Consider the following 53,737-nt stretch of genomic DNA (forward strand, 5'->3'; position numbering starts at 1 on the left):
CGCTCGTGGCATCGAGTCGGTCGTCAAGGACCTGCTCGCTCGTGGGGAGAAGATCTAATGGCTCGTCAGCAGGACGTCCGTCCCATCATCAAGCTCCGCTCGACGGCGGGCACCGGTTTCACGTACGTGACCAAGAAGAACCGTCGTAACAACCCCGACCGTCTCGTGCTGAAGAAGTACGACCCGGTGATTCGCAAGCACGTCGAATTCCGCGAGGAGCGCTAAAAATGGCCAAGAAGAGCATGATCGCCAAGAACAACCAGCGCGCCGAGATCGTGGCCCGCTACGCCGAGAAGCGTCTCGAGCTGAAGAAGGCCCTGATCGACCCGAACGGTTCCGACGAGAGCCGCGAGGCCGCCCGCCTCGGTCTGCAGAAGCTGCCGCGCAACGCGTCGCCGGTCCGCCTCCGCAACCGCGACTCGGTCGACGGCCGCCCCCGCGGTCACCTCAAGGCCTACGGCATCAGCCGCGTGCGTTTCCGCGACATGGCCCACCGTGGCGAGTTGCCGGGCATCACGAAGTCTTCCTGGTAGGTTTCAACCGGTTCCACAGGGCCCTCGGCTCTCTGGTCTCGACCGCACAGGCATGGTGAACGCCGTGTCTCGTCACACCGAATGAAGTCCGAGGAGGACATTTACATGGCTGACAAGTCACTGAACCGTACCGAGCTCGTCGCAGCTGTCGCATCCGAGTCCGGCCAGAGCCAGGCCGCCGTCAGCGGCGTCGTCGACGCGTTCTTCTCCGTCGTCTCGAAGTCGGTCGCCGACGGCACGAAGGTCACCATCCCCGGGTGGATCGCTTTCGAGAAGACGCACCGCGCCGCTCGTACCGGCCGCAACCCGCAGACGGGTGAGGCCCTCGAGATCGCCGCCAGCGACAGCGTCAAGGTCAGCGCCGGCAGCAAGCTCAAGGCTGCGGTCAAGTAGTCCTCGCTCTCACGAGCACCCGAGAAGGGGCGTGACGACCATCGGTCGTCACGCCCCTTCTCTCGTTCCCCCTCGTCTCGTCCCGGCCCGCCGACAGGTTCGGTCGTGCGTGCGCCGGTCGCCCGGGCGGATCACTCGACGTCGAGCGACGCCCCCCACCCGCACCCGTTCACCAGGCGATCCGACTTACCCTGGTAGACGATGCCCAGACTCGCCCGCACCACGGCGCCCGCACTGCTCGTGCTGGTGGCGTTCGCGTCCCTCCTCGCCGCTCTGAAGTTCGGCGGGGCGGCCGACGCGCCCCTCGTCGTCGACCCCGGCGAGGTCGTCCGCTACGGGCTGCCCATAGCCAAGATGCTGGGCAACGTCGGCGCGGCCCTCACCATCGGCACGCTCTTCCTGACCTGCTTCGCACTCACCCGACGCGAAGCGGAGTACGACCGCGCCATGGACGTCGCCGCCGCCGCGGCGGGGTTCTGGGCCGTCGCCTCGGCGATCACCACCTTCTTCACCTTCCTCAGCGTCGCCAACGTGCCGGTCACCTTCGACGACCAGTTCGGGCGGACGCTCGCGTTCTTCCTGACGAACACCGAGCTCGGCATCGCCTGGCTGATCACGACGCTGATCGCGGCGACCGTCACGGTGCTCTGCTTCATCGTCCGCAACATCTGGTTGATCGTCGCCGTCACGGTGCTCGCCGCCGGCGGGCTCATCCCCATCGCCGAGCAGGGCCACGCGGCCGGCACGAGTGGCCACGACGCCGCCGTCACCGACCTCGCCCTGCACCTGGTCGGGGCGTCGGTCTGGCTGGGCGGCCTGCTCGCCATCGTGCTGCTGCGCGGGCACCTCTCGAGCGGGCGGCTGGCGATCGTGCTCGCGCGCTACTCGAGCGTGGCGATCGTCTGCTTCGTGGTCGTCGCGGTGTCGGGCATCGGCAGCGCCGCCATCCGCATCGGCGACTGGTCGGCCCTGACGTCGGGCTACGGCGTGCTCGTGCTCGTCAAGACGTTCGCCCTCGTCGCGCTGGGGTTGTTCGGCGTCGTGCAACGGCGCTGGCTCGTCGGCCGCCTCACGACCCACCCCAAGGCGACGACGAAGGCCTTCTGGTGGTTCGTCACCGCCGAGCTCGCGTTCATGGGGCTCGCCTCCGGCGTCGCCGCCGCACTCGCCCGGACGGCCACCCCGGTCGAGCAGGTCGCCGCAGCCGACCTGGCCGACCCGACCCCCGCGGTCATCCTCACCGAAGAGGCGCTGCCACCCGAGTTGACGCCGCTGCGCTACCTCACCGAATGGAACGTCGACCTGCTCTGGGGGCTGCTCTGCGCCTTCGGCGTCTTCTTCTACCTGGCCGGCGTCGTCCGCCTGCACCGCCGCGGCGACCGCTGGCCGGTCGGCCGCACGGTGTCGTGGGTGGCGGGCCTGGTCGTGTTGTTCTACATCACGTGCGGTGCCCCGAACGTGTACGAGGAGTACCTCTTCAGCACGCACATGCTCGCGCACATGGCACTGGGCATGCTCGTGCCCGTGCTGCTCGTGCCGGGCGCGCCCGTGACGCTCGCGTTGCGCACCATCAAGAAGCGCAGCGACGGCACCCGCGGCGGCCGCGAGTGGATCATGATCCTGGTGCACTCCCGGTTCGCGACCTTCGTCAGCAACCCGATCATCTCGGCGGTGCTGTTCGCGGGCTCGCTGTGGGCGTTCTACTACACGCCGTTGTTCAGCTGGGCGACGACCACGCACATCGGCCACTACTGGATGATCGTGCACTTCCTGATCACCGGCTACCTCTTCGTGCAGTCGATGATCGGCATCGACCCCGTCAAGGGTCGACTGCCCTACCCCGCCCGACTCGTCGTGCTGCTCGGGACCATGGCGTTCCACGCGTTCTTCGGCCTGGGCATCATGAGTGCCACCGGGCTCTTCCTCGCCGACTGGTACGGCGCCATGGGGCGCACCTGGGGCCCGACGCCGATGCAGGACCAGTACGTCGCCGGCGGCATCGCCTGGAGCGTCGGCGAGATCCCCACGATCGTCATGGCCATCGCCGTCGCCATCATGTGGAGCCGCAGCGACGGCCGAGAAGCCGTCCGGAAGGACCGCCAGGCCGAGCGCGACGACGACGCCGAGCTCCGGGCGTACAACGAACAGCTCGAGGCGCTGTCCCACCAGCGCGAGCGCACCCGCTGACGCGGGCCGTGGGCCGTGGGCCGCGGGCCGCGGGCCGCGAAACAGCAACGCACCGTGTTTCGTGCAGGGAACGGCGACTAGACGGGGTGCGGTGCACGAAACGCGGTGCGCTGGTCGGGGTCGTAGGGCACGAGCCCCGAGGAGGCGCGGGTCGCGTCAGGCGAGCATCTCGCGCACCAGCGGGACGACCTTCGTGCCATACAGCTCGATGCTGCGCATCATGAGCTCGTGCGGCAGGCGGCCCATGCTGTACCGCATGTCGAAACGCGTCGCGCCGAGCAGGCGCATGTTCTGCGCGATCTTCGTGGCGACGGTCTCGGGCGAGCCCACGTAGAGCGCGCCGGTCGAGCTGGCGCTGGCCTCGTACTGCGCGCGGCTGTAGGGGGGCCAGCCGCGTTCGCGACCGAGCTGGTTCGTCTGCTCCTCTTGGTAGGGGAACAGCGCCTCCTTGGCTTCGGCGTCGGTCTCGGCCACGAAACCGGGCGAGTGCATCGCGATCGGCTGGGAGTCGTGGCCGAACTCGCCGAGGGCGCGTCGGTAGAGGTCGGCGTACGGCGCGAACTGCGCCGGCTGGCCTCCGATGATCGCGAGGAAGAGCGGGAAGCCGTAGTGCGCGGCCCGGATGACCGACTGCGGCGATCCGCCGACGCCGACCCAGGTGCGGATCGAGCCGCCTTCGGTCTTGGGGTAGACCTCTTGCGCGTCGAGGCCGGCGCGGACGGTGCCCGACCAGGTCGTCGGGCCCTCCTTCAGCAGCTCGGCGAAGAGTTGGATCTTCTCCTCGAAGAGCACCTCGTAGTCCTGCAGGTCGAGGCCGAAGAGCGGGAACGACTCGGTGAACGAGCCGCGGCCCAGGATGACCTCGGCACGGCCGTTCGAGATCGCGTCGACCGTGGCGAAGCGCTGGAACACGCGCACGGGGTCGTCCGAGCTGAGGACGGTGACGGCCGAGCCCAGGCGGATGGTCTTCGTGCGGGCGGCGATCGCGGCGAGCACGACCTCGGGGGCCGAGACGGCGAAGTCCTTGCGGTGGTGCTCGCCGACGCCGATGAAGTCGAGACCGACCTCGTCGGCCAGGACGGCCTGGTCGACCAGGTTGCGGATGGCCTGGGCGTGCGTGACGGGGCTGCCGTCGAGGCGGTCGGTGATGTCGCCGAAGGTGTCGAGGCCGAACTCGAGGGGGTGTGCCATGCGGGTGCTCTCCTGATTCATACGTTCGCATCATTCTAACCGATGGAGCGCGATCGCGGGAGGGGGCCCGGCGCACGTGGCCGTGGCCCACCCGGTGCGCGGGCGGCGGGTGCCCGGGCGCCGGGGTCAGAGGCGGTCGAGCGGGTTCGCGGCGATCCGGTCGCGCATGCCGCCCCGGATCGTGCGGGCGGCCTCGGAGCCGGGCTTCCGGTGCGCCTGCGTCGACATCAGCCCGCCGAACTCGGCACCGAACCCGTCGCGGGGCAGCCGCTCGACCAGGGCGGCGACCAGCTCGGCCGGCCAGTCCTCACCGCCCACCCCCGACACGTCGAGGCTCGTCGCCCGCTCGAGCAGGTGACCCTCGACGTCGAGGTCGGCCGAGACCGCGGGCCACATGTGCCGCACGATGACGTCCGCCAGCCGCTGGGCGCGTGCGGCCGACCAGCCCGCCCCCGCGGCGAACACCCGGGCGACCTCGCCCCCGGCTCGCTCGAACGGCTCGGTGTGGCTGTCGAACGGCGACGCCAGCCCGACGTCGTGCAGGGCCGCCGCGACGAACAGCAGCTCGTGGTCGAAGGCCAGCCCCTCGCGTCGCCCGAGGTCGACGGCGAGCACCGCCGAGCGACGACTGTGCGCGAGCAGGGCCACGCTCGACACGGCGGCGGCGGCCTCGAGGGCCCGGGCGGCGACGAGCGAAGGAGGTGCGAGCAGCTCGTCGAGGACGGCGGCGGTCGATCGCGGCTCGGGCGTCGGGCGGGGCTCGGGCGTCGGGCGGGGCTCGGTGGGCATGGCAGGAACACTACGGGTGGACAGGTCCTGCCACGAGTGGCAGTGTTGCCACCACTCGTCGACATCCCGCCACCCCGCCAGCCCGGTCAGGCCGCCCACCACACCGCCCGCCAGCCCGCCAGCCCGCCACGAAACAAACAGGCCGCCACCTTTTTGCGTGGCGGATTGTTTACTTCGTGGCGGAGTACTGGACATTCCCCGAGGAGCACCCATGCCGTTCCGCACCGTCGCCACGATCGTCGCCGACGGCGTCGCGCCGTTCGAGTTCGGCGTGCTCTGCGAGGTGTTCGGCCTCGACCGGACCGACGAGGGCGCGCCTCCTTTCGAGCACCGCATCGTGACCGAGCACCCGGGGCTCGTCCGCACGAACCAGGGCTTCTCGATCACGGTCGACCTCGACCTGGGCGCCGCGGCCGACGCCGACGTCGTCTGCGTGCCGGCCCTGTGGAACCGGCCCGACCAGGCCGAGCTCGTCTCCCCGGCGGTGCGCGAGCTGCTCGTCGCGGCCGAGGCCCGGGGGGCGTGGTTGCTCAGCGTCTGCAGCGGGGCGTTCGTACTGGCCGAGGCCGGGCTGCTCGACGGCCGCCGGGCGACGACGCACTGGCGGTACTCCGACGCCCTGCAGCGCGAGCACCCCGCGATCGAGGTCGACGCCGACGTGCTCTTCGTCGAGGACCGCCGGATCATCACGAGCGCGGGCACGGCCGCCGGCATCGACGCCTGCCTGCACCTCGTCCGCCGCGAGCACGGTGCCGCCGCCGCGAACGTGATCGCCCGCCGGATGGTCGTGCCGCCGCACCGCGACGGCGGTCAGAGCCAGTTCATCAAGACGCCCCTCCCGGTCGAGGTCGACGACTCGCTCGCGCCCCTGACCGACTGGATGCTCGGACACCTCCGCGACGACCTGAGCATCGAGGGGTTGGCCGCGAGGGCGCACATGTCGCCGCGCACCTTCGCCCGACGGTTCAAGGCCGAGCTGGGGGCGACGCCGGGGGCGTGGCTCACCCGCCAGCGCCTCCTGCGGTCGCAGGAGCTGCTCGAGGCGACGGGGCTCGGCATCGACGCGATCGCCGACGAGGTCGGCTTCGGTTCGGCAGCCGTCCTGCGACACCACTTCGCCCGCGTCCTCGGCACCACCCCGCGGGCCTACCGAGGGACCTTCGGCGGCGTGGACGACCTGCGCGACCTCGAACGGGCCGGGGCGGCCACCGCCTGAGCGGGACCGTCCTCGACGGGCCGACCCGCGCTCCCCGCGTCCGGTCGACCCCGGGTGGCTACCGGGCGGCCACGGGCGGGCCTAGTCGAACGTCAGCTCGTCGGACGTGCTGATGCGCATCAGGTACGTGACGGTGAACGGGACGTCCTCGTCGATCGTGTAGCGCTTCCCGTCGAAGAGCGACTGGGCGCCGACGACGAGGTGGGCGGTGCCGGCCACGCCGGGCACCTGCCACTGCCCCGACGGGCCGGGCACGATCGAGACGACGGGGTGGACGGGCACGGTCCACGTCGGGTCGTCGGTGACCCGGTCGTCGACCTGGCGGCCGAAGGGGCACCCGGCCGGCAGCAGCACCTGCTGCGGGACGCACTGCTCGTCGAGCTGCTGGTCGACCATGTCCTGCACGGCCTCGACGAACTCGTCCCGGGGCTGCACCTCGATCGACACCCCCGACGTCGCCCCCACGCTGAGCACGTCGGCCTCGACGGTCGGCGCCTCGAGGTAGCGCGACGCATGGTCGAGCTCGAACCGCGAGGGGGCGAGCACCGTGAACCGGGTCGCGACGTCGGGGGCGTCGGTCGTGACGTCGCGGCCGTCCACCGTGAAGCGGGAGTCGTGCTGGGGCGTCACGTCGAGCTGCGCGGTGGGTGCCTGCACGAAGCGCCAGGCGTGGAACAGCCCGAACCGGGTGCCGGCCCGCTGGACGACGAACTGTGACTGCGCGGGCGCCTCGGCCGTGGCCGACGTGCCCTGCATCGAGTACGAGAGCGTGATCGCGTGCGTGTCGTCGCCGAGGTCGACGTCGCCCACCTCGGTCACGTCGTCGACGCCGCCGAGCGAGGGCACCTCGAGCAGGGCGTCGGCCAGCTGGTCGGTCGGCGTGACGCCGGCGAGGGTCAACGCGCTCGACGTGTCGCCGCGGTCGACCGCCGCCACGTAGCCGCGGACGAAACCGGCGCCGCTGTAGACGGTGGCGTTCAGGGCCACGACGGTGACCCAGAAACCGATCAGCACGAAGAGCAGCGCCCCGCCCCAGATCGCGACGAAGGGCCAGCCGAGCGGTGGGCGCGTCTCCTCCCCCACAGACGACGACATGACGACAACAATAGGAGGCGCGGGTCACGAAGAACCGAGCGTCACGCCCGTCACGGGTAGATTGGTGGCCTCCCCCGCCCCCTCCCGAAAGGTGCTCGTCGTCGTGAGCGTGGCCCTCTCCGCCGAACAGCAGGCGCTGTACGACGCGATCGAGAACACCCGCGAGCACATCTTCGTCACGGGACGGGCCGGCACGGGCAAGTCGACCCTGCTGAACCACCTGTCGTGGAACACCTCGAAGCAGATCGTCATCTGCGCCCCCACGGGCGTCGCCGCCCTCAACGTCGGCGGCCAGACGATCCACTCGCTGTTCCGCCTCTCGGTGGGGCTCATCGCCGACCACGACATCGAGCAGAACGCCGAGCTGCGCAAGCTGCTGAACACCATCGACACCCTCGTCATCGACGAGGTCTCGATGGTCAACGCCGACCTGATGGACGCCATCGACCGCTCGCTGCGGCAGGCCCGGCAGCGCAAGCACGAGCCGTTCGGCGGCGTCCAGGTCGTGCTGTTCGGCGACCCGTACCAGCTGCCGCCGGTGCCGGGCGACGCCGAAGAGCGCGAGTACTTCCGCGACAACTACCGCTCGATGTGGTTCTTCGACGCCAAGGTCTGGGCCGAGGCGAGCCTGCGCATCTACGAGCTGGCCTTCATCCACCGCCAGACCGAGGGCGACTTCAAAGAGATGCTCAACGCCGTGCGGCACGGTCGGGTCACGGCCGAGATCGCCGGGGCCCTCAACGGCGCCGGGGCACGACCCGTGCCGACCGACGGCGGGGCCATCACCCTGGCCACGCGCAACGACACCGTCAACCGCATCAACAAGGTCGAGCTCGATCGCCTGTCGGGCAAGGTGATGACCGCCAAGGCCGAGGTCAGCGGCGAGTTCGGCGGCCGGGCCTACCCGGCCGACGAGGCCCTCGAGCTCAAGGTCGGGGCCCGGGTGATGTTCCTCCGCAACGATTCCGAGCAACGCTGGGTGAACGGCACGACGGGCGTCGTCACCCGGGTGCGCGACACGGTCTTCGTCGAGGTCGACGGCGAGGTCCACGAGGTGCAGCCCGTCGTGTGGGAGAAGCACAAGTACTCGTACTCGGCGACCACCAAGCAGCTCAAGAAAGACGTCGTGGCCGAGTTCACGCAGTTCCCGCTGCGTCTCGCCTGGGCCGTCACGATCCACAAGTCCCAGGGCAAGACCTACGACCGGGCCATCGTCGACCTCGGCTCACGGGTGTTCAGCGCGGGGCAGACCTACGTCGCCCTCAGCCGCATCACCTCGCTCGAGGGGCTTTACCTGTCGCGCCCGCTGCGACCGGCCGACATCATCGTCGACCTCGACGTGCGCCGCTTCATGAGCGAGGCGTCACGCGTGCCGGCCATCAGGGCCGCAGCCGACGCCGGCGTGGACGACGACGCGACGACAGCCGCCACGGGCTGACGACCCGGTCCGACCACGCGGTGGCCCGGGACCCACCCCGTCGGCGAACGGCTAGGCCGCGGCCTTCGCGGCGGCGAGGTCGGCAAACAGCTCGGTGCTGAAGCGGTACGCGGCGCACACCTCGTCGAGCACGTGCTCGCGCTCGTCGGCCGACCAGGCGACGGCGTCGAGCTGGCGGCGGTAGGTCGTCTTGAACGACTTCGGCTCGGCGATCTCGGCGAACAGGAAGAACCCGACGCCGTTCGTGTCGAATCCGAACCGACGCTGCAGGATGCTGCGGATCAGGTGCCCGCCCGACAGGTCACCGAGGCAGCGCGTGTAGTGGTGCGCGATGAAGCCGCCGGCCCAGGTCGACGCCTGCTCGATCCGATCGACGTACGCCTGCGTGGTCGGCAGCGGTGAGACCCGGGCCCGCCAGTCGGCACCGAGCAGGAACGCCAGGTCGGCCTCGATGGCCGGCAACCGGGTCAGCCCCGGGGCGAGGAACGGAGCCACCACCGGGTCGCCGGACCACCCCGCGGCGGCGTCCTCGAGGGCGGCGTAGACGAAGTAGTGCTGAGCGAGCAGCTGCACGTAGTCGTCCCGCGTGCCCCGGCCGATCAGCAGATCGGTCATGAACGAGCAGCCGACGTCGGCGGGGACCCGCTCGGCCGTACGCTCGCGCACCGCCTCGGAGAAGGGGATGACGACGGTCATGGTGCGCACCTCCTGGTCACCTGGGTTAGGTGACCCTAACCCTAGCCAGGGAGGCGCGGCGCCGGTAGCCCCCGGGGCCGATCCCGGCGGACGTGCAGCCGGATCGCAGCCCGTCGAGAGGTGCGGCGCCCTGCGGCAGGGGTCAGCGGCGGCGGCGCTCGGCCCCCATGGCGGTCGCGAGCAGCAGCAGGCCGCCGACGAGGTGCGTGACGTTGTCGCCGAGGTTGAAGGCCAGGAAGTTGACGTCGGTGCCCTCGAGGAAGAAGCCGGCGACGCCGAAGACCACGAAGATCAGGCCGATCCAGGTGTTGATGTACCGCGCGCTCGCTCGCGACGACGCGCCGGCGATGATCAGCGCGGCACCGGCCAGCACCCAGACGACGACCAGCGCAGGGTTGAGGTTCCAGACGAACCAGAGCGACGCGCCCTGCGTGGAGAAGAACGTGCCCATGTCCTCGACGAGGAACCCGATGGCGCCGAGCAGGAGGAACACCGTGCCGACGAACAGGCCGGCCCCGCGGTTGGGCGACTCGCGGATGGTCGGCTCGTAGGGGGCCGGGGTCGCGGTCGTCGTGGTGCCGTGGGTGCTGCTCATGGTGAAGATGCCTCTCGTCCGTGGGTCAGCGTCCAGTATGCCCGCCGTGCGACGCACCCGCCTCGGCGTCACACCCCCGGGCCGGCGTGACACCCCGGGAACGCGGGGTGTCGCGCCGGAACAGGGATGTCACGCGGCCCGCGCGGGGCGCGGGGGGCGCGCGGGGCGCGGGGCTGGCAAGATCGACGCCATGACCCCGACGCCCCTCCGCCTGGTCGTGGCGATCAACCCCGGCGCCTCCGCCGGCGGCCGGAAGCACCTCGCCGACGGGGTGCTCGCCGGGCTCCGCGGTGCCGGCCACACGGTCGTGCCGCTCACCGAGTCGAGCTACGACGACCTCGTGGCCGCCGCCCGTCGCGAGCTCGACCCCGACCACGGCGAGCGTCCCGACGCCCTGATCGTCGTCGGCGGCGACGGCATGGTGAACCTCGGGGCCAACCTCGTCGCGGGCACGGACGTGCCGCTGGGACTGGTGCCGACCGGCACCGGCAACGACACGGCCCGGGCGTTCGGGCTGCCCCACGACGACGCCGAGGCGGCCACGCGCCTCCTGGTCCGACTGCTCGAGGGCGAGCCGACCACGATCGACGCCGGACGCGTGCTGCAGGCCGACGGCCGGGCCACCTGGTTCGCCTGCATGGTCTCGGCCGGTTTCGACGCCGTCGTGAACGAGCGGGCCAACCGGCTGAGCTGGCCGAAGGGGCGCCGCCGCTACGACGTCGCGCTCGCCATCGAGCTGGTGCGCCTGCCGCGCATCTCGTACCGCCTCGAGCTCGACGGGGTCGCCTCGACGGTCGAGGGCACCCTGATCTCGGTCGGCAACGGCCAGTCGCTCGGCGGCGGCATGAAGGTCACGCCCGACGCCGTGCTCGACGACGGGTTGCTCGACGTGCTCGTGGTGGAGCGGCTGACGCGCTGGCAGTTCGTCCGGCTGTTCCCGAGCGTGTTCCGCGGCACCCACCTGAGCCACCCGAACGTGACCGTGCATCGCGTGCGTCGGGCCGTGATCGAGGCCGACGGGGTCGCCGCCTACGCGGACGGCGAGCGCGTCGGGCCGCTGCCCGTCACGGTCGAGGTCGTCCCGGGCGCCCTGCGCGTCTTCGCCGCACCCGGTCGCTGACCGCCGGCTCGAGCCGGGAGGCGCGCTCGGCGGCGAGGCGGCCGCACGCTCCGGGCACCCCCGACCTCAGCCGCGGTGCAGCGTCTCGCGGGGGTACTCGCCGAACCGCTGCTGGTACGCGGCCGAGAACCGGCCGAGGTGGGCGAAGGCCCAGTGTCGGGCGACGTCGGCGACGGTCGTGGCGTCCGGGGCGGCCGCCCGCAGCGCGTCGTGCACGCGCTCGAGGCGGATCTCGCGCAGGTAGGCCGTGGGCGTGGTGTCGAGGTGACGACTGAACGCCTGTTGCAGCCCGCGCGGGGTGAGCCCGGCCTCCCGGGCGATGTCCACGGCCGAGATCGGCAGGTGGGCGCTGGCGTGCATGTATTCGACGGCGAGGCGGAGGCTCGCGTTGCGCGGTGCCAGCAACGCCGCGGGCATCTGGCTCGAGGTGTGGGCGAAGGTGTCGAGCAGGGCCACCGCGGCCATCCGGGCCATCTCGGTGCGCATCAGGTCGCTGGGTTCGCCCGAGCCCAGGTAGGCGCGTCCGATCAGACGGACCGTGGCGTGCCAGGCCTGCATCGCGGCGGACGAGACGGGGGCGGCGTGGTCGAAGCGGAGCGTGCCGGGCATGACGCCGTGCTGCTCGGCCGCGACCTCGTCGACGACCGACTTGGAGAGGTGGAGCAGGCTCTGGTTGACGTCCTCGGTGGTGAACTCGAAGTCCCGCCCCTCGGGGAAGAGGATCGGTCGTCCGACGGCTCCGGCCACCTCGTCGCGACCGTTGTCGATCGTGGAACGCCCGTCGAGCAGCCAGTGGACGACGTGCTCGTCACCCGCGGCCGCCTGCCCGTCGACGCGACCCATGAACATCGTCGACCGCAGGGTCATCGCCCCGTCGCCGACGATGGTGTGGCGGAACGAGAAAGGGGCCTCGGTGGGAGCGACGCGGAAACCCCGGCCGTTGTACCCGGCCTGCAGGATGTCGACCGCCTCGTCGAGATCGCGCCCCCGCGCGTCGAAGCGCATCTTGTCGTCGCGGGCAGCCATCTCAGCGAATTGTTGCACGCACTCCAAACCCCGCACCAGTCGATCCCAGGGGGGTTGACAGTAGATCGGCGACGTGCCTGAGGGCCGGCTCGCAGCGGGCGGGCCTACGGTCGGACCCATGACGCTCGACGACATCACCCTGACCACGATCCGCGGCGAGTCCACCACGTTCGGCGCCTACGCCGACAAGGTCGTGATGGTCGTGAACGTGGCCTCCCGCTGTGGCCTCGCGCCACAGTACGAGAAGCTCGAGGCGCTGCAGAAGCAGTACGGCGAGCAGGGCTTCACGGTGCTGGGCTTCCCCAGCAACCAGTTCTTCCAGGAGCTCTCGAGCGGCGAGGCCATCGAGGAGTACTGCTCGGCGACCTGGGGCGTGACCTTCCCGATGATGGAGAAGGTCAAGGTGAACGGCCGGGGTGAGCACCCGCTCTACACCGAGCTGAAGAAGGCCACCGATGCCGACGGCAAGGCCGGCCGCGTCAAGTGGAACTTCGAGAAGTTCGTGATCACGCCCGGCGGCGCCGTGCACCGCTTCCGTCCCACGACCGAGCCCGACGCCCCCGAGGTCGTCGCGGTGATCGAGGAGGCGCTGGCCGGCTGAGCAGACCCGCTGCGGTCGCTCAGTGGCCGGCCGCGTACCGGGCCTGCACGGCCGAGGCGCTCTGGGCCGAGTTGTTGTAGATCGTCGTGCCGTCGACCGAGCCGACGAAGTAGCCGTTGGTCGGAGCCGACGGCAGCCCGCTGAGCGGGGCGTAGCCGACCCGCCAGTAACCGGTGGCCGTCTGCACGGTCTTGTTCGTGCTGTCGGTGACGACGGCGACGCCGTCGACGTAGACCACCGTGCTCGTGCCCGAGAGGGTGGCGACCACGTGGTGCCAGGCGCCGTCGTTGTACGAGGCGGGCGTCGTCGTCGCCTTGGTCGTGGTCGTGGTGGGGCGCACGCCGAGGACGATCTTGCCCGCCGTGGTCAGGTACAGCGCGCGGTCGGCGGTCGTGTTCGTGCCGGTCGGGGCCGTCGTGAACGCGGCCAGGGTGCCCCCGGCCGTGCTGGTCGTGCGGAACCAGGTCTCGATCGTGAAGGCGGCCTGGCCGGTGAGGTTGACCGCGGTCGTGACCTGACCCGTGCCGTCGAGCTGCAGGTAGGGGCTCTGGTTGGTGGCGCACGAGCCGGCGACGAACGTCGCCCCGCCGCTCAGGGTGCCCACTCGGGCGAACGAGCTGCCGTCGGTGGTGGTCGTGCCGGACGTCTCGTTGTACGGGAAACCGTACGAGGTCTGCGAGTTGTAGGTGTCCTGCAGGCAGTCGTAGTTCCCGGCACCGAAGCTCGAGGTCGGGTTGGCGGTCGGGGCGGCGAACGCGGCGTGCGCGCCACCGGAGACGACGAGGGTGAGTGCGAGACCGCCACCGATCGCTGCCAGGCCGATCGCGCCTCCTGCGGTCCTCAGGCGACGGAGGCGCCGCTCGCGACGACGCTGGACGCGGCGGCCGGCGGGGACGGTCACCCGAGGCGACGCGGAACGCTCGTCACGCAGCAGGTACCGGTCGTTGCGGCTGAGCAGGACGACGAGGATCAGCAGTCCGCCGGTGACCAGCAGGTGGCCGTACTGGTGGGCCGCGGCCCAGACGAAGGGCGTTCCGACGTACGGCACGCGCAGGAACCCGACGCCGATGACGGCGCTGCGCTCGATCGGCGTCGAGTCGACGCTCGGGTTGGCGTCGCCCTTGGTGACGATCTGCCCGGCCTGGCCGTTGTCGTGGTAGCGGTGCAGCCGCAGGTGCCCGGCCTGGTCGGGGTCGTCGAAGAGGAGGACCTGACCACGGTGCACGTCGGACGCCGCCACGGGCTTCGCGACGACGACGTCGCCGGGGTGGATGCGGGGCTCCATCGAGCCGGTCATCACGGTCGTGGGGCTCCAGCCGAGGGCGGCGGGGGCGGCCGCGTAGACCATCAGGCCGAGCAGCGAGTAGAGCACGACGCGGGACGCCGTGCCGAGGGCCAGGCGCGTCCAGTCGAGCCACGGACGAGAGGCACCCAGGGGCACGGTGATCGAGGCCGCGGCCGCGGTGGTGGGCCGCAGTTTCAGGTCGATCGTGCTCATGGGTGCCTCTGCTCGGGGGTGGTGCGGATGATGCGGTCTCGGGCCGCCTGGTGCGGTGGTGCGCGGTGCTGGTGCGGTGTCGCCGTGACGCGGGGGTCAGCCGCGGGACGGGCCTCAGCTGTTCTGAGCCTCCCAGGTGAGGCCGAGGCTCGCGGTGCCGCCCTGGGTCGTGTTGGGGGCGGTGTTCGAGACGGTGTAGGTCACCTGGTAGGTGCGGGTCTCGGACGCGGTGCCGGTGGGGGCCCAGGTGCCGACGCTGTTGGAGTAGTTGGTGTAGCTGGTGCCGAAGGCGGCCAGCGTGCCGCTGTAGAGGCTCGAGCCCGCCGAGAGCGGGGTGAAGCCGGTGCACGAGCCGAAGCCGCCGCCGGTGCCCTGCACGACGCTCAGCGTGATGTTCGACGCGAGGTTGTTGGTCGTGGCGGCGCCCGTCCCGTAGAGCTTGACGGCCGAGGCGAGCGAACCCGTGCTGGTGACGGCGATGCAGTTGCTGCCGGTCTGGCCGGGCTTGAGGTTCGTGGCGGTGAAGAGCGCGGTGTTGCTGTCGTCGTCGGTCAGGGCGACGGAGCCGGCGGTCCAGTTGCTGGTGGGGTTGACCGTGGTCGACGAGAAGGCCGAGTACGACGCCGTCGAGACGACGATGCCCGAGGCGACGAGGGCGGCGGGGATGGCGATCCAGGCGGCGATGCGGGCGATGCGGGGCGTGGGACGGGACATGGTGTGCTCCAGGGCGAGAGGGGGGAAGAGGGGATGTCGGGGGCCACCCCGGCGAGGTGATTCAGGGGCTTCGCCGGTGAGAAGCTCACCTCCCGAACCGTTCCGGTTTCGAGTGGTCGTTGTTCTCAAGTGGTACGACAATCAAATTACTCAGAGTCCGAGAGGCACGCAAGGCGAACCATGTCCCCAGTGGTGGGGGTGTCACGATCGTCGAGATTCTTGTTGACTGAGCCGGTGCCATGGACGGCACGCCCACACGCGTCACGGAGGACCCCCTTGCTCATCTCCCCACCCCGGGCCGACCCCGGCCTCACCCCCGGCCCCGGCCTCATCACCGGCCCCGGCCTCACGCCCGACCCCGGCCTCGCCCCCGGCGACCTCGGCCGCCTGCTCGACTCGTTCCGCCTGTTGATGCTGAACCACTCGCGGGTGCTCGACCACCAGGGCGACCTCTTCGGGCTGGGCGACACCGACATCCGGTTCCTCTTCTACGTATGGGCCACCGGCGACCTGGTCACCCCGAAGCGGGCGGCCGAGCACCTCGACCTCTCGTCGGGTGCGATGACCAACCTCGTCGACCGCCTCGTCGACGCCGGGCACCTCGACCGGCGCCGCAACCCGGACGACCGCCGCAGCGTCATCGTCAGCCGCACGCCGCGCGGCGTCGAGGTCACGACGGCCATCGCGAGCGCCTACGCCGCCGCCTTCGCCGAGGTCGTGCCGGCGTCGCGACACGGTGCCCTCGCCGACACGCTGCTCGACCTCGGCCGGGCGTTCGACCGCCACGGGGTCGGCACGCGCGACGCACCCCACGCCGCCGCCTGACCCGCCTGACCCGCCTCGGCTGCGGGCCGCGGGCCTAGGGGATGAGGCGGCGCAGGCGTGCGGCGTCGGCCAGGTCGACCCGGAAGCGGTCGAGCGTCGACAGCGTGTAGAGCCCGTCGATCTGCTGGTCGACCCAGAGCTGGTGGATGCGCTTGAGGTCGGCCTGACGGCTCTTCCAGCCGATGCCGTCGATCACGGCCATGACGGTCTGTCGGGGCAGCCGCACGTCGGCCATCTCCTCGATCTCGCGGACGGCGTCGGTCAGCTTCGAACCGGTCGAGTCGAACCCCTTCGCCGCGACCACGATGGCGGGCTCCTGCGCCGAGGGGATCACCAGGTCGCACGGCGCCGTGCGGTTCGCCCGGCCGGTGAACCGCGTCCGCGTGCCGCAGGCGAGTCCGAGGTCACGGGCGATGGCCTCGATCTCGTCCTCGAGCCGCCGACCCGACACCCCGGCGCGGATCGCCGACGCCCGGGTGCCGGCCCGGGCCGAGAGCAGGTCGCCGAAGTCGTACGTGCGGTGCCGCTGGGACGCGACGAGGCGGACGAGCTCGAACTCGTCGTCGAGGTGGGCGACCAGTTCGTCGGCCCGTCCGCGCGCGAGCGTCAGCCAGCTGGGGGTGTCGAAGGCGTGCCGCAGCGAGTTGCGCAGCTTCTCCTGCGACAGCCCGACGGCCAGGCCGAGGGCGGGCACCCACGCCGGGTGCTGCCGGGTCCACTCGGCGAGGTGGTCGCGGTCGACGACGGGCAGGTCGCCGAGGCTCGCCGCGGCCCGGCCGAGGTCGGTCGCCGCGGCCGACGGAGCGGTCGGGTCGACGTGCGGGGTCATGCGGCCGAGCGAGGCGACGTAGTCGTCGAAGGTGGGGATCGTCACGGTCGGTCCCTCCCGACGAAGACGTACTCGGTGGCCGCCGTGCGGGTCGCCGCGCGGTGCGTGCCGAAGCTGTAGGTGTGGTCGACCACGCGCACCTCGACGTGCGGCTTGACCGTGCGCATCAGCTGCTCGATGCGCTCGCGGCTCGGCACGGCGTTCGACGAGTACGACAGCACGAGCGCCCCGGCGTCGGCGAACTGCTCGAAGGTGCGCACGAGGGCGTCGTCGACCGTGCGCGGGTAGGCGAACGGCGTGAACAGCTTGGCGATCTTCTTCGTCTTGGTCTCGGTCATGATCGTCTGCCCCCGCCAGTACACGGCCAGCCCCTGCAGGAAGTGGTACCGCTTCATGTAGTCCGCGTCGTCCCGAGGAGGCGCGTAGGGCGGATCGAGGTACACCAGGTCGGCGGGTGGTCGCCCGAGGTCGGCGACGTCGCCCTCGACGGCCTCGTGCGCGAGCCCGTCGTCGAACACGGTGGCGCCGTAGGCCCGGACGGCCGCCCGGAACTGCTCGGCCATGGTCAGCCGCAGGTCGCGGCGTCCGTCGTCGTAGCGCGCCCCGGTGAAGGTGAAGACACCCCGGGGTTGCTTGCGCGCCGCGGCCAGCACGAGGCCCGCGATCGCCAGGTCGCGCTCGGCACCGACGAGCCGGTCGACGTGCGACCAGGCCGAGTCGAGGAACGCCCGGTCGTCGGCCGAGAAGAACACGCCGTCGAAGGTGCGGCGGACGACGTCGCGGTCGTCCGCGGGCGGGCCGCAGATCTCGTCGACGAGCTCGTCGGACAGCGTCGTCGACCCGTTGACGACGGAGGCGCGGGCGATGACCGCGGGGAATGCCAGGAAGTCGTTGCTCACGACCTGGCGACCTTCCGCCTTCATCAGGTACGAGACGACGCCGGACCCGCTGAAGGCGTCGATCGCGGTCGAGGGCCGCACCGCGCCTCCTCGGCCTCCGGGTTCGCGGCTCGACACGGGCGCGACGCTCGAGAAGACGTCGTGCAGCACGGGCAGCAGCGCGTACTTCGAGCCCATGTAGCGCAGGCGGGGGAAGGCGGCGACGCGGGCGGGCACGGGGGCGGCCCCGGTCGCCGTGGCGGCCCCGGTCGCGGAGGACTGCCTCACGGTGGGCCGGCTCGCGGCGGAGGGCACGAGCTCGACGGTCACCGGGCAAGTCTGCCGCACGTCAGCGGTCGGACGGGCTCCGGGTGCGGGAGTCGAGGTCGACGCGCTCGGCGTGCGGGACGCTGCCGGTGGTCGTGCCGGCGATGCGCAGGCTCTCTTGTCGCAGCTCGAGCTGGGCGACGACGAGCGCCGCGAGGTCGGCGAGGTTGGCGACCTGCTCGTCACTGGCCGTGCCCGGCTCGCGACCGATCACCGAGAGGGTGCCGATCGTGTGGCCGTCGCGCCGGGTGAGGGGCACGCTGACGTAGAACCGCATGCCGAGCGGACCGGTGACCAGCGGGCTCGACGCCACGCGACGGTCGGTGGCGGCGTCCTCGATGACGAGCGGCTCGGACGAGTGGACGGCCCCGAGCGAGAGGTCGATGTGCCGGGCGATGTCGCCCACGGCGGGGTCGTAGTGGGTCGTGAACCACGTGCGGTCGTCGTCGATCACGGTCGCCAGGGCGATGGGCGCCGAGAACAGGCGGGCCGCCATGGCGGTGACGCGGTCGAGCGCCTCGTTGGGCAGGGTGTCGAGCACCTCGCTGTGGTCGAAGGGCTCGGTGTCGCCCCCGCGCATCGAGCCGTCGCCGGTCGACAGGTCGCCCACGGCGTCGCGGTGCTCGGTCGTCTCGGTGATGACCACGTCGCGCATCATCGCGACGAGCTCGGCCCGCGTCGGCCGCTCGGCGGGGTCCCGGCGGGTCATCGCCCGCAAGGCGTGACGCCAGTGCTCGGGCAGCGGGTCGGGCAGCACCGGGTCGCGCGACAGCCGGGCCACGGCCGACTCGACGAGCGACCCCGGGAACTCGCGTCGACGCGTGAAGCACTGCAGCAGCACGAGGCCGAGGCTGTAGACGTCGCTCGGGGGGCCGACCTGGCCGCCCACGGCCTGCTCGGGGCTGAGGTACGCCGCGGTGCCGGTGGTGACGCCCTCGGCGGTGAGCCGTTCGACGTCCTCGGTGAGGGCGATGCCGAAGTCGGCGAGCTTGGCCCGGGCGCGGGCCGCCTCGTGGTCGCCGTAGTCGACGAGCAGGATGTTCGACGGCTTGATGTCGCGGTGCACCACCGCGTGGCCGTGGATGTAGTCGAGCGCCTCGGCCATGTCGTAGCCGATCTCGGCGATGTGCCGCGGGGCGAGCGCGCCGTGCCGCAGACGGTCTTCGAGGTTGAGGCCGGCGATCAGCGGCATCACGAGGAAGCGTTGCGGACCGTTCGGCCCCTGCTCGACACCGGCGTCGAAGAGACCGACGAGGCCGTGGTGCTCGAGGCTCGACAGCACGCCGAGCTCGGCCTCTTGTCGGGCCGGGTCGACCATCGCGCTGTGGAAGACCTTGATCGCGACGGTGCGGTTGAGGCTCTCGTCGACGGCCTTGTAGACGGTCGCCATGCCGCCCCGACCCACGACGGACTGCAGGCGGTAGCGCTCGGCGAGGACGCGATCGAGCGCGTCGTCCTGCTGTGGCGCGGCCATCGCCTCCCCCTCGTGACTGGTGTGTGGTCCATCCTGTCGCATGCGGGGCGATCTCGTGACGGTCCGGCGGGTGACGATCACATCACGACGAGGTCACGCCCATCGCCCGGGGACCCCGGCGCGAGCCGGCCGGACCTTGCGATGCCCTGGGAGAACGTCGTCGTCGGGAAGGCATCGGGCGGGCCATCGGTTGCGTTGCGCATGACAACCTACGGAATCATCGGAGCAGGCAACATCGGCAGCCAGGTCGCCCGGGCGGTCATCGCCCACGGCCACGACGTCGTGATCAGCAACTCGCGCGGCCCCGAGACCCTGGCCGACCTCGTGGCCGACCTCGGCCCCAAGGCCCGGGCCGCCACGGCGACCGAGGCCGGCGAAGCGGGCGACGTCGTCGTCGTCACCGTCCCCCTCAAGAACGTCGACCAGGTGCCCGTCGAGCCGCTCGCGGGCAAGACCGTGATCGACACGAACAACTACTACTTCGAGCGCGACGGCCACATCACGGCGCTCGACGAGGGCACCGACACGACCGCCGAGATGCTGCAGCGCCACCTGCCCACCAGCACGGTCGTCAAGGGCTTCAACCACATCCCGGCCGACGACATCACGACCGACACCGCCCCGGCCGGCACCCCCGACCGCCGCGCGCTGGCCACGTCGAGCGACTCCCCCGAGGCCGTCGCCCTGATGACCGACCTCTACGACGAGCTCGGCTTCGACACCGTCGACGTCAGCCCGTTGTCCGAGAGCTGGCGCGTGGAGCGCGACCGCCCGGCCTACGTCGTCCGTCAGACGAAGGACGAGCTCGTCGCCAACCTGGCGAAGGCGAACCGGGTGCCGCAGGCCTCCTGACCCGGCCGGGCGGTGACGCCGCCCGACGAACGCGACCCGCGCCTCCTGCAGGAGGCGCGGGTCGCGTCGTTCGTGGAGGTGCCGGTCAGAGCACCCAGCAGCGGTAGGCCGAACCGGTCACCGCGCGCTCGCTGGTCACGAGCGAGGTCGTGTAGGTCTGCGTGAACGTGTCGACCGCGGGGAGGTCGACGACCTTCCACCCGACCACCGCGCGGTTCTCGTTCAGCGCCTGCACCGCACAGCCGACGTCCGTGCCGCCCGCGACGTTGATCGTGTACTGCACCTGGACGGCGTCGTCGCCCGCGACGGTGAAGCCGTAGTGGCTCACCTCGAGCTCGGCCGAGTCGCCGTCGAACGCGACGAGCACGACCCAGGCCGCCACCACGACGGCCACGACGGCACCCGCGACGAGGGCGATCAGTCGCGATCGACGAGTCCGGCCCGGCCGCCGGCCGTACCGACTGTCGAGCCGTGAGGCCGGATCGGCGCGCGCCGGGTCGAGGGTCTGCATGGCGTCAAGGGTAGGAGGCGCCGGCTCGGAACCGCATGGACGTCACGTCCCGCGGTGGCCGGCCGGCCGAGGCGGGCCGCCTGGACGGCTCGGGCCGCCTCGTCGGGTCAACCCGCCTCGAGGGGTCAGGCCGCTTCGGCCGCGAAGAGCATCGACAGGTCGAGGGGCTCGGTGGGGGCCAGTTCGACGTAGACCAGGTCGTCGTTCACAGGAAGAGCCCGTTGCTGAGGAAGAGGGCGGCGACGAGGCTCGCGCTGGCGCCGACGGCCGCCGTGGCGATGACGAAGAGGGTCGCCTGGCGTTCGGTCTCGCGGACCTCGGAGAAGGGGCTCTGGTCCGCGTCGATGCGGCGACGCGACGGCGTGAGGAGTGTCATGGTGTGTCCGATCTCGGCAGCCCTGTGCTGCCTGCCCGTCATGCTGTTGCCGGAGGGGGCGCGACCCGGTCGCGTCCCGCACCGCCCGTGAAGTCGGTGCATAGGAATGAAACCACGGGATAGCTAGTCCCTCTAACTACTCGACCGGGCTGTTCGCATTGCGGACAGCGCCCCCTCTCCGTCGTCGACCAAGCCGGCTCCGAGGCCTGATTCCCCGGCCTTCTGCGCCACCCACCCCCGAAAGGGGAATGTCCTCATTTCGGGGGACCGGCAGACTGACCTCGGTCTCGGGACGAGACCGCCGGAGGCCGCGCCTCCTGCACTGCACGGATTGCGAACGCACATGCCCCTGGTCGAGACCCCGACCCCCCGCCCGCACGGCCGCCTGATCGCGGCCGTCCTGCGCGCCTCCCAACCCCTCTTCCGCCTGCACCTCGCGCTGTACCGGCGCGAGGTGGCGCGGGCGCCCTACCCCCGCGACGCCCGCCACATGACCGTCGACGGCCCGGACCCCGTGCACCTGCTCTTCGTCGGCAGCATCGCCGTCGAGGGCTTCGGCGTGCTCGCGCATGACCTGACCTGCGCCAGCCAGACCGCCCGCCTCGTCGGCTCGGCCCGGGGCCGCGGCGTCACCTGGCGCGAGGTCTCGGCACCCGTGCTCACCGCCGCCGAGGCCGCCCGCGTCGAGCTGCCGGCCGAGCCCGCGGAGGCGGCGGTGGTGCTGCTCGGCATCTGTGACGTCCTGCTGGCGACCGGGGGCGCCTCCTGGGAGGCCGACCTCCGCCGTCTCGCCGACCGGGTGCGCGAGACGGCCGGCCCCGACTGCCGCATGGTCTACGTCGGCATCCCGCCGATGGCCGAGTTCCGGCCGATCCCCCCGGTCGCCAAGCGACTGCTGACCCGTCAGATCGAACGGCTGAACGCGCTGACGGCCCGGGTCGCCCTGACCACGCCCGGCGCATCGTGGGTGCCGTTCCCCGAGTGGCGGTCCGAGGGGCTGTACCACCAGGAGCTGTTGTCGTGGGCCACCATGCACCGGCGCTGGGGGCAGGCGATCGCGCCGGCCGTGGTGAGGTCGCTCGGGGGCGTCACCGCCGCCGAGGCGCGCCACGAGAGCGACCCCGGGCCGGGAGTCCCGGCCTAGACGCCCGAGTCCGCCAGGCTGCCGACGCGGGTCGTGCCGTACGTGTACGCGTAGCAGACGACCGAGCGCTCGCCGTCGTCCCAGCCCTTCTCGGTGGGGGCGAGCACGCCGTAGTCGGCGAGGGACTCGTCGTACGAGGCCCCGACGTAGTCGCTGAAGGCCGCGTCGCAGAGGTCGGCCGCCTCGTCCAGGACCTCGTAGCCGCCAGGGAACGCCCCGCCGTCCAGCTCGTCCACCAGGTAGGCCTCTTCGTCGTGGGCCTCGTCGCACGAGGCGGTCTCGACGTCGCCGGTGCCCTCGCGACCGAGGTCGCCGACGGTGAAGCAGGTGCCGACGTCGAGCCCGTCGACGCTGGTCACGCCCGAGAAGTCGAGGGGGTAGAGGTAGTCGCCGTAGACCGCGTCCGAGCCGAAGTACGTGGTGGGGTCCTCGTCGGCGTACGACGAACCGTCGTCGTAGCCGTAGCCGGCCGACCCGCCGGCGAGCGACATCCCGCCGAGCAGGCCGGCACCGCCGCCGACGATCAGGGCGACGACCGCGGCACCGACGATCGCGAGGACCCAGGGGGTCCTCGACGGCTGCGACGGCAGGGCGGGGAGGAACGCAGGAGGCGCGGCGTAGGGGTCCTGCGTCGGCCACGGCTGCCAGGGGGCCTGGGCCTGCGGCTGCGGCTGCTGCTGGGGCTGCGGCTGCTGCTGCGGCCACCCGGGCGACTCGGACCCGGGCTGGGGCCACCCCTGCGGCTGCTGCTGCGGCTGCGGCTGCTGCTGCGGCTGCGGCTGCTCGGGCTGCTGCCATCCCTGCGGTCGCTGCTCGGGTGCGCCCGGCTCGATCGGTGTGCTCACGGTCGTCCCCTTCGTGGACCGGGCGGTCGGATCACCGGGTCACGCCGGATCATATCCAGCCCCGGGCACCCCGCTCGACCCCCTGTCCGGGAAGACGATCGTGATCTGGTTGCCCGCCCTCCCGGCCTGACCTACACTCGATCCGTTCGAACACACGTTCGAACGTGCAGGAGGACGACATGAGCACCCAGACCACCCACGAGCCCGTCGCGCTGTGGTTCGAGCGCGACCTGCCGGCGCGACTGGTCTGGTCCTGCCGACGGTGGCGGGTGAGCGACACCCCGACCGAGCTGCGGGTCGAGCCGGCCGTGACGCCCCCCTTCATCACGCATCCGCCCCGTCGCTTCGTCGGCTGGCGTTTCCAGGCCACCGACGACGACGGCACCACCCACATGTTCGAGGTCGTCCTCGGCACCGACGGCGGCTGGGTGCTGGGGCGCGTCTACGACTGACCCGGGACGACGACGGGCGGCTGCGAGGATGACGTCATGACGGACCCCCTGCTCGAACGCATCGAGCGCTACATGGCCAGGTCACCGGTGAGCGAGTCGTCTCGCCTCACCGCCTGGGCCCGGACGCTCGCCCTCGGCGAGCTGGTCCGCGTCCTGAGGACGAACGAGCCCACCGACGTCGGAGTGCAGACCCTCGAGTCGCAGCTGCGATTGGCGGCGACCATCACGCGGGACAGCGGCGGGGACCTCGAGGTCGCGGCCTCGCACCACGATCGCCTCGCTGCCGATCTCACCGCCGTGCAACCGGATGCGGACCAGTACTCTCCCGTCCGCAACGCCGCCCGCGCCCATCGCATGGCGGCGGCCATCTGCCGTGGTGATCACTCGGACCTGCGCCGCTTCGCCTCCCACCCGAGGCACGGGACCGACTACACCGCGGCGCTCCGGTTGCCGTCGACCGACTGACGGTCGGGGCCCCCCGGCAGACCGCGGCCGGGGCCCGGTCGGAGACTCCCTGGGCGGCCCGGATGGCGGCCCGCGTCGAAGGGTGACGAGGTCCTCGCGCACGGGTTGCGTCAGGATGTGGGGCCACGGCGTTCAGATGTCGCAAGGGACTCCGTCTCGCGCGGCTGGGCCGCTTAGGACTGTCTCATGCACTCATCGCCGGCCACCCCTGACACGACCTGCGACCGCCGTGTCGCGCGTCAGGTCCGTTCATGACCCTCACGGACATCCTTCCCTCGATGCGACGGGTGATCGCCGACCCGTTCGTCCCCGACGCCTGGCCGGAACGGACTCGTCCGACCCTGGACGACGTCGTCATCGGCGGGGTGTCCCTCGTCCGCCTGGCGAGCATCTGCGAGACGCCGTGCGTCCACACGGGCGCTGCCCTCGTGCCCCGCTCCGGTGGCCGGGTGTCGACCGTCGACGACGCCACGGCGATCGTCGTCACCGTCAGCAACGTCTGTCGCCACAGCTCCGGTGCGATCGTCGTCCAGGTGGACGCCCGACTGGGTGCGGTGCCCGTCGCCATCGGGGAGCTGCGTCTGATCGGGCGGATCTCGACGGCCCACGACGTGGCCATGGTGATCGGCCTGCAGGACGAGGGGCCCGATCTCGCCGTGGCCGACCTGCCCGGAGACCTTCGCATCGGCGACCTCCTGGCGGTCCCGTGCCCGGGCGACATCACGGTCGGGCGTCTGCGCCGGCACCAGAGCCGACGATGACGACCCCTGGCGCCCTCCCGACGATGCGTCACGCCGTGCACGACGTCGTGGACGGTGCTCATTCGTGGGGCACGCTGGACCAGGCTCCGGCTCGGTCGACGGTCGTGCAGCAGATCACCCTCCGGGTGTTCCGACCGGGAACGAGCCTCCGCGAGAGGAGGCTCCTCCATCTCCGGCAGATCTGGCCCGTCGCCGGGGCGATCTGCTCGGCCGTGTCGCTCCTCGTCCTGGCATCCCGGGTCCCGGCTCCGGTGGCGGCCTCGATCGCTCTGGCCCTCTACGGTCTCGGGTTCCTGTGCCTCGACGTCATGACGACACGGCTCCGGGCCACGGTGCGAGAGCTGACGGCGTCCTCGACGTGCACCCCGGGCGGTCTGGTCGTGCTCGGTGACGCCGCCTGCGTCCGCGCGACGGCTGCGCGGCTCGTCGCCCTCGAGCGGGAATTCGCGTCAGGCCACCTCTCGCTCGAGCGGTACCTCGCGCGCTGGAACGAGGTCTACACCGCGTTGCCGGCGGATTCGAACCGGACATGACGTCGAAGACGTCGGTCCCCGTCGCCACTCGTTTCTACGGAACGGGGCCGCAGTTCGATGCCCTCGCCCTGGAGGTCGACGATTTCTCGGCCGCATCGCGACGCGACTCCCGGGACGCGGGCCGGTTCTTGACCGACGTGTTGGAGACGCAGCTGCGGCACCTCCGACCGGTGAGCCAGATCCTCCTCCTGGAACGCATCCGCGCCTCCGGACGCGTCTCGGGGTCTCACTTCTCGACCCTTCGCGGCGTCTTGTCGCGCACGCGGGCCGTGGCGGCGAACACCCACGGCATGGACGTCTCGACCAACGCGCTGCTCTTGCCGGCCTCTCGAGCCGACGCCCTGTCGGAACCGGACGTGCTCGACCTCGTGCGGCACCGCCCCCTCCAGGCGACGGGCGTCGTCCTCGATCACCACGTCCCCGTTCGGGTCGGACGTCTCAGGGAGTCCCTCAGCGCACCCGTCCTCTGACCGCCATCGTGTACTTCCCTGACGACGGGGGCAGGAGGCGCGTGGCATCCGAGGTCAGCTGCTCGGCTCGTCGGGCACGAAGCGGTAGCCCATGCCCTGCACCGTCTGGAGGTAGCGAGGTTGAGCCGGGACCGCTTCGAGCTTCTTCCGGAGTTGGGAGACGTACAGCCGCAGGTACCCGCCGTCAGTGGTGTGTGCCGGACCCCAGATCCGGGTGAGGATGTCCTCCCGTGTGACGAGACGCCCCGGGTTCCTGACCAGGATCTCGAGGATGCGCCATTCGGTGGGAGTCAGGCGGATCGCCTCGTCCGGTTCGCGGACGACGCTCTTGGCGACGAAGTCGATCCGGATGCCCCCGAACGTCTCGGACGGTTGATCGGGGGTCGGAGTCGTCCGTCGCGTCAGCGCCCGGAGGCGGGCCAACAGCTCGTCCATGGCGAACGGCTTGGTGATGTAGTCGTCTGCGCCGGCATCGAGCGCCTCGACCTTGTCCGCGGCGCCGGCTCGGCCCGAGACGACGAGGACCGGGATGTTGCTCCACCCGCGGAGGCCTTCGATGACGCCGAGCCCGTCGACGTGCGGCATGCCGAGGTCGACCATGACGACGTCGGGATGTTCTTCGACGACGGCGCGGAGCGCCTCGGCTCCGTCGGCGGCGGTGGCGATGTCGTAGCCGACCGCCCCGAGGGTCAGGGTGAGGGCCCGGACGAGCTGCGGATCGTCGTCGGCGATGAGGATCTTCATGCGTGGTCCGTCCCGGTCGTCTGATGAGCCACAGGAAGGGAGACGACCATGCTGAGCCCGCCTCCCGGGGTCTCCTCGGCTCGGAGGGTGCCCCCCATGCCCTCGGTGAAGCCCTTGGAGATGGCGAGTCCCAGCCCGAGGCCGGCGGTGTTGTCGGTGTCGCCGAGGCGCTGGAAGGGAACGAACACCAGGTCCAGGCGTTCGGGACTGATCCCCGGCCCCTGATCGGCGACGCGGATCTCCACGGCGTCCCCGAAGCTGCTGCTGGAGAGACGCACCGGTGTCCCCCCGGGGGCGTACTTGAGGGCGTTGTCGAGCAGGTTCACCAGGACGCGCTGGAGGAGGACCGGGTCGGCGTCGGCCTGGGGAACGTCCTCGCCGATCCGGAGCTCGATGCGTCCGGGGTCGACCTGGAGTTCGTCCACGGACGCGAAGAGGACGTCGTCGACGTCGACGGGTTGGCGTGACACCGCGAGGGCTCCCGCCTGGACGCGGCTGACGTCCAGGAGGTTCGTGACGAGGGCCGACAGCGCGTCGAGGCTCTCGTGGGCCGTGGTGAGGAGTTCGTCGCGGTCGCGGTCCGCCCAGACGACGTCGTCTTGTTGCAGGCCCGTCACGGCCGCCGTGGCCGAGGCGAGCGGCCGCCGCAGGTCGTGTCCGACGGCGGCGAGCAGTGCCGTGCGGACCTGGTCCACCTGCGCCAGCGGCCCCGCGGAGTCGGCGGTCGCCGACAGGGCCTTGTGTTCCAGGGCCGTCTCGACCTGGGCCGCGATGACCGCGAGGAGGCGCCTCTCGGACGCCGCCATCGGCGGTCCGGTCATCTCGAGGCGCGCACGGGTGCCGACGGGGACGATCGTCGTCTCGTCGCCGGCCCGGGGTGCGCCGAGGGAGTCGACGACGTCACCGTCGACGTCGATGACGGAGACCGTCCGCAGGCGGAAGGCGTCCTGGGTGCGGGACAGGAGCGCGTGGAGCGCGTCCTGGCCGCGGATGACGCCCCCGGCGACGGCCGCGAGCAGTTCGGACTCGGCGACGGCACGCGCCGCCGCCCGGGATCGACGGGCAGCCTGGTCGACCACGTAGCTGACGAGCAGGGCGATGACGACGTAGAGGACGAGGGTCAGGAGGTGCAGCGGCCGGCCGACGGTGATGCTGTCGTAGGGCTCGACGAAGAAGAAGTCCAGCGTCACTCCCGAGAGCACCGCCGCGAAGAGGGCCGGCCAGATCCCGCCGACGAGCGCGACGACCACGACGAGCAGCTGGTAGACGAGCACGTCGCTCGTGAGCGATTCGTCGCTGCGGAACATCACGAGCAGCCAGGTCACGATCGGGCCGAGCACCACGGCGAGACCGCCCCCCAGGAGGCGACGCCGCAGCGTCAGCGCGCCTCCTGCCCGGGGGAGGGTGACCCGGCCGCCGCCGGCGGCGGAGTGGGTCACGATGTGCACGTCGATGTCACCCGATTCGCGGATGACGGTGGCGCCGATCCCCGGGCCCGTCAGGGCTGCGGCGACACGGCTCCGGCGGCTGACGCCGATGACGAGTTGGGAGGCGTTCATCGCCTTCGCGAACTGGACCAGGGCGACGGGGACGTCACCACCGACGACCTGGTGATGGGTGCCGCCGAGTTTCTCCGTCAGGGCGCGCTGCGCCGAGAGAGCACCCGGGTGCGCATCGCGGAGGCCGTCCTGGGCGATGACGTGCACGGTGACGAGCTCGCCCCCGGACGACCGGGCGGCGATGCGGGCGCCACGACGGATGAGGGTCTCGCCCTCCGGCCCGCCGGTGAGGGCGACCACGACCCGCTCCCGCGCCTCCCACTTGCTGTCGATCCCGTTCTCGACCCGGTAGGCCTTCAGGGCGCTGTCGACCTCGTCGGCCAGCCACAGCAGAGCCAGCTCCCGCAACGCCGTCAGGTTGCCGAGGCGGAAGTAGTTCGACAGCGCGGCGTCGATGCGGGCCGCCGGGTAGACGTTCCCCTCGGCGAGACGGTCGCGGAGCGCCTGGGGGGCGAGGTCGACGACCTCGATCTGATCGGCGCTCCGGAGCATGCTGTCGGGGACGGTCTCGCGCTGGGCGGCCCCGGTGATCTTCTCCACCACGTCGTTGAGTGACTCGATGTGCTGGACGTTGACGGTCGAGATGACGTCGATGCCCGCGTCGAGGAGGACCTGGACGTCCTGCCACCGCTTCTGCCGGGCCGAGCCCGGAGCGTTGGTGTGGGCGAGCTCGTCGACGAGGGCGAGGTCGGGTCTCCGGGCGAGGACCGCGTCGACGTCCATCTCCGTCAGCTCGATGCCGCGGTGCAGGGTCGTCGTCCGCGGGACGACCTCGAGATCGCCGAGCATGGACGCCGTGGCCTCGCGGCCGTGGGTCTCGACGACGGCGACGACGACGTCCTTGCCCTCTCGGGCGAGCCGGGTCCCCTCTTCGAGCATGGTGTAGGTCTTGCCGACGCCGGGGGCGGCGCCGAGCAGCACCCGGAGCCGCCCCCGCTTCACGGTCTCAGCGTCCCGTCTCGGCCAGGGCCGCGTTGAGCTCGAGCACGTTCACGGTGGGCTCGCCCAGGTAGCCGAGGTCGCGGCCCTGGGTGTGCTCCTCCACGAGCGCCTCGACGTCCGCGACCGGCAGGTCACGTGCCGCGGCGACCCGCTCGACCTGGATGCGCGCGTACTCGGGGCTGATGTGCGGGTCGAGCCCGGACGCGGAGGCGGTGAGCGCGTCGACGGGGACGTCCTCCGGGGCGACTCCGTCGCTCTCGGCGATCGCCGCCCGCCGCTCCTCGACGGCCGCGATGAGGTCCTCGTTCTCGGGCCCGTAGTTGCTGCCGCTCGAGGCGGAGGCGTCGTAGCCGTCACCGGCAGCCGAGGGCCGCGACTGGAACCACTCGGGCAGGGCGACACCGTCGGCGTCGGTGAAGGACTGCCCGATGAGTGACGAGCCGACGGTCTCACCGTCGACGTGGACGGCGGAACCGTCCGCCTTGCCGCCCAGGACGAGCTGGCCGACCCCGGTGACGACGGCCGTGTAGGCCACGCCGAGGACGACGGTGAAGACGAGCATCGCGCGGAGGGCGACACCGTACTGGCGGAGCAGGGTGCGGGTGTTCATGGTCTCTCTCTCGTTCGTCGTCTGCGTCGGTTCAGAAGCCGGGGAGCAGGCTGACGATCAGGTCGATGATCTTGATGCCGACGAACGGGGCGACGACGCCGCCGAGTCCGTAGACGAGGAGGTTGCGCGACAGGATCGACGACGCCGATGCCGCCCGGTACGCCACGCCGCGCAGGGCGAGCGGGATGAGCACGACGATCACGAGCGCGTTGAACACGATCGCCGACAGGATCGCCGAGGCCGGCGAGGACAGCTGCATGACGTTCAGCAGCCCGAGGCCCGGGAACACCCCGGCGAACATGGCCGGGATGATCGCGAAGTACTTCGCGACGTCGTTGGCGATCGAGAACGTCGTGAGGGCACCCCGGGTGATGAGCAGCTGCTTGCCGATGCGGACGATGTCGATCAGCTTCGTCGGGTCGCTGTCGAGGTCGACCATGTTGCCGGCCTCCTTGGCGGCCGAGGTGCCGGTGTTCATCGCGACGCCGACGTCGGCCTGGGCCAGGGCCGGGGCGTCGTTGGTGCCGTCGCCGGTCATCGCGACGAGCGCGCCTCCTTCTTGCTCCCGGCGGATGAGGGCGAGCTTGTCCTCCGGGGTGGCCTCGGCGAGGTAGTCGTCGACGCCGGCCTCGGCCGCGATCGCCTTGGCGGTCAGGGGGTTGTCGCCGGTGATCATGACCGTGCGGATGCCCATGCTGCGCAGCTCGGCGAACCGTTCGCGCAGGCCGGCCTTGACGACGTCCTTGAGGTACACGACGCCGAGGACGCGAGCGTCCGAGGCCGTGCTCTTGATCGCGACGACCAGGGGGGTCCCTCCGGCGTTCGAGATGTCGTCGATGCGGGCCTGCAGTTCGTCGTGCTCGGCGCCGGCGAGAGGGCGGTCCTCCTCGACCCAGGCGATGACGGAGGCGCCGGCGCCCTTGCGGATCTGCGTGCCGTCGGGCAGGTCGAGGCCCGACATGCGGGTCTGGGCGGTGAAGGGCACGATCTCTCCCGGCCGACCGTCGGCGTCGTGCCACCCCGTCGTGAGGGCGAGGTCGACGATCGACTTGCCCTCGGGGGTCGGGTCGCTGAGCGAGGACCGGGCGGCGGCGTCGACGAGTTCGGCGCGGGCGATGCCGTCGAGCGGGGTGAACTCGGCCGCCTGCCGGTTGCCGTAGGTGATGGTGCCGGTCTTGTCGAGCAGCAGCGTCGTGACGTCACCCGCGGCCTCGACCGCGCGGCCCGACATCGCGAGCACGTTGCGCTGCACGAGACGGTCCATGCCCGCGATGCCGATGGCGCTGAGCAGCGCACCGATCGTCGTGGGGATGAGGCAGACCAGCAGGGCGATGAGCACGGGGATGCTCACCGACGCGTCGCTGTAGGCCGCGATGGGGTTGAGCGTCAGCGTCACGACGACGAAGACGATGGACAGGCTCGCGAGCAGGATGTTCAGCGCGATCTCGTTCGGCGTCTTCTGACGCGAGGCTCCCTCGACGAGACGGATCATGCGGTCGACGAAGGTCTCGCCGGGCTTGCTCGTGATGCGCACGACGACCCGGTCGGACAGCACGCGGGTGCCGCCGGTGACCGCGCTGCGGTCGCCGCCCGACTCGCGGATCACCGGGGCGGACTCGCCCGTGATGGCCGACTCGTCGACGCTCGCGATGCCCCAGACGATGTCGCCGTCACCCGGGATCAGCTCGCCGGCGGTCACGACGACCGTGTCGCCGAGCGTCAGGTCGGCCGAGGACACCGACTCCGAGGAGGCGCGCTCGGCACCGGCGTCGGACGTCGCGTCGTACGAGACCACGCGCCGGGCGGTGGTGCTGGTGCGGGTCGCCTTGAGGGTCTCGGCCTGTGCCTTGCCGCGCCCCTCGGCGACGGACTCGGCGAGGTTGGCGAAGACGACGGTGAGCCAGAGCCAGACGGCGATGGCCCAGGTGAAGGAGCCGGGGACGGGCGAGCCGCCCGAGGTCTCGGGACCGGTGAAGAGACCGGCGATCGCGAGGACCGTCGTGTAGGCGGCGCCGACCTCGACGATGAACATGACGGGGTTGTGCCACATCTCGCGCGGGTCGAGTTTGCGGAAGGCGCCGGGCAGGGCCGCGACGAGCTGGGCGGCGCCGAACGCGCCTCCTCGGTTCGTCGGGGCCTGGTCGCCCTCGCGTTCGTGGTCGGTGGTGGGGGTGTCGGTGGAGACGGACATGGTCACTTCAGCCCTTCGGCGAGCGGTCCCAGTGCGAGGACGGGGAAGTAGGTCAGCGCGGTGATGATCACCGAGACGCCGGTGAGCAGGCCCACGAACTGCGGGCGGTGGGTGGGCAGGGTCCCGGCGGTGGCGGGGACCCTGTCCTGTGCGGCGAAGGAGCCGGCGAGGGCTAGCACGAGCACGATCGGGAGGAACCGTCCGAGCAGCATCGCGACGCCGAGGGTGGTGTTGAACCACGGGGTGTTCGCCGTCAGGCCCGCGAACGCCGAGCCGTTGTTGTTCGCGGCGGAGGTGAAGGCGTAGAGCACCTCGCTGAAGCCGTGCAGGCCCGGGTTCCAGATCGACGTGCCCTCGACGTCGGCGCGCACGGCGGGGATCGCGAAGCTCAGCGCCGTGGAGGCGAGCACGATGGTCGGCGTGACGAGGATGTAGAGGCTGGCGAGCTTGATCTCGCGCGGCCCGATCTTCTTGCCGAGGTACTCGGGGGTGCGGCCGACGAGCAGGCCGGCGATGAACACCGTGATCACGGCGAGCACGAGCATGCCGTACAGGCCCGAGCCGACGCCGCCGGGGGCGATCTCGCCGAGCATCATGTTCAGCATCGCCATCATGCCGCCGAGCGCGGTGTACGAGTCGTGCATCGAGTTGACCGCACCCGTCGAGGTCAGCGTGGAGGTGGTCCCGAAGAGGGTCGATCCCCAGATGCCGAACCGCGCCTCCTTGCCCTCCATCGCGCCGCCGGCGAGTTGGGTCGCCGTGCCGGCGCCCCGCAGCTCGAACCACGTCATGGCGCTGAGCGAGACGGCGAAGATCGTCGTCATCACCGCCGCGATCGCGACGCCCTGCTTCGTCGAGCCGACCATGCGGCCGAAGGTGCGAGGCAGCGAGAACGGGATGACGAGCATCAGCACGACCTGGAACACGCTCGTCCAGGCGGTCGGGTTCTCGAACGGGTGCGAGCTGTTGGCGTTGAAGAAGCCGCCGCCGTTCGTGCCGAGCAGCTTGATCGCCTCCTGCGAGGCCGTCGGGCCGCCGGGGATCGTCGCGCTGCCGCCGGTGAGGGTCGTGACGTCGGTGGATCCCGCGAAGTTCTGGATCACACCGCCGGCGACCAGGACGATCGCCGACACGAAGGCCAGGGGCAGGAGGAGACGCGTGATCGAGCGGGTCAGGTCGACCCAGAAGTTGCCGAGCGTGCCGCTCCTCGCCCGGGCGAGCCCGCGGATCAGGGCGACGGCGACGGCGATGCCGACGGCCGCGGAGACGAAGTTCTGGACGGCGAGTCCGCCGAGCTGGACGGCGTAGCCGAGGGTCACGTCGGGCGAGTACGACTGCCAGTTGGTGTTCGTGACGAAGGAGGCCGCGGTGTTGAACGACAGGCCCTCGGGTACGGCCGGGAAGCCGAGCGAGTAGGGCAGGAACGCCTGGAGGCGCTGGATCGCGTAGACGAGGAGGACCCCGACCACCGAGAACGTCAGGACGCCTCGGAGGTAGGCCGGCCAGGTCTGTTCCGACGTCGGGTCGACGCCGACGAGGCGGTAGAAACCGCGCTCGACGCGGGCGTCCTTCGCGGTGGTGAAGATCCTCGCCATGTGGTCGCCGAGGGGGCGGTACGCGACGACGAGGACCACGACGACCGTGAGGATCTGGAGGATGCCGAACACCGCGTCCATCAGAAGCGCTCGGGCTTCACGAGGGCGTACACGAGGTACGCCAGGGCGGCCACGGCGAGGACGGCGGCCCCGATGCTGAACACGATCACAGCTTCTCGACCCCCTTCGCCACGAGGGACACCACTGCGAACACAGCGATGACGGCGAGCACGTACACGATGTCGAGCACTACGACTCCAAGGAGGACGATCGACGGGCCGGACGGCCCGGTGCCCGTCGTGGGCACAGCGAGTCAGTAGACACCGCGCCGCACCGCCGATCGCGGGCCCTTACGACTTCCCTACGGCGATCGCCGTCTTCCTCACGGACACCACACGCTCACCACACGCCCACCGGGGCCGGGAGGCGAGGCGGCGACGACGACGCTCCCGGCGGACGGCCGTGACCTCGGCGAGATCGCCTGGTCGCGAATGCGCGAGCGCTGGCACGATGGCCGCATGTTCCCCTCCACACCCAGGACGAACCCGCTTCGCGACGACTCGATCGCCCTGCTCACCCGGGGTTACGGTTTCGGTGCGCGCCTCTGGGAGCGAACGCGGACGGGCGCCCGGGCCGTGCCTCTCCGCCTGCTCGGGCGGGAGGCGCTGCTGGTCCGGGGCGCCGAGGCCGTCGAGCTCTTCTACGACGAACGGCAGATCGCTCGGCACGGGGCCATGCCCGCGATCGTCCAGCAGACGCTCTTCGGCACCGGGTCCGTGCACAGCCTCGACCGAGCGGAACACCGGCACCGCAAAGCGACGTTCCTCGACGTCGCGTACGAGGACGACCAGGTCGCCCGGCTGACGCCCCTGCTCGAACGGGAGTGGCGGCACGAGATCGATGCCTGGCTGTCCGGGGGTCGACGCTCCGCCTACGATGCGGCCGTCGGGGCGTTCGGTCGCGCGAGCATGAGGTGGGCGGGCCTGCCGGGAACCCCGGAGGCGCGGACCCGCTGGTCGGCCCGCCTCGCGCAGATCGTCGACGGCTTCGGTGTGCCGTACTCCCCCGAGTACCTGCTGGCAGCGGTGAACCGTGCCTGGTCCGATCGGCACGCTCGCCGCCTCGTCGAGGCGGTTCGCGCCGGCGCTCTCGAGCCCGGGGAAGGCACGGCCCTCGACGAGTGGGCTCGGCACCGGGACCCCGAGGGCGAGCTGCTGCCCGCGAAGCTGGCGGGGATCGAGCTGCAGAACAGCATCCGCCCGATGATCGCGGTGGCCCGCTTCGTCGCGTTCGCCGCGAAGGCACTGCACGACCACCCCGAGTGGCGAGAGCGGATCGCCGAGGAAGCCACCGAGCGTGGAACGATGACCGGTGGGCCGCTCGCCGTCGCGTTCGCGCAGGAGGTCCGGCGGACCGCGCCGTTCGTCCCGATGCTGCCCGGCTGGGCGCGGCACGACGTCGAGATCGACGGACGGGAGCTTCCCGCCGGCGGGCGGGTCCTGCTCGACATCCTCGGCACCGACACGGATGACGCCTCCTGGAACCGCGCCTCCGAGTTCGATCCGGACCGTTTCGTGGGCGTCGACGACTACGAGGCGATCTCGACGTTCATCCCTCACGGTGGCGGGGACCCCGCGGGCGGACACCGATGCCCCGGCGAGAAGCTCGCCATCGCCGGCCTCGCCGCCGCCGTCTCGGCGCTCAGCGACCCTCGCCTGGCGATCCTCGACGACGGGCTCGACGTCGACCGGCGACGGCTGCCGACGAAACCGTCGTCCGGCGGCCGGGTCCGCGCAGCCGGAGCGCCTTCCCGGTGCCCGTTCCACTGACGGCACCGCGACGCGATCGGCCTTACCTCCGAGCGGGGGTTCTCGGCAACCCCTCTTCGCGCATCCGGCCCCGGGCATAGACACGATCCATGCCGATCCCCACCCGCGGTTTCGCTCACCTCGTCGCCTTCGTCCTGCTCGTCGCCGTCACGGGCCGAGCCGACTCCGTCGCCGGTCACGTGCGACATCGGCTCGCCCACGAGGCCGCTCCCACCCACCACTCTCGTGGCGCCCGGGCGCCAGCGAGATCCGAGAGGCGACCACGATGATCGAGCACCGCCCGCCGTCGGCCACCTTGCCCGCGCCATGCCCATGATCTTGCTCGATCCGATCGCCGAGGGCACCTGGCGCGTCCTGGACTACCGGAACGGCAAGACCGGGATCGACGTCCTCGTCGGCTTCGTGCAGAGGGTGACGGACGCCTACGCGGTGACCGATCTCTCGCAGCCCGACGAACAGCGCCTTTGTCACACCCTCGTCGAAGTCCAGGAGCTGTTCGGGGCGGAGGGGTGAGGAGTAACGCTGCGACGATCCTGGAGGAACGAAGGCCGCTCGAGTCACCTCCCCCTCGCAGCCCTCGAATATGCTCGCGCGTGTGAGCAGGAGGATTCGACCCGGTCGCATGCCCAGGAGAAGCACGGAAGCGAACCTGGAGCCTCGCGACGCATCGACCCGTTTCCGGGAGATGCCCGTCATCGAGCTCCTCGAGGCGCTGGAGTGGGTGCAGTCCATTCGCGACGACTACATCGCCGGCCAGGACCGCCGACGGGACCAGCTCGTCAATGACATCAACACCGTGGGTTTCGAGACGCTGCGGGAGCGAGAAGACGACCTCCGAGCTGCCGGGTTGACGCACCGCGCCGACCGTTGGCTGCACTACGAGAACTACCTGTAGCCCCTCAGCTGGCGGGTGGTCCAGATGACGATCGGCCCGCGGTCACGATCGGCGGGTTCAGCTGATGGGCTTCACTCGTGGCATGGGTAGTCACTCCGGGATTCCGGCACCAGGCAGCCAACGTGTTCCGATCGAACAGGCTCTGGCGGGCCTGGAGGTCCATCCACTCGAGGAAGGCGAGACGGCCATCGAAGCGTTCGTGCTCGTCAAGACCCTCGACGCCGAGGGGGAGACGACGTGGGCTTACAGAACGACGAACAGGCTCAACCGTGAGGAACTCCTGGGGGCCCTGACGGTTCAGGTCGCAGTTCTCTCGAAGGAGCTGCGGGACGAGTGGGACGACGACTGAGTCGTCGACACGGGGGTCCTTGGTTCACCTGAGGCCAGCGCGTGCTCGCAACCGAGCCCGGACGTCGATCGGCTATTGGACGATGACACGCCAAGCGCCCTTCTTGGTGCTCGCCACCGAGGAGAAGCTGACTTTCGTCACGCCCTCGCGGAACGACTCCGGGATGTCTAGCTCGAGCACGCCCTCGGCGCAGTTCGCACGGGCGGACGTCGTGTCGACGGCACCCGCAGCCGACGTCAGACCGAACAGCCCCTCGACGGATCCGTCGCCGAAACACTCGAGTTCGACTCGCTTGATCGTCACGGGCTCCTTGAAAGCCGCCGAGATCTGGACGCCGTCTGCTTCCTCGCCCCGTTCGACGAGCGATGCCAAGACGGCCAGCGCGTCGCCGTCGTCCTGCACCGCTGAAGGCGCTTGGTCGAGCCACAGAAAGATGTCGCCGGCCTGGTCACCGGAATCTTCTTCGGAGCACCCTACGAGGCTGACAGCGCAGAGGGACACGACGAGTAGGCAGAGCGATCGAGGGCGCACGACCGAAGGATGGCATGAAGTGCACCTCGTCGCGACGCCCCACTGCGAGGGCCCGGTCACCGATCCGCTATCGGGCATGTATCAGTAAGCGTCGCCCATGCCCGGGGATTTCTCCGCGCCCTCGATGACAGCGAGCAGCAGTGCGTTGAGCTGCGCGCTCCGTGACGCGTCCAGCCCGAACATGCTGAGGTCGTTCGTCGCCGAGGCCACCTGCTGCACCGCGACGAGCACGACCTGGCCGGCTGGCGTGATCGCGGCGGGGTTCCTCCGGCCGCGGGCGCGGACGCCCACCCGGCGGACGAGACCGCGACGCTCCATCCCGTCGAGCACGTCCGACATGCTCTGCGGGCGAACGAAGACGGCCCGAGCGATCTCCGCCGACGTGAGCTCAGCACCGTCCGCCAGGCAGGACAGCACGCCGAACTGCACGAGGCTCACGTCGTGCTCCGCCATCCCCGCAGTAATCTTGGAGCCGATGATGCGGGCGACCTTGACCGCGTTCCAGCCCAGCACGGACTCGAGCCCGCGACCTCCCTCGTCACTCATACGTGCCTCCTTGTCGACGGTCCTAGTTAAACAGGAACCTGTTTTTGAGGCTATGGTGCAGGAACCTGCTTCTCAAGGCCTCCTTGCAGTGTGCACCACCCACCCGCGCGACACCGACCCGACATGACAGGACAGGCACCATGACGACACCCGCACTCCCCGACGACCGAGGCCGCTGGGGCGCCGACGACGAACTCGGCACGCTGAACCTGATCGACGAGGCCGCCAGGGCCCGCGCCGCTGAGGAGGTGCGGATCGGCCGGAGCGTGTCGCTCGCGTACCCGGTCGAGCCCGCCTCGATGCTCGGCGGGCCGTTCGCTCCCCCTGCACCGCCGTCGCCCCCGGTTCAGCAGGCGCTGCTCTACACGGGCACGCCGCCCATGGGGATGTCCGAGGTCCTCGTCGTGACGCCGCATCACCCGGCGCTGACGCACATCGATGCTTTCGCCCACATGCCCGTCGACGGCACCGTGTACCCGGGCCGGCCACTCGAAGAGGCAGTCACGGCCGGGGGCGTCGCGCACGGTTCCACGACCGCCTTCGCCGCCGGGATCACGACGCGGGGAGTCCTGCTCGACCTGGCACCGGAGGGGCGGCTGCCGTCCGCGCACCCCGTCACCTCGGCGGACCTCGACGCTGCCGAGGCGCGGGCGGGGGTCGAGGTGCTGCCCGGTGACGCCGTGGTGGTCCGCAGCGGTTGGGGCTTCAGCTGGGATGCCGAGACCCAAGCGCCGGGCATGACCGTCGACGCGGTCACGTGGATGCATGACCGTGGCGTCTCGCTCTACGCCGGCGACATCAGCGACTCCTTTCCGCCGAGCGACCCGGATATGCCCATGCCGATGCACATGGTCGGGCTGGCCCGCCTGGGCATGCCCCTGATCGACAGCGTCGCCACGGACGACCTCGCCGCGACCTGCGCCGAGCTCGGCCGACACTCTTTCCTGCTCAGCATCGCCCCGCCCCGCCTCCACGGCCTCACCGGCGTGCCCGTGAACCCCCAAGCCATCTTCTAGACCGACACCACGGCCGTGCGGGTCGCGATGATCGATCGTCTATCGGACGCAAGCGCCGCTAGGTTCAGGGCGTGGAAACTCACGACGTGATAGCCGAAGTCACTCGGCGATTCACCACGCACCCCTCAGGCGGCACGCGGTGGGACGACCCTCATGAGCACCAGGACATCGCTGACGAGGAGTACTCCCGAGTCAGCGAACCAGAGCGCTACGCCGTCGTGGGCGCCAGGGCGAGGTCGTGGATCGACGCTCTGGAGGCCCTGGAGCTCGGGACGGCACAGAACGTCGAAGCGCCGTCATGGGCGTACGGACCCACTGACGCGCGGGCCGTTCTTGTCACGCCCGTCAAAGTGGATGCCCTGTCGATCTTGGTCGTCATGGGGTCAACGGAGGGCATCGAGGACACGGTCGCGCTCGGCGTCGGTGACCCTTCAATCCTGATCTCGATGGAGCCCTTCTGCGGCTGCGACGCGTGCGACAGCGGAAGCGACAACCTGCTGACTGCGATCGACGACCTGTTCATCGGGATCATGAACGGACAGTTCCTCTACGCCGAGGGCAAGGACTGGAAGCTGACTGTCGGTGTCAACGGCTGGTCCGCGTCAGGTTCGCAGGACTTCGATTCGCTCATCGACAAGGCTCGGGCAGGAACGAGCATCGGCCGCCTCATGATCACCGGACGCCCCTGGCTCAACTGACACCAGGGCTCGTACTCACAAACGAGTCCGGACACCCATCGGCTATCGGGCGCCGCGTCGCTGGCGGACGCGGAATGCTCCTTAGCGGGTGATCGTTGGTCAGTGCCCGAGCAGCATGTTGTTGCGGGACCGGATCTGTTCGTCGGTAGCGGGGAAGTAGCTGCTGACGCCGAAGTGTTCGGCGTTGTGCTGGATTTCCTCGACGATCGGCCGGAGTGCGCGTTCGTAATGGACGAACGCCTGCTCGACGTCGCCGTCAGCAGCTCGGAGAGCGTCGTGGAGGGCAGTGGCGCCGATGATGGCGAGCGATCCACCCATGCCCGCGGCAGGTGATGCGCAGTAGCCGGCGTCGCCGACGAGCGCGACGCGTCCGGACGTCCACGCCGGCATCTTGATCTGACTGAGCTTGTCGAAGTAGAAGGTGTCGACGTTGACCGCCTCGTCGATATGGTCTGAGAACGGTGCGCCAGCCTGCAGCAGGTGCTCTCGGAGGATGCGCTTCTGCTGGTCGACGTCGTGGTGGTCGTAAGGGATCTCCTGCTCGGATCGGAAGCCGAGCACGAGGTCGGTCGTGGTGTCGTAGGAGTTCACCAGCATCGTCACGCCGGGCGCGTTGGTGATCTGGGTCGTCTGCCGGTCGATGACGAGGTGGTCGAGGATGGCGACGGAGAAGTACGTCTGCAGGAAGTGGGTGTGGAGCGCTTCCTGACCGAAGCGCAGTCGCCGCACCGCCGAGTGGTTGCCGTCGCACCCGATCACCATCGAGAAGTCCCGCTCTGTGCCGTCGCGGAAGACCACGTGGACACTGTCCTCGTCGGGCTCGGTCAACGACTCGATGGAGTTGCCCCACAGCATCTCGACCTCCCCCTCCGTCGCGGCGGCGAGGATGTCGAGCAGATCGTCTCGGTGGATCTCGTAGCCGTCGCCGGCCGAGTCGTCCGTGGGCGGTTCTGGGTCCATCCGCGCGATGAGCTCTCCCTCCGGCGTCGTGAACTCGGTCACGCGAGGAGCAAGGGCCTTCGCTTGGATGTCCTCGAGCAGGCCCATCCGTTCGACGATCGCGATGGTGTCCTCGCGAATGTCGACGGGGGTGCCGCCGCGCTTCAGTCCGGATCCGATCTCGACGATCGTGACCTCGCGACCGAGCCGACGCATCCACAGTGCTGTCGCGAGACCCGCGAAGCTCGCTCCCGAGATCAACACCTGTTCCTGCGTGCGCGTGTTCATCGATCGTCCTCGTTTCCCGGCTCCCGCCGAACTTATAGTGACCCAAACATCTTGGTGAGACCGACAGTAGCAGAAACTTTGGGTCACTTTATGTTTCGTGGCAGACTCGTGGGATGGAGCAAGCGAGCGTGGGTGCCAGATCAGGGCTCCGAGAACGTAAGAAGCGAGAGACCCGCGAGCGTCTGGGCGATGTGGCGGCTCGGCTCTTCGCGCAGCACGGGTACGACGAGGTGTCCATCGCGGACATCGCGGGCGCCGCGGGCGTCTCGGAGCCGACGGTCTACAACTACTTCCCGACCAAGCCCGACCTCGTCTTCGACCGCGCAGACGAAGTGCTCGAGAAGATCAGGGGTGCGATCTCCCGGCGAGACCCCCAGCAGTCACCAGCCGATGCGATGCGCTCCCTCGTCCTCGAGGACATCGATCGGTACGTCGAGGACGACGAGGGATTGTCCAAGGGCGAGTTCCCCGCGCAGTGCCGGCTCAGTGCCCCGCTCCGGCGCCGCGCTCTGGAGTTCTACGACGACGTCACGACGGCGGTGGCAGCTGAACTCGCCGGCACGGGACCGAACGCGATGTCCGAGCGGGCGTACGCGGCCGCGCTCGTCTCGGTGGTGCAGCAAACCACCGCGTGCATCGGCGATGCGGTCCTCTCGGATGCTCATCGGGGAGACACCCGCGAGCGTCTGAACGAGGCAGCCGCGGCGACCCTTGACCACTTGTCGACCTGGTGGCACAGGGAGCACGTCACCTGAACGCGTCTTGGTAGACCATGGCCTACCGGGCGCGGTTCAGCTCACTGGTGACTTTCGAGCGTGGGCCGCTCGCAGGGCTTGTAGTCCCTCTTCTCGCCAGGCTCGGGCGGATGCCATGACTCTTGTAAAGGCGCTGGACCCGTGGATGTGCCCGAGTTGTAGGGAGAACGTTGCGGGAACTTGGTCGCGGGTGAGGCGTTCGGCGTAGCGTGCGCCGTCGTCGACGATGGGGTCGTATTCCGCAGACATGACGTGCGCCGGGGGCAGGTCGCTGAGGTTCTCGGCGAGCAGCGGTGATGCGTAGGGGTTGGTCGCGTCGGCCTCGGACGGAAGGTACAGGCGTCGGCACAGGTGCAGGGTCTGTTCGGTGAGTCCGTAGCCGGTGGCGTTTCGGCGGATGGAGGGGCTGCTGAAAGTGAAGTCGAGCGAGGGGACTTCCAGCAGTTGGAAGGCGATCGCGGGACCGTCGTCGTCTCGGGCTTTCAGGCAGAGGGCGGCGGCGAGGTTGGCGCCGGCTGATCCTCCGCCGACGGTGATCAGGTCGGCGCGGGCACCGAGGTTCTCGATGTTCTCGGCGACCCAGAGCAGCGCGGCGTAGCTGTCATTGAGAGCGGTGGGGAAGGGGTGTTCGGGGGCTTTGCGGTACTCGACGGCGACGACGATGCAGTCCGCTCCGGCGGCGCGTTCCTGGCAGAGGATGTCGATGACCATCGAGTGGATGGTGCCGCCGATCCAGCCGCCGCCGTGGAAGTAGAGGTGGACGGGGTGGGGGCCGTCGCTGTCCGGGTGGAAGACGTTAAGAGTGATCTCCCCGTCCTGGACGGGGAGGGTCACGGTGCGCTTGCTTCGGACGGGTGGGGCGGGTTCGAGCAGCTGCTCGGCGAGTGCGGCAGCGCCTGCGTTCTCCTGCAAGCGGAATGCGGCGATGTCGTCGATCTCGGCGGGGACGGTCGGCATGGTCTCGAGCAGGGGAACGAGGAACGGGTCGAGCGGCATGAGTTCTTCTCCTTCGAAGAGTGGGGATTCAGAGGCTGTCGCGCAGCGCGCGGCAGAGAGCCTCGGCGCGGTCGTCGGGGTAGCCGCCGGGGCGGATTGTCGCGTATCCGAGGGAAACACCGGATTCGGCATGCGCGAAGCCGAGCTGACCACCGGCTCCGTCGTGGCCGAAGCTGCCGGGACCAGCCATGCCTCGGGGGGTGGAGTCGAGCATGAATCCCGTGCCCCAGCGAAGCCCCGAGTCGGGGCCGAAGAACGGCGCGCCGACCGATTGAGGGAGGCGGGCGTCGCGGGTGGTGGCGGGCTGAAGCAAGCGGATCCCGTCGACCTCGCCGATGGTCGCGGCGTAGAGGCGGGCGATGTCGTGGGCGGTGCCGACGATGTTCGCAGCGGGAATCTCGAAGCCGAGAAGGTCGGGGGTGTTCGCGGAGCCGAACAGGTTGAGGCCGTCGATGGCTCCATTCATCCCCATCACGCGCGCCAGCATGTCGATGTTCGGGCTCTTCCACGGTGGTGCGGCGGTGTCAGGGAGTGGCTGCTCCTGTAGCGCGAAGTCCGGGTCGGTGTCGGGGTCGGTCCCGAAGGTGAGTCCGAGGCCGAGCGGGCCGGCGATGTGCCGGTGGAGCCAGTCCGCGGGGCGTAGTCCGGTGGTACGACGGAGGACTTCACCGGCGAGCCAGCCGAAGGTGAGGGCGTGGTACGAGTGCGCGGTCCCAGGCTCCCAGAGCGGGTTCTGCCGGGCGAGGGCTTCGGTGACCGGATGCCACGCGCGCAGGTCCTCCACTGTGAGGGGCTCGTCGGGGGCGATGAGTCCGGCGCGGTGCGCGAGGAGCTGCCGGACGGTCAGTGCGCTCTTGCCGTGGTCGGCGAATTCCGGCCAGTAGGTGGCGACCGGTTCATCGAGGGTGAGATGGCCCGCTTCGACGGCCATGAGCAGGCAGATGGTGGTGACGCCTTTGCTGACGGAGAAGAGGATGCTGCGGGTGTTGGTCGTCCACGGTCCGTGGCGGAAGGTGCCGCCGTGGAGGTCGACGACGGGGACGCCGTGGAGATAGACGGTGCAGGCAGCCCCGGTGTCGCCGCGTTCGGTGAAGTTCTGAGTGAACGCGTCGGCGACGCGTTGGAATCCGGGTTCGACGTGTCCGTGGATGGTGGGGGCGGAAGTGCTCATGGGTGGCGTGGAGGCCTTCTGGGTGGGGGTGGTCATGATGCTGAGGACGAAGTGGCGGCGGTGATGTCGATGCTCTCGGTCTCGTGGTGGAACTCGTTGATGAGGCGTCCGCTGCGCACCCCGAACCAGCCGACGGCGATCCCGGCGGCGGCGAGGACGGAGAGGGCGATCAGGAAGCCGTTGATTGAGCTCGAGAGAAGGAACGGCACGGGGACCAGGAGCAGTGCTGGCACCAGGCGGGCGATGGCGAAGATGACGCCTTGGCCGGTGGAGCGGAGCATGGTCGGGAACGCCTCGTTCACCCACACGCGGAAGATGGGCTCTCCGCAAAAAACGGTGCCCATGCCGGAAACGAGCACCGTGGTGACGAGCGTGGCCAGGTTCATCCCGAGGATGACGGGAATGAGGTATGCCGCGACGTAGAGGATTCCGCCGAGGATGAAGAAGGTGAGGCGGAAACGGGTGTCGACCACTCGCATGAAGATGACCTGCACGATGATCGCGAGCGGCACGAGGAACAGCACGAACACGGAGAATTCGGACACGGGAGTGCCGGTGAAGTTCGCTCCGATGTAGGCCGCGTAGGAGCCAAAGAGCGTGATCGGGATGCTCACCAGCGTGAAGAACCCGACGAGGATGAGGAACGGGAAGCGCAGCGGGGGCGTGATGAGGTCCCGCAGCTTCGAGCGGTCAGCGCGCACGGTGTGCACGCCCTGTGTCTGTTCCAGGCGAGCAGCTCGCCAGCTGGTGGATTCGGGGATCGTAAGTCGCAGCGCGAGGACGATGACCGCGACGACGGCGATGAGGCCGAAGATGGCCTGCGCGGCGAAGATCCCGGTCCCGCCGGTGAGGGTGGCGACGAGGACGACGGCGCCGATGCCGACTCCGGCGAGGAGGTTGGACATCACGAGGATCTTGCCGCGGTTCTGATCTGTCGCCGCTTCGGCGATGGTCGCGAGGGAGACGGGGATATCTGCCCCGATCGCTACACCGAGGACACCCAGACCCAGCAGCAGCAGCGGGAACGCGGTGGCCACGATCGGGACCGATGCGCCGAGGGCGATGAAGATCATCGTGACCACGAACACCCGACGCCGCCCGAAGCGGTCGCCAAGGCGACCGCCGATCAGAGCGCCGACCGCCACCCCGAAGGTGAGTGCGCTGGTGAGCACCCCGATCTGCCCGGGGGTGAGACCGATCGTCTGCTGGAGAATCACCAACGCGAAACCGACACCGTTCAGGGCCGCGCCATCGACGAAGGACGCCATGCCGGCCACTGTCCCCACCCACCAGGCGTTCACCGCGCGAGGGGGCGCCGGAATCGCTTCTGTCATGACCTTCTCCTTCGAAGACATCGAGGCCAGGCCTCGTCGTGGGTACCGGCGAACCCGGCTGCGGCTGACAGTAGATCAAAATTGTCCAGGATGGCAAGCATTCGGGGCGGCAATTATTCGGTTTGGCAAATGTTCGTGCGAGGATGAGGTGCAGGGCGCGGGTCTCGCGGATCGAAGGAGAGCAGATGGCGCCGGAGGCAACGGAACAGCCGGCCGTGTCGAAGCGGCGCGGACGATACGCGAACGGACTGCAGCGGCGAGACCTGTTCATCGACCGTGCGTTCGAGATATTCGCGACGCACGGCTTCCAGCGCCTGTCGTTGCGGAAGATCGCAGAGGAGCTCGGGGTCAGTCACGCCGCCCTCAGCTACCACTTCCCCTCTAAGGAGGACCTGCTGCAGGCCGTCTTCGACCGTCAGGCGGAGCGGGACCGGCCCCTACTGGAGCGGTCGCTCTCCGAGCGGGGCTTGCTGGCTGCACTCCCGGAGCTCGTGCGACAGAACGAGGCTTTTCCGGGATTGATCCAGCTCGACGCCACCATGCAGGCGGAGGCAATTCGGAAGGACCACCCGGGGCACGACTTCACCCACCACCGGATCGATCTGTTCAATGCCGACGTTCGTCGGGAGCTTGAGCGTGAGCAGGAAAAGGGTCGTCTGCGCGCGGACCTGGACCTCGACCTCACCGCGCGTCAACTCACCGCCATGGCGCGCGGGCTCCAGATGCAGTGGCTCTATGACCCCACGGTCGACGTCGCCGCGCACCTCGATGCGTTCCTAGCGTTCCTGCGCGCATGAGCGCACGATGCCTCGAGGGCGTCGCGACCTCGCGATCAGTCCGAAGACCGGCTGCTTCTCCTGACCGCATCGATAGCACCTGAGAGGGCATCGTGAATCAGTTTCAGGGTCTCATCGTCCTCGCGGTGTGATCCGACGAGCAGCTCCACCCGCACGACGATCCCCGCAACGATGCCCAAGGTGATCTGCACCCCCGGGTGATCCGGCGGGACGTCGAGGTCTTCCGCAATCGCGTCGGCCGCGATGGCGAGGAGGGGAGGGGAATCCTCTGGTCCGGACCCCTGCAGCACCGGATTCCGCTCAAGCATGGCGGCTCTGAGCCGCCACTCCTGCTCCGGAACAAAAGTCGGTTCTTCGCGGAGCCACTGAACGACACGATCGACGATCGACTCGCCCTCGTCACGTGAGCGCAACGCGAGGATCAAGCGATTGGCCGCCGCGGACGAGGACGCCGTGGCGATGTGGAGTTTCGTCGGGAAGTACGCCGACACAGACCGGGTCGACACCTCCGCCTCCTCAGCGATCTGCGCCACTGTCGTCGCGTCGTAGCCCTGTTCGGCGAACAGCCGCATGCCGGCAAGGAGAACAGCACGGTACCGGCGCTCCTTCGAGCGCTCCCTCAGCGAAGTTGCAGCCATACGCCGACCTTACCTCTTCTGTACTTCTGCACTAAAGCGTATAGTTGCAGTCAACCGCAACTTTGGAGGACTCATGGTCGACCCGACCCTCGCCCGAATCGAACGCCCCCGCTGGACTCGCTGGGCGCTGCTCACCAGTGGCCTTTACGTGCTCTTCGTTGCCTGGGCCGAACCGTTCTTCGTCCGTTACCCCCCCGCGGGAGCCTTGCTCCTCGTGGGCTTGCTGGCCGCAGGTGTGGCCTGGCGCCGCCCGGGGGGCAGCAAGGCGGCCTGGGTGACGATCCTCTCGGCGATCATCAGCGCCACCGCGCAGATCGCGTGGCTCGTGACCGCCTGGTACCCCGCGTGGGCAGTGGCCCTGGGGTTTGCACTGGTGGTTGCCTTCTCGTGCTTCGCCGGTTTCTGGAAGCTGAGCAGGACGCGTCGCCGCGCCCTCAGGCAGGAGCGTGTCACTGCGTCTACTCGATCCCTTCTCAGCACCCTGCGGAGCGTCGTAAACAGCCTTCTCGTCGTCATCGCCGCGGTGACCTCCACTGTCGTGCTCCTGGTTGCCGCGGCACCCGCGGCGGTGGCCATCCCGATCCAAGCCGCCGCCGGTCAGACACCATCGTTCCAACCCCGAGGACCCGAGGGAGCTGTCAGCGTGACCGCGAACGGAGATGGGCTCACGAGCGACGTCCGATACGGCGATGAGTACCCCAGCAGCTATCTCGACATCTACATCGCCGATGACGACGCATCGGTCAAGCGGCCCACTTACATCTACATCCACGGTGGCGGCTGGATCGGTGGGACGAAGTCCGACGGCGACCCGAACGCACCCGGTGGCGGTTTTGCCGTCACCACAGACCCCGTCCTCGACGGTGGGTTCAACTTCGTCAGCCTCGATTACGGCCTTGCCCCGACCGTCAAGTACCCCACACAGGTGAAACAAGTTTCGCAGGCAGTCTCCTTCCTTCAGCAAAATGCCGAGCAGTACGGCCTGAACATGTCCGACGTCGTCATCGGAGGAGGAAGCGCCGGCGGCCAGCTCGCCGGCCAGTTCGCGAACATCCAGACCAACCCGACCTACGCTGCGAGTATCGGAGTGGAACCGGTCATAGGTGACGCTCTGCGAGCAGTCATGCTCGACAGTCCTGCGCTCGAGCTGGAGAAGACAGGCGAGACGCAGACGCCGCAACCGGTGAAGGACCTCATCTTCGGACTGTCTGCACGCAGCTACGTGGGCACCTCCGCGGCCCTGATTCAGGAAGCATCCGTCACCAACCACGTGACCGCAGACTTCCCCGCCACGTTCATCGCGGACGGGAACACCGGCACGTTCCCGGATCAGGCCGAGAACCTGCACGAACGCCTCGACCAGCTCGGAGTGACGAACGCCGTCGACGTTCCGCCGGCGAGCTCGGCGATTCTGGGCCACGGCTACATGGCGATGCCGGGCAAATGGACCGACACGTACAACGAGAAAAAGCTCGCGTTCTTGTCAGCACTCGGTCTTTGACCACTCACCTCACGCCGCCGTGCATCCGATGCTGGTGGGATGCCCCGGTCCGATACCGGGGCTTCCCACGAGGGGATCCCCTAATGGGCAGGCCACAGAAGTGGGTTGCCATCGCCCCTCGCCCGCAAAGGGGCAAGGAACAGCCGGCGCCGTTGCCGCCTCGCAGACCATCGTCTGCGTGAAGCTAACGGGCGCATAGGCTCAACGCATGTCGAGGACCGATTCCATTCTTCTTGCCCTCGCTGCAGGCGCAGTAGCCGGTCTCCTTCTGGGCGTGGTCGGAATTGTGAAGACTGTCCGTCACCATGGATGGGGCAAGCAGACGTGGGCACCTCCCGCGAGGCCATGGCTTGGCGCGAGTGCTGTCGTGCTCATCGTGACCTTGGGCTGCGGCGTCCTTTGGGCTGCATCGAACTAGCTCAACGAGGTTGCTCTGCCGCCCACGGTGCAAGTACCGACTACGGCGCCCCGGTGACCGATCGGCTAGCGGGACGCAGCAGGAGGGCTCTGCTGTCATCGACCTTTGGAGCTTTTCGGTGCTTTAGCCGATTTGGCTAAAGCACCCAAAAGCAGCAAATTGGTGCTGCTTCGCGGATAGATGCAGCGCTCGATTGTCGCGAGAACTGACCGCTCCCCTTGGCCGTTTGGGTTCATCGGATCTGACTGATCAGTCTGAAACCGGGCTCGGTGAAGGATCCCCTATCAAGACAACGACAGTCTGCGGAAGCCGAGGCGCATCGTCTCCATCTACGAAGATGCGCAAACACCTCCCTGCGGCATTAGACAGCGTTGCCGCAAGACCTGTAGACCAAGTAGATGCGCATTGATGACGGGCGGCCTGTCCGGGTCGATCTTGACCCTCGCCCCCGCTTCATCTGGTGGGGTCAGGATGTCGACGACGAAACGCGAGATGCCGTCGCAACCCGAGCCACGCTTGTCCAGACCTTCCCCACGGAAGACGCGGCACGTCGCCATGCGGAGCAGCAGTCCTGGCCGAGCGGCCCGCCGGAGGCCCTGAGCATCGTCGACGCGCGTGGGGTCAAGGACTACCTCGACCGCAAGGTGAACAAGCTTGATGAGGAGGCGGCCCTCACCTGTATCAACTTGGCCGACGATGTCCGTCACTCACTGCGCCTCCCCCCGCCGCGATCCGGAGCCGCGCAAGCCGTCTACGACAAACTGGTCCAACGACAGTTCCCTTACCTCACCGACGACAGCCGTGTGAACGCGCTGAGCAGGTGGAGCTTGCGGGAACTAGGCCAGCTCCAGAAGATGCTGCGTTCGTCGCTGCGCTGTCTAGAAGCAGGCCTTGTCGAGCCCCGATAAGCGATCCCCTATCGGGCACTGCTTTGTGGGCTGGCTCCGTGGAGCAACGCAACGTCAAGCAGACGGTCCCTCCTGGGGTTGACGGATGCTCGAAGCCGGTACGTGCATCGCGGTATGGCACGCTGACCTGGTGCCTCCACTGCGCCCCGCCCGACCACGTGGACCCTTCTTCTTCCGACTACAGCGCTGGGGTCAACTGGCCGCGTATGTCTCTTGCATTGCCTTGGCGGCGTTCTTCATCGTCATCTCCGCATTCGCCGCGCATGATCGAGGTGAGCCCAAGATATGGGGCACGTTCACGGAGGAGAGACGGGAATTGGCCGGCCGCCGTGGCGGTGACGTCATCATCGGCCGGTGGATTTCCGCTGACGCGCACGTAACGCTTGACGACGTCGTCTTGACAGGTTCCACCGGGCCGGACGGACACGCCTATGCCTACGCCCAGCCCACCGCCTACCTCGGCCCCAACGAAACAGTCAACGATGGCCAGTCCGAATGGGTGGGTTACGTCCTTCCACCGGTGTTCGCAGTGCTGTCGATCGCATTCCTAGTCCTTTTGCTCTGGGCCTGGGGCGACCTCGCTGCCGTGGCGTCTTGGCTCCGAGGGCTTCGACGGACTTAGCCTGCGTCACGGCGGTTGAGGACCCCACGGTTCGTCCTAGATGTCGATCCCCTATCGGAACGAGAAGAGACTCGCACGGACGACGCTTCGTGACGCAGGTCGACGGGCACCGGTTTCGATCTATCGATTCAGTCTCTGCGCAAGAGACTCCCCTGCGAAACGACTGTCTTTCGAGAAGTCGACCCACGCCTCCTCGTATTCGCGGTCATGACGCCTCGCCAACTCGTCAAACGCCTGCTTACGAGAACGCTCTTCACTAATTCGCTCGTAGAAGAGGTCCATCGTCTCCGCACCCCACCTAGAGGTCACCTTCGCGAACTCGTGCACGCGGTTCCACACCTGAGCGACCTGATCGGCAGTTAAAGACGGGAAGACTTCCTCGATCGTCACAGACAGATAGCGAATATGAATGGTGAACGCGGCATCGAGCACCGAAAGTCTGCGAAGTTCATCTAGCCCCATGTACGTAGGTTAATGCTGGACATCGCGGCACCACGACGCACATTCCCGGCCTGCGGTCGGGGCCAGTGAAACAGCCTTGCGATAGCCGATCCCCTATCGGGCATTAGCGTTCTGCTATGACGCCTGTGGTTTTCGTCCTAGTTGCAATTGGCTTCGCCGGATTCGGGTCGGCTGTCATCTACGAACAGGTTCAGCACCGCAAGACGGGCGGAAGACCCTTCGAGGGACGCAAAGCCATTGTCTTCCCGTGGATCGTCACTTCTTGGCTAGTCTTCGGCGTCGGATTCGTCATCCTCGTCGTAAACGAGAACTAAAGACCTGCCCGCCGACCGTCAACCGAGCGGCTATCGGGCATCTCCGGCGATGTCCTAGCCTGGTCGAATGACCAACCACAGCGCACCGGACACGGAACGCCGGTCTGTCTGGACAGTGCAACATCTCTAAACGGCGACCGTCTCTAGCTATGAAGAGGTCGAATTCCCTCGCGTGTTCGGTGTCTACTCGACAGAAGAACGAGCGAACGAGGCCCGCGAGAGGGCCCGGCTCCAGCTCGGCTTCGACGGCCGCCTCGGGCCGGTGGACTCCCAGGAGAAGCTCACGGTGTACCGGTAGGGCCTCGACGACGTCGCATGGCGTGGAGGCTTCTTCTCTTATGACGCTGAGGGCCGAGAGGAATGAAGGTCTACTCCGTGACACACCTCCGCCCCCGAGGGCAGAACACCGAGTGGCCATTGGTCAACCTCAAACAGATCGGCTACTTCACCTCCGAGAATGAGGCACGACGCGCAATCAGGAGCCTCCGCCTCGATCCCGGCTTCCGCCGGTTCCTCGACCAGTTCGCATCGACATCGTCGAAGTGGACGTCGACCTGTACGAGACAGGCTTCAACCACGAGGACGACCGAGGACTTGTGCCGGTCGACTGACGCCACTACGGGGACCGCCCGATGGTCGATCGTCTATCGGGCAGTCCTCAGTAGAGCCTTGGGGTCTAGGGCTTCGGGCCTTGTTGACGGCGCAAGTCCCTCCGCGCGCGGAAGACAAGCACGAGGGTGCGGAGGATGATTCCAAGCCCAATCGCACCGATGATGCGGCCGGCAAACGATGCATCGCCTAGAACAGGGATCGTCTCGAATGGCTGAAGCAGGAGAGCGCACCCGATCAGGACAAAGACGACAGCGGCAACAAACCATCTACGTTCGTCCTGGGGCAAGAGCTTCATCCCACTAGTCTCCGTCATGACGGCACGAGCATCACGCCCTATGGTCGATCCCCTATCGGGACGGGTCCCGTGCTGCAACCAATCACGAGGGTTTGCGACGGAAAACAAGCCTTAGAAGCCCCAGCAAGGCAGACAGAGCAGAGAGAACTCCCACGAAGATGAAGAGCTTGTCGCCGTCCGCAATCACGAAGAAGAATGCGGCCAAGATCATGCCGAAGCCGACCATAACTCGCTCGAACCACTTCCTCTTGCCCCGATGCGTCATTCCCTCAGGGTAGCCATTGCTCAGGACTCAAAAAGGATCGGCTATTGCGACGTTGCCGCGGAACCACCGTGCAATGACCACCTCGCGGGAAGATGCAGGATGACTACTTCCGAGTGGCTCCGACTCGCGTACTTCCCCTGCCTATTCGTCGCACTGGGCATGCTCGCTTACGTCGGCGTGAAGTACAGCCAAGGAAAGGAACTGCCACGACGCAAGCAACGTCGTGTGCTGTTCGTCGGGGCTCTTGCTCTGGCCGTCGGAGTCGTTCTCTACGCCACGAGCTGGTTCGTTTAGATCGGCGCGGCCGGTTGTCGATCCCCATCGGGCGCCAAATCGCCCCTGAGTTCTCGATCCAAGCTTGAGCATCACCCTCGGGCCAGCCCGCCGCATCAATCGTCAGTGGGCAAGCTGAACATGCCGTGCGGGCCATCGATCGGCGCGCACATGGCCGTCTCGGTGACGTTCCGTGTCAGGTCGATAACGGACTCCGGCTTCACTAGTGCCTCCTCGACCGTCGAACTTGAGCTGCCGCGAGCTCCTGAACTTCCCGCTCGACGGCGCTGGCGTCCGGCGTGGCCAGAACACGTCCATCCTCGTCTTGCGACCTGAGCAAGTGACGGAGATGGACGACGACGCGCAGCAGCTGGGCCTCGGTGTCGAGCGACACCTCTAGGTTTCGCGTCCCCAGTGCGAACGACGGGCTGTGAAGTTGGATCATCTTGACGGCTGTGCTCATGAAGGCAGTGTTGTACCAGTTCAAGAGGCCCGTATACGGAACAATTCGAATTTCACGGAGGACGGCGTAGGGAATAATCCGGGTCGAGAACCAGTCGGTCACGAGCAAGCCGTCCTCGCGGGCGACGATCCCGACACGCATCGATCGCAGGGCCACGATCACAGGGATCAGGGCCACACCGAGGGGAGGCAGAAGGTCGCGCGGGGTCACTTTCAATTCACCGTCGGCCCCCAGGATGCCCAGGATGCACGAAGCGACGATGATCAGCGCAAAGATAAAGGCCAAAGCGCGCGAGGGGTACCCGACCCGCCTCAACGGCCTTGAGAGGGCAGGATTCGCCTTAGTCATGCGTACGCCCCCTCCCTCGTTTGTAGCTTCGGCCCGGTGCCATGACTGCTGGGCTGTGCGTGTATCCAGTCGCCCCGGCCGTGCCCGCAACGCCTGCGCCATGCGGCCTTGAGCGTCCTTTCCATCTAGCCTGAAACTACCTCACGACCTCAGCTACAGGTTGTTTCGTCAATGACTCCCTGACCGCCTCGGCACCGGTTACCTGTCACGCTTGTTCCCCGCGTTGGACGGCCCGGTAGACCGTTGAGCGAGCGACGCCGAAGAGCTCAGCAATCTCGCTAGTCGTGTGGGCGCCGGTGCGGTGCAGCTGCACGAGGTGCTTCTCCTGAGAGGGGGTGAGCTTGGGCTTGCGGCCGCGGAGTTTGCCGGCGGCCTTGGCGATCGCCATGCCCTCCCGCGTGCGCGCACGGATGAGGTCGGCTTCGAACTCTGCGACCATGCCGAGGACATTGAACAGGAGCCGGCCTACCGGGTCGGTGGGATCATAGACCGCTCCCCCTAGATTCAGCGCGACGCCCCTCTTCGTCAGCTCATCCGCGATGTCCGTCGCGTCTCGCAACGATCGGGCGAGACGGTCGAGCTTGGTGACGACCAGGACGTCGCCGGCACGGCACGCGGCCAGTGCTTCGCGGAGGCCGGGCCGGGCTCGAGTCGTGCCCGAGAGCCCGTGGTCAACATGGACGTGTTGATCGTCAACACCGAGCGCTGCCAGACCGTCGCGTTGTGCTGCGAGATCCTGTCCGGACCTTGATACGCGGGCGTAGCCGATGAGCATCCGACGACTGTAGCGTTCAGACCCCCGTCACCGGGCATTTTTGCGGGACAGGCATACGCGAATCCGCAGGCCAGACGCTACTTGACTCGAGCGGATTGAAATGGGCCCGAGAAGGTGTCCCGATGAACGACCGTTTACCGCACACCTCCGATGTCGCCTTCATGAGCAGCATGACGACGACACATGCCGGCCCGCGCCGACGACCGCGGATCTCATGACCACGG

62 protein-coding genes (1 of these 62 only partly in view) are annotated in these 53,737 nt (G+C 69.2%); 29 read left to right on the forward strand and 33 right to left on the reverse strand.

Translation table 11 applies throughout. The features are described from left to right. The 5 genes from rpmB to IFT79_RS14305 all read left to right on the forward strand — a co-directional run. Positions 1-58, forward strand: the 3' end of a protein-coding gene (gene rpmB / locus IFT79_RS14285; RefSeq protein WP_043595945.1) for a 50S ribosomal protein L28. 179 nt of this gene lie to the left of the window's left edge; 58 of the gene's 237 nt are visible here — the last part of the coding sequence; the start codon falls outside the window, past its left edge; the stop codon is at positions 56-58. After that, on the forward strand, positions 58-225 hold the full coding sequence (gene rpmG, locus IFT79_RS14290; protein WP_043595944.1) for a 50S ribosomal protein L33: 168 nt from the start codon (positions 58-60) through the stop codon (positions 223-225). The genes rpmB and rpmG overlap by 1 nt, the downstream gene beginning before the upstream one ends. A gap of 2 nt (positions 226-227) precedes the next feature. Then, a complete protein-coding gene (gene rpsN, locus IFT79_RS14295; protein WP_043595941.1) occupies positions 228-533 on the forward strand; it encodes a 30S ribosomal protein S14 in 306 nt (101 codons plus the stop codon). A gap of 105 nt (positions 534-638) precedes the next feature. Continuing rightward, entirely contained in the window at positions 639-926 is a 288-nt protein-coding gene (locus IFT79_RS14300) for an HU family DNA-binding protein (RefSeq protein ID WP_043595940.1), read from the forward strand. Positions 927-1,127: 201 nt separating this feature from the next. Further along, positions 1,128-3,113, forward strand: coding sequence for a cytochrome c oxidase assembly protein (locus tag IFT79_RS14305; RefSeq protein WP_192124940.1), 1,986 nt, complete (start codon positions 1,128-1,130; stop codon positions 3,111-3,113). Between the two features lie 156 nt (positions 3,114-3,269). Here IFT79_RS14305 and IFT79_RS14310 read toward each other — a convergent pair whose 3' ends face one another. Together IFT79_RS14310 and IFT79_RS14315 are read right to left on the reverse strand one after the other, a co-directional pair. Next, on the reverse strand, positions 3,270-4,304 hold the full coding sequence (locus tag IFT79_RS14310; protein ID WP_056049785.1) for an LLM class flavin-dependent oxidoreductase: 1,035 nt from the start codon (positions 4,302-4,304) through the stop codon (positions 3,270-3,272). Between the two features lie 126 nt (positions 4,305-4,430). Then, complete coding sequence (locus tag IFT79_RS14315; protein ID WP_192124942.1) at positions 4,431-5,093, reverse strand: HD domain-containing protein; 663 nt, start codon at positions 5,091-5,093, stop codon at positions 4,431-4,433. A gap of 211 nt (positions 5,094-5,304) precedes the next feature. Between IFT79_RS14315 and IFT79_RS14320 the strand changes: the two genes are divergently transcribed. Then, positions 5,305-6,309: a GlxA family transcriptional regulator gene (locus IFT79_RS14320; RefSeq protein ID WP_192124944.1), complete on the forward strand. Its 1,005-nt coding sequence runs from the start codon at positions 5,305-5,307 to the stop codon at positions 6,307-6,309. Between the two features lie 81 nt (positions 6,310-6,390). Here IFT79_RS14320 and IFT79_RS14325 read toward each other — a convergent pair whose 3' ends face one another. Further along, positions 6,391-7,404, reverse strand: a complete 1,014-nt coding sequence (locus tag IFT79_RS14325) for a hypothetical protein (protein WP_157485563.1) — start codon at positions 7,402-7,404, stop codon at positions 6,391-6,393. A 103-nt stretch (positions 7,405-7,507) separates the two neighbouring features. On the opposite strand from IFT79_RS14325, the gene IFT79_RS14330 reads away from it, so the two are divergent. Next, the gene (locus tag IFT79_RS14330) at positions 7,508-8,842 is read left to right on the forward strand and encodes an ATP-dependent DNA helicase (RefSeq protein ID WP_342211858.1); all 1,335 of its coding nucleotides are present in this window, start codon (positions 7,508-7,510) and stop codon (positions 8,840-8,842) included. 51 nt (positions 8,843-8,893) lie between these two features. On the opposite strand, the gene IFT79_RS14335 is transcribed toward IFT79_RS14330, so the two are convergent. After that, a complete protein-coding gene (locus IFT79_RS14335; RefSeq protein ID WP_173154504.1) occupies positions 8,894-9,538 on the reverse strand; it encodes a biliverdin-producing heme oxygenase in 645 nt (214 codons plus the stop codon). Between the two features lie 142 nt (positions 9,539-9,680). Beyond that, positions 9,681-10,133 carry a DUF4383 domain-containing protein gene (locus IFT79_RS14340; protein WP_192124948.1) on the reverse strand — a complete coding sequence of 151 codons (453 nt, stop codon included), beginning with the start codon at positions 10,131-10,133 and terminating at the stop codon, positions 9,681-9,683. A 190-nt stretch (positions 10,134-10,323) separates the two neighbouring features. Between IFT79_RS14340 and IFT79_RS14345 the strand changes: the two genes are divergently transcribed. Beyond that, a complete protein-coding gene (locus IFT79_RS14345; RefSeq protein ID WP_192124950.1) occupies positions 10,324-11,253 on the forward strand; it encodes a diacylglycerol kinase family protein in 930 nt (309 codons plus the stop codon). 66 nt (positions 11,254-11,319) lie between these two features. Here the strand turns inward: IFT79_RS14345 and IFT79_RS14350 are convergent, their stop codons facing one another. After that, positions 11,320-12,279 carry a helix-turn-helix domain-containing protein gene (locus tag IFT79_RS14350; protein ID WP_192124952.1) on the reverse strand — a complete coding sequence of 320 codons (960 nt, stop codon included), beginning with the start codon at positions 12,277-12,279 and terminating at the stop codon, positions 11,320-11,322. A gap of 118 nt (positions 12,280-12,397) precedes the next feature. On the opposite strand from IFT79_RS14350, the gene IFT79_RS14355 reads away from it, so the two are divergent. After that, positions 12,398-12,880, forward strand: coding sequence for a glutathione peroxidase (locus tag IFT79_RS14355; protein WP_056049801.1), 483 nt, complete (start codon positions 12,398-12,400; stop codon positions 12,878-12,880). 19 nt (positions 12,881-12,899) lie between these two features. Here the strand turns inward: IFT79_RS14355 and IFT79_RS14360 are convergent, their stop codons facing one another. Then, complete coding sequence (locus tag IFT79_RS14360; protein ID WP_192124954.1) at positions 12,900-14,378, reverse strand: signal peptidase I; 1,479 nt, start codon at positions 14,376-14,378, stop codon at positions 12,900-12,902. Between the two features lie 114 nt (positions 14,379-14,492). Beyond that, positions 14,493-15,092, reverse strand: coding sequence for a hypothetical protein (locus tag IFT79_RS14365; RefSeq protein ID WP_192124955.1), 600 nt, complete (start codon positions 15,090-15,092; stop codon positions 14,493-14,495). A 276-nt stretch (positions 15,093-15,368) separates the two neighbouring features. On the opposite strand from IFT79_RS14365, the gene IFT79_RS14370 reads away from it, so the two are divergent. After that, complete coding sequence (locus IFT79_RS14370) at positions 15,369-15,917, forward strand: MarR family winged helix-turn-helix transcriptional regulator (protein WP_192124971.1); 549 nt, start codon at positions 15,369-15,371, stop codon at positions 15,915-15,917. Between the two features lie 34 nt (positions 15,918-15,951). Here the strand turns inward: IFT79_RS14370 and IFT79_RS14375 are convergent, their stop codons facing one another. From IFT79_RS14375 to IFT79_RS14385, 3 genes are read right to left on the reverse strand one after another with little or no spacing between them, the layout of a single operon-like run. Further along, complete coding sequence (locus tag IFT79_RS14375; protein WP_342211855.1) at positions 15,952-16,791, reverse strand: hypothetical protein; 840 nt, start codon at positions 16,789-16,791, stop codon at positions 15,952-15,954. Then, complete coding sequence (locus tag IFT79_RS14380; RefSeq protein ID WP_235452899.1) at positions 16,788-17,954, reverse strand: DNA adenine methylase; 1,167 nt, start codon at positions 17,952-17,954, stop codon at positions 16,788-16,790. Before IFT79_RS14380 ends, IFT79_RS14375 begins: the two co-directional genes overlap by 4 nt. Positions 17,955-17,973: 19 nt before the next feature. Continuing rightward, on the reverse strand, positions 17,974-19,425 hold the full coding sequence (locus tag IFT79_RS14385) for a protein kinase domain-containing protein (protein WP_082460653.1): 1,452 nt from the start codon (positions 19,423-19,425) through the stop codon (positions 17,974-17,976). Between the two features lie 141 nt (positions 19,426-19,566). Between IFT79_RS14385 and IFT79_RS14390 the strand changes: the two genes are divergently transcribed. Beyond that, a complete protein-coding gene (locus tag IFT79_RS14390; protein ID WP_255350810.1) occupies positions 19,567-20,277 on the forward strand; it encodes an NADPH-dependent F420 reductase in 711 nt (236 codons plus the stop codon). Between the two features lie 85 nt (positions 20,278-20,362). Here the strand turns inward: IFT79_RS14390 and IFT79_RS14395 are convergent, their stop codons facing one another. Further along, positions 20,363-20,788 carry a DUF4307 domain-containing protein gene (locus tag IFT79_RS14395; protein ID WP_056049814.1) on the reverse strand — a complete coding sequence of 142 codons (426 nt, stop codon included), beginning with the start codon at positions 20,786-20,788 and terminating at the stop codon, positions 20,363-20,365. Positions 20,789-20,993: 205 nt separating this feature from the next. Beyond that, on the reverse strand, positions 20,994-21,164 hold the full coding sequence (locus tag IFT79_RS14400; protein WP_157485568.1) for a hypothetical protein: 171 nt from the start codon (positions 21,162-21,164) through the stop codon (positions 20,994-20,996). Positions 21,165-21,507: 343 nt separating this feature from the next. Here IFT79_RS14400 and IFT79_RS14405 point away from each other — a divergent pair, with 343 nt between their 5' ends. Continuing rightward, positions 21,508-22,308 (forward strand): GDSL-type esterase/lipase family protein, encoded by an 801-nt coding sequence (locus tag IFT79_RS14405; RefSeq protein WP_192124974.1) that lies wholly within the window; start codon positions 21,508-21,510, stop codon positions 22,306-22,308. On the opposite strand, the gene IFT79_RS16990 is transcribed toward IFT79_RS14405, so the two are convergent. Then, positions 22,305-23,153, reverse strand: a complete 849-nt coding sequence (locus IFT79_RS16990; protein ID WP_192124976.1) for a septum formation family protein — start codon at positions 23,151-23,153, stop codon at positions 22,305-22,307. The genes IFT79_RS14405 and IFT79_RS16990 overlap by 4 nt on opposite strands. A gap of 179 nt (positions 23,154-23,332) precedes the next feature. Between IFT79_RS16990 and IFT79_RS14415 the strand changes: the two genes are divergently transcribed. The 5 genes from IFT79_RS14415 to IFT79_RS14435 all read left to right on the forward strand — a co-directional run bounded on the left by IFT79_RS14415 (position 23,333) and on the right by IFT79_RS14435 (position 25,834). Beyond that, a complete protein-coding gene (locus IFT79_RS14415; protein WP_192124978.1) occupies positions 23,333-23,605 on the forward strand; it encodes a hypothetical protein in 273 nt (90 codons plus the stop codon). A 36-nt stretch (positions 23,606-23,641) separates the two neighbouring features. After that, entirely contained in the window at positions 23,642-24,070 is a 429-nt protein-coding gene (locus IFT79_RS14420) for a hypothetical protein (RefSeq protein ID WP_055976381.1), read from the forward strand. A 251-nt stretch (positions 24,071-24,321) separates the two neighbouring features. Continuing rightward, positions 24,322-24,831: a hypothetical protein gene (locus tag IFT79_RS14425; protein ID WP_055976379.1), complete on the forward strand. Its 510-nt coding sequence runs from the start codon at positions 24,322-24,324 to the stop codon at positions 24,829-24,831. Continuing rightward, positions 24,828-25,364, forward strand: a complete 537-nt coding sequence (locus IFT79_RS14430; protein ID WP_055976377.1) for a DUF6611 family protein — start codon at positions 24,828-24,830, stop codon at positions 25,362-25,364. The genes IFT79_RS14425 and IFT79_RS14430 overlap by 4 nt, the downstream gene beginning before the upstream one ends. Next, a complete protein-coding gene (locus tag IFT79_RS14435; protein ID WP_055976375.1) occupies positions 25,361-25,834 on the forward strand; it encodes a hypothetical protein in 474 nt (157 codons plus the stop codon). Before IFT79_RS14430 ends, IFT79_RS14435 begins: the two co-directional genes overlap by 4 nt. Before the next feature lie 54 nt (positions 25,835-25,888). On the opposite strand, the gene IFT79_RS14440 is transcribed toward IFT79_RS14435, so the two are convergent. Genes IFT79_RS14440 through IFT79_RS17000 form a run of 7 tightly spaced genes read right to left on the reverse strand, consistent with a single transcriptional unit; the run spans position 25,889 to position 33,782 of the window. Then, positions 25,889-26,578 carry a response regulator transcription factor gene (locus tag IFT79_RS14440; protein ID WP_056049824.1) on the reverse strand — a complete coding sequence of 230 codons (690 nt, stop codon included), beginning with the start codon at positions 26,576-26,578 and terminating at the stop codon, positions 25,889-25,891. Then, on the reverse strand, positions 26,575-29,079 hold the full coding sequence (locus IFT79_RS14445) for a DUF4118 domain-containing protein (RefSeq protein WP_192124979.1): 2,505 nt from the start codon (positions 29,077-29,079) through the stop codon (positions 26,575-26,577). The genes IFT79_RS14440 and IFT79_RS14445 overlap by 4 nt, the downstream gene beginning before the upstream one ends. Before the next feature lie 4 nt (positions 29,080-29,083). Continuing rightward, positions 29,084-29,689, reverse strand: coding sequence for a potassium-transporting ATPase subunit KdpC (gene kdpC, locus IFT79_RS14450; protein WP_137847194.1), 606 nt, complete (start codon positions 29,687-29,689; stop codon positions 29,084-29,086). Between the two features lie 31 nt (positions 29,690-29,720). After that, positions 29,721-31,880 (reverse strand): potassium-transporting ATPase subunit KdpB, encoded by a 2,160-nt coding sequence (kdpB, locus tag IFT79_RS14455; protein ID WP_192124981.1) that lies wholly within the window; start codon positions 31,878-31,880, stop codon positions 29,721-29,723. 2 nt (positions 31,881-31,882) lie between these two features. After that, on the reverse strand, positions 31,883-33,556 hold the full coding sequence (kdpA, locus tag IFT79_RS14460) for a potassium-transporting ATPase subunit KdpA (RefSeq protein ID WP_192124984.1): 1,674 nt from the start codon (positions 33,554-33,556) through the stop codon (positions 31,883-31,885). Further along, complete coding sequence (gene kdpF, locus IFT79_RS16995) at positions 33,556-33,645, reverse strand: K(+)-transporting ATPase subunit F (RefSeq protein ID WP_071257733.1); 90 nt, start codon at positions 33,643-33,645, stop codon at positions 33,556-33,558. The genes kdpA and kdpF overlap by 1 nt, the downstream gene beginning before the upstream one ends. Further along, entirely contained in the window at positions 33,642-33,782 is a 141-nt protein-coding gene (locus tag IFT79_RS17000) for a hypothetical protein (RefSeq protein WP_156155567.1), read from the reverse strand. Before IFT79_RS17000 ends, kdpF begins: the two co-directional genes overlap by 4 nt. Before the next feature lie 211 nt (positions 33,783-33,993). On the opposite strand from IFT79_RS17000, the gene IFT79_RS14475 reads away from it, so the two are divergent. The 4 genes from IFT79_RS14475 (at position 33,994) to IFT79_RS14490 (ending at position 36,548) form a co-directional block, all read left to right on the forward strand. Next, entirely contained in the window at positions 33,994-35,304 is a 1,311-nt protein-coding gene (locus tag IFT79_RS14475; protein ID WP_192124986.1) for a cytochrome P450, read from the forward strand. A 306-nt stretch (positions 35,305-35,610) separates the two neighbouring features. Further along, positions 35,611-35,817: a hypothetical protein gene (locus IFT79_RS14480; protein WP_173154481.1), complete on the forward strand. Its 207-nt coding sequence runs from the start codon at positions 35,611-35,613 to the stop codon at positions 35,815-35,817. 172 nt (positions 35,818-35,989) lie between these two features. Further along, positions 35,990-36,199, forward strand: a complete 210-nt coding sequence (locus IFT79_RS14485) for a hypothetical protein (RefSeq protein ID WP_192124988.1) — start codon at positions 35,990-35,992, stop codon at positions 36,197-36,199. An 82-nt stretch (positions 36,200-36,281) separates the two neighbouring features. Continuing rightward, positions 36,282-36,548 carry a hypothetical protein gene (locus IFT79_RS14490; protein ID WP_199859770.1) on the forward strand — a complete coding sequence of 89 codons (267 nt, stop codon included), beginning with the start codon at positions 36,282-36,284 and terminating at the stop codon, positions 36,546-36,548. Between the two features lie 72 nt (positions 36,549-36,620). On the opposite strand, the gene IFT79_RS14495 is transcribed toward IFT79_RS14490, so the two are convergent. After that, positions 36,621-36,950, reverse strand: a complete 330-nt coding sequence (locus IFT79_RS14495) for a hypothetical protein (protein ID WP_192124990.1) — start codon at positions 36,948-36,950, stop codon at positions 36,621-36,623. A gap of 210 nt (positions 36,951-37,160) precedes the next feature. After that, entirely contained in the window at positions 37,161-37,625 is a 465-nt protein-coding gene (locus tag IFT79_RS14500) for a MarR family winged helix-turn-helix transcriptional regulator (RefSeq protein WP_192124992.1), read from the reverse strand. Positions 37,626-37,765: 140 nt separating this feature from the next. Here IFT79_RS14500 and IFT79_RS14505 point away from each other — a divergent pair, with 140 nt between their 5' ends. Together IFT79_RS14505 and IFT79_RS14510 are read left to right on the forward strand one after the other, a co-directional pair. Beyond that, positions 37,766-38,641 (forward strand): cyclase family protein, encoded by an 876-nt coding sequence (locus IFT79_RS14505; RefSeq protein WP_192124994.1) that lies wholly within the window; start codon positions 37,766-37,768, stop codon positions 38,639-38,641. 71 nt (positions 38,642-38,712) lie between these two features. Next, positions 38,713-39,339 carry a DUF6226 family protein gene (locus IFT79_RS14510; protein ID WP_192124996.1) on the forward strand — a complete coding sequence of 209 codons (627 nt, stop codon included), beginning with the start codon at positions 38,713-38,715 and terminating at the stop codon, positions 39,337-39,339. Positions 39,340-39,438: 99 nt separating this feature from the next. On the opposite strand, the gene IFT79_RS14515 is transcribed toward IFT79_RS14510, so the two are convergent. Further along, complete coding sequence (locus tag IFT79_RS14515) at positions 39,439-40,566, reverse strand: FAD-dependent monooxygenase (protein WP_192124998.1); 1,128 nt, start codon at positions 40,564-40,566, stop codon at positions 39,439-39,441. Between the two features lie 128 nt (positions 40,567-40,694). Here IFT79_RS14515 and IFT79_RS14520 point away from each other — a divergent pair, with 128 nt between their 5' ends. Continuing rightward, positions 40,695-41,321, forward strand: a complete 627-nt coding sequence (locus IFT79_RS14520) for a TetR/AcrR family transcriptional regulator (RefSeq protein ID WP_342211856.1) — start codon at positions 40,695-40,697, stop codon at positions 41,319-41,321. Positions 41,322-41,357: 36 nt separating this feature from the next. Here the strand turns inward: IFT79_RS14520 and IFT79_RS14525 are convergent, their stop codons facing one another. Genes IFT79_RS14525 through IFT79_RS14535 form a run of 3 tightly spaced genes read right to left on the reverse strand, consistent with a single transcriptional unit; the run spans position 41,358 to position 44,822 of the window. Next, positions 41,358-42,317, reverse strand: coding sequence for an alpha/beta hydrolase (locus IFT79_RS14525; protein ID WP_192125001.1), 960 nt, complete (start codon positions 42,315-42,317; stop codon positions 41,358-41,360). 28 nt (positions 42,318-42,345) lie between these two features. Continuing rightward, on the reverse strand, positions 42,346-43,524 hold the full coding sequence (locus tag IFT79_RS14530) for a serine hydrolase domain-containing protein (RefSeq protein WP_192125003.1): 1,179 nt from the start codon (positions 43,522-43,524) through the stop codon (positions 42,346-42,348). Beyond that, positions 43,521-44,822, reverse strand: a complete 1,302-nt coding sequence (locus IFT79_RS14535; protein WP_167627359.1) for an MFS transporter — start codon at positions 44,820-44,822, stop codon at positions 43,521-43,523. The genes IFT79_RS14530 and IFT79_RS14535 overlap by 4 nt, the downstream gene beginning before the upstream one ends. Before the next feature lie 185 nt (positions 44,823-45,007). Here IFT79_RS14535 and IFT79_RS14540 point away from each other — a divergent pair, with 185 nt between their 5' ends. Further along, positions 45,008-45,619: a TetR/AcrR family transcriptional regulator gene (locus tag IFT79_RS14540; RefSeq protein ID WP_192125005.1), complete on the forward strand. Its 612-nt coding sequence runs from the start codon at positions 45,008-45,010 to the stop codon at positions 45,617-45,619. Positions 45,620-45,654: 35 nt separating this feature from the next. Here IFT79_RS14540 and IFT79_RS16060 read toward each other — a convergent pair whose 3' ends face one another. Continuing rightward, entirely contained in the window at positions 45,655-46,257 is a 603-nt protein-coding gene (locus tag IFT79_RS16060; protein WP_199859771.1) for a TetR/AcrR family transcriptional regulator, read from the reverse strand. A 73-nt stretch (positions 46,258-46,330) separates the two neighbouring features. On the opposite strand from IFT79_RS16060, the gene IFT79_RS14550 reads away from it, so the two are divergent. The 3 genes from IFT79_RS14550 to IFT79_RS14560 all read left to right on the forward strand — a co-directional run bounded on the left by IFT79_RS14550 (position 46,331) and on the right by IFT79_RS14560 (position 49,706). Continuing rightward, positions 46,331-47,758: an alpha/beta hydrolase gene (locus IFT79_RS14550; RefSeq protein WP_192125007.1), complete on the forward strand. Its 1,428-nt coding sequence runs from the start codon at positions 46,331-46,333 to the stop codon at positions 47,756-47,758. Positions 47,759-48,574: 816 nt separating this feature from the next. After that, complete coding sequence (locus IFT79_RS14555) at positions 48,575-49,084, forward strand: hypothetical protein (protein ID WP_192125008.1); 510 nt, start codon at positions 48,575-48,577, stop codon at positions 49,082-49,084. A 223-nt stretch (positions 49,085-49,307) separates the two neighbouring features. After that, on the forward strand, positions 49,308-49,706 hold the full coding sequence (locus tag IFT79_RS14560) for a hypothetical protein (protein ID WP_159825157.1): 399 nt from the start codon (positions 49,308-49,310) through the stop codon (positions 49,704-49,706). Between the two features lie 120 nt (positions 49,707-49,826). On the opposite strand, the gene IFT79_RS14565 is transcribed toward IFT79_RS14560, so the two are convergent. Then, positions 49,827-50,168, reverse strand: a complete 342-nt coding sequence (locus IFT79_RS14565; RefSeq protein WP_192125010.1) for a hypothetical protein — start codon at positions 50,166-50,168, stop codon at positions 49,827-49,829. Positions 50,169-50,654: 486 nt separating this feature from the next. Between IFT79_RS14565 and IFT79_RS16755 the strand changes: the two genes are divergently transcribed. Then, positions 50,655-50,780, forward strand: a complete 126-nt coding sequence (locus IFT79_RS16755; protein ID WP_274604909.1) for a hypothetical protein — start codon at positions 50,655-50,657, stop codon at positions 50,778-50,780. A gap of 378 nt (positions 50,781-51,158) precedes the next feature. Here IFT79_RS16755 and IFT79_RS14570 read toward each other — a convergent pair whose 3' ends face one another. The 4 genes from IFT79_RS14570 to IFT79_RS14585 all read right to left on the reverse strand — a co-directional run bounded on the left by IFT79_RS14570 (position 51,159) and on the right by IFT79_RS14585 (position 53,513). Next, positions 51,159-51,389: a hypothetical protein gene (locus tag IFT79_RS14570; RefSeq protein ID WP_159825019.1), complete on the reverse strand. Its 231-nt coding sequence runs from the start codon at positions 51,387-51,389 to the stop codon at positions 51,159-51,161. An 82-nt stretch (positions 51,390-51,471) separates the two neighbouring features. Continuing rightward, positions 51,472-51,654: a hypothetical protein gene (locus tag IFT79_RS14575; protein WP_192125012.1), complete on the reverse strand. Its 183-nt coding sequence runs from the start codon at positions 51,652-51,654 to the stop codon at positions 51,472-51,474. Positions 51,655-52,150: 496 nt separating this feature from the next. Continuing rightward, complete coding sequence (locus tag IFT79_RS14580) at positions 52,151-52,738, reverse strand: hypothetical protein (RefSeq protein ID WP_192125014.1); 588 nt, start codon at positions 52,736-52,738, stop codon at positions 52,151-52,153. Between the two features lie 205 nt (positions 52,739-52,943). After that, positions 52,944-53,513, reverse strand: coding sequence for a recombinase family protein (locus IFT79_RS14585; protein WP_192125016.1), 570 nt, complete (start codon positions 53,511-53,513; stop codon positions 52,944-52,946). Positions 53,514-53,737 lie beyond the last annotated feature (224 nt).

The sequence above is a fragment of the Frigoribacterium sp. CFBP 8759 genome (genome assembly GCF_014841655.1).
Classification (GTDB): domain Bacteria; phylum Actinomycetota; class Actinomycetes; order Actinomycetales; family Microbacteriaceae; genus Frigoribacterium.

What these genes read in the sequence shown, in the direction of transcription:
- rpmG (WP_043595944.1), top strand. Translation starts at nt 58, where the DNA reads ATGGCTCGTCAGCAGGACGTCCGTCCCATCATCAAGCTCCGCTCGACG.
- rpsN (WP_043595941.1), top strand. Translation starts at nt 228, where the DNA reads ATGGCCAAGAAGAGCATGATCGCCAAGAACAACCAGCGCGCCGAGATC.
- IFT79_RS14300 (WP_043595940.1), top strand. Translation starts at nt 639, where the DNA reads ATGGCTGACAAGTCACTGAACCGTACCGAGCTCGTCGCAGCTGTCGCA.
- IFT79_RS14305 (WP_192124940.1), top strand. Translation starts at nt 1,128, where the DNA reads ATGCCCAGACTCGCCCGCACCACGGCGCCCGCACTGCTCGTGCTGGTG.
- IFT79_RS14310 (WP_056049785.1), bottom strand. Translation starts at nt 4,304, where the DNA reads ATGGCACACCCCCTCGAGTTCGGCCTCGACACCTTCGGCGACATCACC.
- IFT79_RS14315 (WP_192124942.1), bottom strand. Translation starts at nt 5,093, where the DNA reads ATGCCCACCGAGCCCCGCCCGACGCCCGAGCCCCGCCCGACGCCCGAG.
- IFT79_RS14320 (WP_192124944.1), top strand. Translation starts at nt 5,305, where the DNA reads ATGCCGTTCCGCACCGTCGCCACGATCGTCGCCGACGGCGTCGCGCCG.
- IFT79_RS14325 (WP_157485563.1), bottom strand. Translation starts at nt 7,404, where the DNA reads ATGTCGTCGTCTGTGGGGGAGGAGACGCGCCCACCGCTCGGCTGGCCC.
- IFT79_RS14335 (WP_173154504.1), bottom strand. Translation starts at nt 9,538, where the DNA reads ATGACCGTCGTCATCCCCTTCTCCGAGGCGGTGCGCGAGCGTACGGCC.
- IFT79_RS14340 (WP_192124948.1), bottom strand. Translation starts at nt 10,133, where the DNA reads ATGAGCAGCACCCACGGCACCACGACGACCGCGACCCCGGCCCCCTAC.
- IFT79_RS14345 (WP_192124950.1), top strand. Translation starts at nt 10,324, where the DNA reads ATGACCCCGACGCCCCTCCGCCTGGTCGTGGCGATCAACCCCGGCGCC.
- IFT79_RS14350 (WP_192124952.1), bottom strand. Translation starts at nt 12,279, where the DNA reads ATGGCTGCCCGCGACGACAAGATGCGCTTCGACGCGCGGGGGCGCGAT.
- IFT79_RS14355 (WP_056049801.1), top strand. Translation starts at nt 12,398, where the DNA reads ATGACGCTCGACGACATCACCCTGACCACGATCCGCGGCGAGTCCACC.
- IFT79_RS14360 (WP_192124954.1), bottom strand. Translation starts at nt 14,378, where the DNA reads ATGAGCACGATCGACCTGAAACTGCGGCCCACCACCGCGGCCGCGGCC.
- IFT79_RS14365 (WP_192124955.1), bottom strand. Translation starts at nt 15,092, where the DNA reads ATGTCCCGTCCCACGCCCCGCATCGCCCGCATCGCCGCCTGGATCGCC.
- IFT79_RS14385 (WP_082460653.1), bottom strand. Translation starts at nt 19,425, where the DNA reads ATGGCCGCGCCACAGCAGGACGACGCGCTCGATCGCGTCCTCGCCGAG.
- IFT79_RS14390 (WP_255350810.1), top strand. Translation starts at nt 19,567, where the DNA reads ATGCCCTGGGAGAACGTCGTCGTCGGGAAGGCATCGGGCGGGCCATCG.
- IFT79_RS14395 (WP_056049814.1), bottom strand. Translation starts at nt 20,788, where the DNA reads ATGCAGACCCTCGACCCGGCGCGCGCCGATCCGGCCTCACGGCTCGAC.
- IFT79_RS14400 (WP_157485568.1), bottom strand. Translation starts at nt 21,164, where the DNA reads ATGACACTCCTCACGCCGTCGCGTCGCCGCATCGACGCGGACCAGAGC.
- IFT79_RS14405 (WP_192124974.1), top strand. Translation starts at nt 21,508, where the DNA reads ATGCCCCTGGTCGAGACCCCGACCCCCCGCCCGCACGGCCGCCTGATC.
- IFT79_RS14415 (WP_192124978.1), top strand. Translation starts at nt 23,333, where the DNA reads ATGAGCACCCAGACCACCCACGAGCCCGTCGCGCTGTGGTTCGAGCGC.
- IFT79_RS14420 (WP_055976381.1), top strand. Translation starts at nt 23,642, where the DNA reads ATGACGGACCCCCTGCTCGAACGCATCGAGCGCTACATGGCCAGGTCA.
- IFT79_RS14425 (WP_055976379.1), top strand. Translation starts at nt 24,322, where the DNA reads ATGACCCTCACGGACATCCTTCCCTCGATGCGACGGGTGATCGCCGAC.
- IFT79_RS14430 (WP_055976377.1), top strand. Translation starts at nt 24,828, where the DNA reads ATGACGACCCCTGGCGCCCTCCCGACGATGCGTCACGCCGTGCACGAC.
- IFT79_RS14435 (WP_055976375.1), top strand. Translation starts at nt 25,361, where the DNA reads ATGACGTCGAAGACGTCGGTCCCCGTCGCCACTCGTTTCTACGGAACG.
- IFT79_RS14440 (WP_056049824.1), bottom strand. Translation starts at nt 26,578, where the DNA reads ATGAAGATCCTCATCGCCGACGACGATCCGCAGCTCGTCCGGGCCCTC.
- kdpC (WP_137847194.1), bottom strand. Translation starts at nt 29,689, where the DNA reads ATGAACACCCGCACCCTGCTCCGCCAGTACGGTGTCGCCCTCCGCGCG.
- kdpB (WP_192124981.1), bottom strand. Translation starts at nt 31,880, where the DNA reads ATGTCCGTCTCCACCGACACCCCCACCACCGACCACGAACGCGAGGGC.
- kdpA (WP_192124984.1), bottom strand. Translation starts at nt 33,556, where the DNA reads ATGGACGCGGTGTTCGGCATCCTCCAGATCCTCACGGTCGTCGTGGTC.
- IFT79_RS14475 (WP_192124986.1), top strand. Translation starts at nt 33,994, where the DNA reads ATGTTCCCCTCCACACCCAGGACGAACCCGCTTCGCGACGACTCGATC.
- IFT79_RS14480 (WP_173154481.1), top strand. Translation starts at nt 35,611, where the DNA reads ATGCCCATGATCTTGCTCGATCCGATCGCCGAGGGCACCTGGCGCGTC.
- IFT79_RS14485 (WP_192124988.1), top strand. Translation starts at nt 35,990, where the DNA reads ATGCCCGTCATCGAGCTCCTCGAGGCGCTGGAGTGGGTGCAGTCCATT.
- IFT79_RS14490 (WP_199859770.1), top strand. Translation starts at nt 36,282, where the DNA reads ATGGGTAGTCACTCCGGGATTCCGGCACCAGGCAGCCAACGTGTTCCG.
- IFT79_RS14500 (WP_192124992.1), bottom strand. Translation starts at nt 37,625, where the DNA reads ATGAGTGACGAGGGAGGTCGCGGGCTCGAGTCCGTGCTGGGCTGGAAC.
- IFT79_RS14505 (WP_192124994.1), top strand. Translation starts at nt 37,766, where the DNA reads ATGACGACACCCGCACTCCCCGACGACCGAGGCCGCTGGGGCGCCGAC.
- IFT79_RS14515 (WP_192124998.1), bottom strand. Translation starts at nt 40,566, where the DNA reads ATGAACACGCGCACGCAGGAACAGGTGTTGATCTCGGGAGCGAGCTTC.
- IFT79_RS14525 (WP_192125001.1), bottom strand. Translation starts at nt 42,317, where the DNA reads ATGCCGCTCGACCCGTTCCTCGTTCCCCTGCTCGAGACCATGCCGACC.
- IFT79_RS14530 (WP_192125003.1), bottom strand. Translation starts at nt 43,524, where the DNA reads ATGACCACCCCCACCCAGAAGGCCTCCACGCCACCCATGAGCACTTCC.
- IFT79_RS14535 (WP_167627359.1), bottom strand. Translation starts at nt 44,822, where the DNA reads ATGACAGAAGCGATTCCGGCGCCCCCTCGCGCGGTGAACGCCTGGTGG.
- IFT79_RS14540 (WP_192125005.1), top strand. Translation starts at nt 45,008, where the DNA reads ATGGCGCCGGAGGCAACGGAACAGCCGGCCGTGTCGAAGCGGCGCGGA.
- IFT79_RS16060 (WP_199859771.1), bottom strand. Translation starts at nt 46,257, where the DNA reads ATGGCTGCAACTTCGCTGAGGGAGCGCTCGAAGGAGCGCCGGTACCGT.
- IFT79_RS14550 (WP_192125007.1), top strand. Translation starts at nt 46,331, where the DNA reads ATGGTCGACCCGACCCTCGCCCGAATCGAACGCCCCCGCTGGACTCGC.
- IFT79_RS14555 (WP_192125008.1), top strand. Translation starts at nt 48,575, where the DNA reads ATGCGCATTGATGACGGGCGGCCTGTCCGGGTCGATCTTGACCCTCGC.
- IFT79_RS14565 (WP_192125010.1), bottom strand. Translation starts at nt 50,168, where the DNA reads ATGGGGCTAGATGAACTTCGCAGACTTTCGGTGCTCGATGCCGCGTTC.
- IFT79_RS14570 (WP_159825019.1), bottom strand. Translation starts at nt 51,389, where the DNA reads ATGAAGCTCTTGCCCCAGGACGAACGTAGATGGTTTGTTGCCGCTGTC.
- IFT79_RS14575 (WP_192125012.1), bottom strand. Translation starts at nt 51,654, where the DNA reads ATGACGCATCGGGGCAAGAGGAAGTGGTTCGAGCGAGTTATGGTCGGC.
- IFT79_RS14580 (WP_192125014.1), bottom strand. Translation starts at nt 52,738, where the DNA reads ATGACTAAGGCGAATCCTGCCCTCTCAAGGCCGTTGAGGCGGGTCGGG.
- IFT79_RS14585 (WP_192125016.1), bottom strand. Translation starts at nt 53,513, where the DNA reads ATGCTCATCGGCTACGCCCGCGTATCAAGGTCCGGACAGGATCTCGCA.